The sequence below is a fragment of the Candidatus Hydrogenedentota bacterium genome (assembly GCA_013359265.1).
Classification (GTDB): Bacteria; Hydrogenedentota; Hydrogenedentia; order Hydrogenedentales; family SLHB01; genus JABWCD01.
Genome location: JABWCD010000007.1, coordinates 57,672 through 115,342, shown reverse-complemented (window position 1 = coordinate 115,342; position 57,671 = coordinate 57,672). Strand labels below are relative to the sequence as shown.

Sequence of the window (57,671 nt, the reverse complement as noted above, 5' to 3'; positions counted from 1 at the left end):
TCGAGCCACCGCGTGGCACACATGCGATTGATGCGGCGATGGCTATCGTGTCGAAAGAAGAGTTGCCCGGACGATTCCGCGTGCGTAATGTTCGGCTAATCGATTTGGCGGATCCGATTCCGCTTTCGGACAACGAAGGCGAGCTTAACATCGCAGTCGCGGGCTACGGCAAGCGACACGTACCCGCTCGCGTCTACATCGTCGACGAGCACGGCGAAGGCGTCGTTCCGGCATTCACTTACGCCTACACACAAGGTACACGCTGCTTCGAACTCATCGATCCGCGTCTCGGGCGCATTGCCCTGCCGGCGGGCCGCTACACGGTGCGGGCAATGAAGGGCTTTGAATATGCAATCGCGGAAAAGCAGGTCGATGTTCGATCGGGCGTGCGAACGCACATTTCGCTAAACCTCGAAAGGAGCGCCAACTGGGGCCGCCGCGGATGGTTGTCTGTCGATCATCACACGCACCTGTTCCGTCACGGCGGTTCCCTGTATCCGATGATGGACCTCAACGATGTTTACGCAATCGCGCAAGCGGAGGGTATCGGCTATCTGCCGTTCCAAGGCGTCGACCGGGCGCTGGAACCGGACGCATTGAGACGAAGCGAATCGTTCCACGCAAGCTACACGCAAGAGTTGACGCGCAATTATTGGGGACATATTTGCCCTATATTCGACCGGACTGTTCCGTCAATCGCGGGGACCGGGAACGCCGCCCCGATGAACATGGATTACATCACTGCGATTGGCTCCGGCCGCGGCGCGGTCTCCTACGCGCATCCATACGGGCCGCTGCGAACCGGCGAAGAGGTTAGCGCACTTGCCGATCCAAAGGCCGGCCTCATCGCGCGCGAATGGCCAATCGACGTAGCGCTGGGCGTCCCCTGCGCGATCGACATGCTCGCAAAAGAAGATGCGCGCGGCGAGTTTGCGCTGAAGCTCCGCGACTACATGCGTTTGCTCAATCTCGGTTTTCGTTGCGGGGTTGCCGGCTCGACGGATTTTCACCTCGACCAGGGGCGGGAGCCGATCGGCGGACTTCGCACCTACGCGCGCACTTCAACGATCGACTGGAAGGCCTTTGCGGCCGCGTACAACGCGGGCGAAACTCTTGCCACCAATGGGCCGCTGATTGAAGTTGCCGTCGAAGGATGCATGCCTGGCAATACAGTGAAGCTGGACGGGCCCGGCCCTGTGCGCGGTAAAGTCGAAGCGCGAAGTTTGTGGGGCCTCACGCGCGCGCAGCTTTGGATGAACGGAACGATGGTTCTTGAAGTGCCGGCGACTGGCGGCGCGATTGGCGGTAAGCGCGCCGTCGACTTCGACCTATCGATCGAACATTCAGGATGGGTTCTTGCGATTGTCGAGGGGCCAGCGACGCCTGATGTCATGACCAGTCCGGAAGGCAAACCGTGTGTCGCTGGCCAGTACGCGATCACGAGTCCGATCTACATCGATGTGCGCGGTTGTCCTGCGCCCCCGAATGCCGAAGCGGCGGAGTACTTCGCGGGCTGGTGCGACGCGGTGCGGAAGGGATTCGATACGCTGTGTGCCCAGCAAGCCGAGGCTGGAATAGCTGTGCCCGATGAGGTGCGCGACAGCATCCATAAGCGGATCGATAAGTCGCGAAAGATATTCAGCGATAAAGCGGGTTAAGTTGCATGCTCGTCGATCCCCTGGTCTCGGTACGCTCGTCGCGCTCGTGGAGTCTCATTGTACTTGTATTCGATACTCAAGAAGATCGAGCACGAATACGATCATAAGCACAAAGTTCGGCAGCAGCGAATCATATAGCGCGCGAGCGCTAGGTACGAAAAAGATCCGTTGCTACGGCTTCCGCAGCCGCGGATGCGGCGCCATCACCGCGAGCACCGTCGCCGGCTCGTTCGAGTTGTTCGTGATGGCGTGCTCGATCCCTGCGGGCGCAATCGCCGTGAAACCGGGCGGCAGCGGGCGCGTTGAACCGCCAATCTGTACCTCGCAGGTCCCGTGAGCGCTTGGTAAATCTTGTCTTCGTCGTTGTGTACGTGCGCGCGCTGACTCTGACCGGGCAGCAGGCAATAGACATCGCAAAACAGCCGGTGCGATTCGTAGAGGTTCACCTTCTGATACTTTTCCTCCGAGAACCGCGCGACGGCGCCGGTGTCAAAGACGAATTCGCTCATTATTGGAAGCTCCTTTCCTTGCTCGCTGGCCGCGCAACCCGATTGTACGGGTTTGCGGGGCGGTCGCAAAACGGGACGGACGGGACTAAGCACGAATGTTCGATTGCTCGATTTCGAACATAGACGGATTGACCAACATGCCACCTGCGACACTCGCAAACAGAGCGACAATGCAGTATGGTGACTGATACACTTTGCCGGTCGGGGAGTTGCTGGCATGTGGAAACAGACCATCGATCCGCTGGGGGGGCTCGCGTTGTCCGCGGCGGTTGCGTCGCTGCCGATTGTGTTCTTGTTCTGGGCGCTTGCAGTCAAGCGCATGAAGGGACACTGGGCTGCGCTCGGCGCGCTCGCGATGGCGTTCGTTGTCGCGGTGGCGGCGTTCCGCATGCCGGCGCCACTGGCGTTATTGTCCTCGTTTCATGGCGCGTGCTTTGGTATCTTCCCGATCGGTTGGATCGTCTTCTGCGCGGTGATGCTGCACACGATCATGGAGCGCACCGGCCAGTTCGAGGCGTTAAAACATTCGATTGCCACGCTGACAACGGACAAACGCATTCAGGCGGTGCTCGTGGCGTTTTGTTTCGGCGCGCTGGTCGAGGCGTGCGCGGGGTTTGGCGCGCCCGTGGCCATGTCCGCGGGTATTCTCGCGGGGCTGGGGATTCCGTTGATAGAAGCGGCGGAGTTGTGTCTCGTTGCGAATACCGCCCCCGTCGCGTTCGGCGCGATCGGCATCCCGATCCTCATGGCGTCGAATGTTTCGGGAATCGACCAGATGGCGATCTCGCAGATGGTCGGGCGCCAATTGCCAATTCTCTCGCTGATCGTGCCGTTCTACGTCATCGGGATCATGTCGGGATTGAAGGGCATTCGAGAAACGTGGTCAACGGCGCTTATTGCGGGCGCTTCTTTCGCGGTCACGCAATGGTGGAGTTCAAATTACCTCGGCCCGACCCTGCCCGACATTCTATCCGCGCTGGTTTCGATGGCCGCCGTCGGAATCTGGCTCACGACACGCAAGCGCGGGGGGGGAACTCGAACTGAAGGCGCAACCCCGCATCACAGTCCACTTTTTGCATGGAGTCCATTTCTCATCGTTTGCGTGCTGATGATCATCTGGGCCCTACCAGACGTAAAAGCGTTGCTGGATATGGTCACGCGGAAGGCGCCGGTCTTGGGGTTGCACAACGCGATCGAGTCCGCTACGACGGGAAAGCCCATCGCGGCGGAATACACAATCAACTTGCTGTCCGCCGCGGGGACCGCGCTCTTTATTTCCTGCGTTGTCACGGCGCTCAGCCAGGGATTCAGCCTGCATGAATTGTGGCGCACTTACGTCGAGACTTTGATCAAACTCAAGTACCCGCTCATCACGGTCGGTTCGTTGCTGGCATACGCGTATCTCGGCAATGCGTCCGGGATGACCGTAACACTGGGCACCTTCATCGCCGGCACCGGCGCCATGTTCGCGCTCTTTGCGCCGCTGCTGGGCTGGCTCGGAGTGTTCATTACCGGATCGGATACGTCATCCAACGCCATCTTCGGAAAGCTCCAGGCCGTCACCGCGGAAAAAGTCGGGATTAGTCCCGTGCTCACAGTCGCGTCAAACGCGAGCGGGGGCGTAGCCGGCAAGATGGTGTCGCCGCAATCCATTGCGGTCGCCACGGCGGCGACGGGATTGACCGGACAGGAAGCCACGCTCTTTCGCCGGACGGTCAAACACAGCCTTATACTCGTTTCGATCGTCATGGTGCTAACCTATCTACAGTCGAACGCGCTTTCGTGGATGGTGCCCGAGGCGGCTGCGACGCACGTCTCCGCGAAGCACGGAGCAAACTTGGGGCGCGCGGCAATCATTCTCGCGTGTGGAATCGTGGTTTCGCTCGCAATTGCGGCGGCAGCGCGCAATGGGGAGCGCACAAGCGAATCGAAGCATGATTGAAGTACTCGATTTTCATAAGCACTACGACGGCGTGTTCGCCGTAAAGGGCCTGACCTTCACCGTGCAACCAGGGCAGGTGCTCGGCCTGGTCGGCCCAAACGGCGCGGGCAAAACGACGACGCTCCGCGCGATGTGCGGCATCATCCCGCCGACGCGTGGCGTGCTGCGCATTGGCGGCCATGACGTCCGCGCTGACCCCGTTGCGGCGAAGCGCATGCTCGCGTACGTGCCCGACGATCCGAAGCTCTTCGACGTGCTCACGGTGTGGGAGCACCTGCGTTACACCGCCGCCGCGTACGATGTGCCCAAATGGGAGGTCGATGCGGAGCGCCTGCTCAGACAGTTCGAACTCGAAGAAAAACGCAACACGCTCGGCGCGGAACTGTCGCGCGGAATGCGGCAGAAGCTGGCCATTTGCTGCGCGTACCTGCACGCGCCGAAAGCGTTGCTGCTCGATGAACCGCTGACCGGCGTCGATCCGCATGGCATCCGCACGACAAAAGACTCGATTCGCGGCTACGCTCAGGCCGGCGGCGCGATCATTATGAGTTCGCACATCCTCGATCTTGTCGAGGACCTGTGCAGCCACCTGCTGATATTGCACCGGGGCGAGTGCCTGTATTTCGGGACGCTTACCGAGGCGCGGACGGCGTTCGACGATTTGCATGGCGACGCGACGCTCGAGGAAATCTTCCTGCGCGCGACGCGTATGCCCGGCGCGTCACCCCCACCGCTTGATTCAGGGGCCTAAGGGCATGTTCTTGCCGCGCGGACTTGTCGTGCTCAAGCTGCTTGAATGGCGCGGCTTGGCGCGCCGGCTGTTCAAACAAATGAAGCGGCCCGCGGGCGCGCTGTTCGTCGTGGTCTACGTCGCGATGTTTGCGCCCGCGGTGCTAAACAGCCTGCTACTGAACCGGTCGGAATCCCATGTCCCAATTGACTGGGTGTTGCGGATCGCACCACTCGGCATCGGAATGTTGTGCGTGCTGTCGATGCTTGCGCCGGAATTGCGCGTCGCGTTCAACTTCAAACCGGCCGAAGTCGACTGGCTGTTTACGGGACCGTATTCGCGCCGCCAGCTCATCACGTACAAGCTCTTCGGCGCAGCGTTTGGCAGCCTGTTCATGACGGTCATCTTCTTTCTCGCGACGTTTGCGTTCTCGCCGACACGGCTGCCGATGTTCCTGGGCATGTACCTCGCCGTCCTGTACGCAACGCTATTCAGCACGGCGTATTCAATGCTCGTGCAGGCGGTGTCCGTGCGCGTGAAATACCTCGGCTACGGCATCGCGGCGGCCATGCTCGGATCGCTCGGCTATGCACTCTTCACGGTTTTTCGCGACCTGTCGAACGCCGCCGGCGTGCAGCGCGACCCCATGCTCCTGGCTGAACTCGTGTTTCAACATCCGGTCATCCATTGGATGCGCATGCCATTCGTTCCGTTTGCGCACGTCATGGCGGCGGACGGCGGGACGGTTGTGTGGGCAATGTGGACATTGCTGACTGCAACGATGGTTGCCGCGCTTTACGCGATTATCCTTGTGTTGGACGCCGATTTTATGGAAGCGGCTATGGCGCGCAGCGCGAGACAGTACGCCGCGCTCGAACGGTTCAAACGCGGCCAATTCATCTCTGAACGCGCGATCACGCGAAAGCGCCGCTGGTCGCTGCCGGACCTGCCGCGACTCGGCGGTTTCGGACCGGTAGCATGGCGGCAACTGACTGCCGCGACCCACGGGTGGGGACGCCGTATCATCGAACTATACGTTCTGTGCATCGTCGGCGGGCTTCTCCTTCGCCGCTACGACGTGGACGAGGCCGTGCGCGATGTGTCGTTGCCCGCGTTGATGGGGATACTGGTGTATATCACCGTGCTGGGCGTGAACTTCGTCCGTTTCGATTTCCGGTCGGATATCGATGTCATGGACGGACTCAAAACACTTCCTGTTGGCTCGCGGCAGATCGCCGCCGCGCAATTGGTCGCTCCTTCGCTGGTGCTCTCCGCGGTATACCTCGCCATCGGTCTCGGCTCCGCGATAGCCGTTAACCGGCCCGGTAACGTGATCGCTATCGCTGTGCTCGCGCTACCGTTCTCCGCACTCGTTATCGGTATGGAGAACGTCACGTTCTTGCTCTGGCCCACTCGGATGGCGTTTCAACAAACGATGGACATTCAGCACGTCGGGCGCTCGTTCTTCGTGCTGATGGTGAAGTTCCTGATTCTCGCGCCCGCGCTGGGACTGGCGGTGGCCGCGGCGCTGGCGTGCGGGTTCCTGCTGAGTTCGTGGACGCTCGCGTGCGCCGTCGCGTCCGCAATCATGATCCTTGAAGCGGCATTGACAATCCCTGCGATAGCCGCAGCGTTCGAGAAGTTCGACCCGAGCACGGACACTCCGCCGTAGAGCGGATTGGGTTCTACCGGGTTACTCGCCGGTGTAGCCCAAATTCTTCAGTTCCTCGATCGCCTCGGGGGAAAGGTGTTGCGCGGCGGAACGCGTGCCAGTCTGTTGCACATACCAGATGCGGAACCGCAATCCCGTCGCCGGATCGGTCGAGACTTCCGGCTGCGGGTACGCTTTCGCCGCGGGATCGAGCACTACGCGGAACGCCTTGCCCGTGGCGACAGGCTGGTCGCCCAGTGCAACCGAGAAATCGGTTGGCGATTTGATCGTCAGCGACATGCGGCCGGAAGTGCCGACCGTGCGCACAATCAGTTCGTCGCGCTTCGCGCGGTCGATCTTGCCGACGTTCAGCGTCACGCCGCGATCGGTCACGTTCATCGCGGTCACGTCCTGCCCACCGAGCAGTTCCGCGGACTCGATTACGTCCTCGGTCGAGATCGTGACCGTGCCCTTGTAGTCGTGCGCCGGCGTCTCGAACGCGATGTGCCAGCCCTGCGGATTGACCTTGAAGAACTCTTCGAGCGGCGGGCGCATGCGCGCGACCTGATCCGGTTGCGAATCCGCGAGATTGTTCGTTTCCCCGGGGTCCTGCGAGACGTTGTAGAGCTCGTACGTCTCGGGGCGCGTGCGGATCAGTTTCCATTCCGTCTCGCGCACCGTCTTGTGGAGAAAGCGCTGGCTGTACCCCTGCTCCTTGGGCGTCTCGTCACTCCGCAACATGCGCAGCATGCTCTTGCCGTCAAGACCCTCCGGCGCCGGCGCGCCGATTACATCGAGTATCGTCGGCATGATGTCCACCAGTTCGACGACCGGCTTGAACCGCGTGCCCGCGAATTGCGCGTTCGGAAACTTCACAATCATCGGGATGTGAAGCGACGGCTCGTACACATTGCCGTGCCCGAAGGTGCCGTGCTCGCCGAATTCTTCCCCATGATCCGCGGTGACGATGATGAGCGCCCGTTCGTAAAGACCACGTTTCTTCAACGACTCGAACATTTCACCCAGCGACGCGTCGACCATGCGCAGCGCGTCGTCGTAGAGCGCCTTACAGTACTCGATCTCCTCCTGCGTCATCGTAACTTCGCCCGCATTCGCGGCGTTCAGAAAGGCTTCGGCATCCACCATGTCGCGTTCGGGGCGTTGAAACGACGGGGGATTGGCGAATTCTTTCGCAAAGTGCAGGAACTTCGGATCCTCGGGCCCGTACGGCAGCCCGTCGAACTGCTTTGCGGGCTTCGAATGCACATCGAAGTTGTGCAGAAACAGAAAAAAGTTCGGCGCCTGTACCGCGTTAATCCAACTTTCCGCGAACCGGTGCGTCTCTTGAATTTTCCGGAAACGCCAGTCCGGCGTGTTGTAGACGTCGAACCCGTGCGAGAACCCGCGCCACGGATACAGCCAGAATGTGAAGCCGATAAATCCACCAGTGACGTATCCCGCATCGCGCAACGTTTCCGGTAAAGTCACCGTTGATTCGGCGAGGTTCGCATTGGGAGTTACGCCGTGGTGCTTCGGGTACAGGCCCGTGAACATCGACGCGTGCGAAGGAAGCGTCCACGTCTCGACGGAAATCGCATTCTCGAACAGCACGCCCTCCTTCGCGAGCGCGTCGAGGTTCGGTGTCGTTTCGCGGTAGTGGCCGTAACACGAGAGATGGTCCGCGCGCAGTGTGTCGCACGACACAAGCACAACCGGGACCGCCGCGCAGTCCGGTTCCACTGCTGCAATGCGCGGATCGCCCCAGCAGGCAGGGCTGGCCGGCTTGTCGTTTACGCCGGATATGGTAAAACGGATCGTCGCGCGTTGCCCGGCGAAACCGGACAAATCCGCCTTGAACGGAATCCAATTGCGGTGCGATTCGTCCGTTGTCGGTGTTAATGCCTGATCCAGCAGCAGCACACCCTTTTGTTTGTCGGTGTCCATCGTCGCAACAAACCGCGCGCTAGCGCTGCGTCCGTTCGCCCACGTGTCCTCCGGCAGGCCGATGTACGTGCTCAACGACGCGTTCGCGGGAATGGTCAACTTCCAGGGCGGCTGCGAACCAAACGCGGCCTCGTGCGTCTGCGCCGCGATCGTAATGCGCGAGGGACTCTCGGGCGCAACGAACCCCAGCTCCATCGATTCAATCTCGACGTCTGCAGGCAGATTGCTCGGCCGGAGCACCAGACTCTTCACGAGGCCCACCCAAGACTGCGCGGTGAGTCCGCCAAGGGGCACGCGATACGAGTGAATTTCGTTATCGGAAAAGATCGGTATCGTAAGTCCCTGGCTGCGCATCGATGACGGTTCGACATCCGTCGTCCATGTCAATGTGCAGTGTTCACCGTTGTTGACGCGCATGCGAATGCGCAATTCGTTGTAGTCCTCCGCGCGGATGCCGAGTCCCAACATGGCTGTAACATTAGGTACCCCCGCACTCGCGAGTATGAACAGCTTGCCGTCTTCCTTGCGGGTGGGGCGCGGCCCTCGCGGGTCGTCACTCGATCCGCCAGACCGCGTAATCACGACCATCGACTTCGCGGGAATGACGTACGGGTTGCGTTCGGCGCTACGCAACGCAGCGAAAAGGTCCGTGGTGTACCGGTGTACAGCGCCCTTACCGTCGAGCGTTTTCGTCCCCGGGGACTCGACGACGCGCCCCGCCTGCGACGTCGGCCCAGCGCTGCCCCGGCACTGAGAGACTAGAATGGCAATGACTACCAGTAGCCCCGTTGCCAGTACACCGGATAGGGGAGTTGAGAATCGTTTCATTGAGGGCAAGTGCATTTCAAAGGAATGTAGGAAGTTGGTCTGTGATGACGCGCACCCTACCCGACTGCTCCATCCAGGATCAACCTGGGTGCGCGATTGCAGGGTCTACTGCTTCTCATAGATGTGCGTCAAAACGTGCCCGTCGCGCAGGATTTCAACGCGCCACTGTTTTTCCTTGCTCAACGTTTCGGTAACCTTGTCCATGCCCACGGCAAGCACTTCTTGCAGGTGCATGTCGTTTACGCTGAGTATGACGTCGCCGTCCTGAAACCCCAGTTTTCGAAGCAGGGGGTGCTTGCCCAGGTTGTTGCCGGCGACACCAACGCGGCCTTGCTCGTCGGTATGCTGCCGCGGGTTGACCTCGCCGAGAATGCTGTGACCGTGTTCACGCCAGAGCGGTCGAATCTCGTCCCACGCCAACGCAAAGTGTAACTCGCCTGCGGAATTCGACGACGCGATATGCGTGCGCATGTCACCCACGGCCAGCGCGTAGTAGTCGTCGCGCACGCGGATTTCTGGGCAAGCCGGCAACGTGACGGGGCGGAGGCTCGGTATCGGATCGTCGCCATCTTGTACGCGCACCGAGAATGAAAACGCGCCGGTATGATTGACCGTCTTCAAGAGGACCGTATTGCGTCCTCGCTTCAGCGTCACGCCATGCACGTCGCCGTCACGTTTGAATGCGCGCGGGTTGAGCATCAATGACGCCAGGTTTTCGTTCACCCATACCCCGTTTACCCACAGTTTGCAGCCATCGTCACTTCCGACCTTCACCCATGCGTTCACGTCGGTGTCCACCTCAAATTCGGAATACGCATACACGACACTATTTGGAAGCGGACCAAACAGCGATGTCAGCCGCACTTCGTGCGTCACTTCGCTGGCGCGGCACGCCAACCACCGCGCCTTTCCATTTGTGCCATCGTACTCCGCCGTCGTGTCGATTCCGGTCTCGGGTGGGTACGCGCGGTCAAAACCTGCGCCGTTCGCAAAATCGAAGGGCCCTACGATGAGCCAATGATGCAAATATCCGTCCGCTTGCAGCGGGCGCACATAGTCCTTGCGAAAGCTTTCGAGACTGACGTCCCGTTCGGGGCTGGAAATGGGTTCCCCGCGCTCGTTGAGCACCAGCAACGAAGGAAGCGTTTCGATGCCATAGCGCTTTGGCACTTCCGCGTCGCGCGACGCATCGATCGCGCACGGCACATAATACGTCTGAACCGCGTCCAACATATCGGGATGGCTCAGAACGTGGCGGCGCAACTCGTCGGTCAGCAGAGATGCGGGCGTTGTCAGTGACAGCAGGACCAGTTTGTTTTTCGCTTGCGCGGCTGCGACGGCTTCGTCAATCGAATCGCACCACGGAAGCGCGCGCCATTCTTCGCCGGTATAGGACGTCAGGCGAGTAATCCGATCAATCAAAGCAGGCTCGACGGCTTGCGGCAAGGCGCGTAACTCCGTCCACAGTTCAAGCGCCGAAGTACTCACCAGAAACGTTTCCAGATACTCTTCCAGGTGATCATATGCCGATCGAGTGGATTCTTCTGTACCGTGTCGGGCCAGGGCCCACGCCAACGAGAGACGCGCGCGAGCGTTGCCCGCCTCGATCGCGGCCGAAAGATCGTGCGCAGCCTGTTCGTGGCGGCCGAGGGCAAGGTTCGCTTCGCCCATGTATGTGTAAGCGAGTTTGCGATTACCGCGCACTGCCAGGCGTTTCTCGCCGGCGGCCAGCGCGGCGCGATAGTGGCCTTCAACGCGTGTCCATTGCTCCATCCGCTCTTCCAGGATCGACCGAATACCGGGCAGCACCGCCGCGATTGCACGGGCCACAAGCGCACCCTCCGCCTCCGGCGCCACGTCCAACCGGCACACCAAGCGCAGCAAGTTGTACTCACCCCCCAAAGCCCCGTGAATCGAACAGCTCGGCACGGCGTCCCAGTCGCCTGCCGTGTACGCGCCACCGGCTGGGCACGATTGCGCGATCGCGAACCGGACGCTGTCGGGTAGAGGGTCATCGGCCTTGAGATACCCATTGGACAGTGCCCAGGCAATCTTGTCGTCCAGGCCGCTCGCAAGGTGCTTTTGGCAAATTCCCCAATCGGTACGGGCCGCGCGTACGTGCCGCTTTAAGGTTTCGATGCGGTAGTCCAGTTGTGCTCTGTCGCCGCCGGGATAATCGCCCAATTCCCACGGCATTGCGCGCTCAGCGAGCACCGTACCGATTTGGGTCGCTGCAACGAGCGTTTGCGTTATGGGATGAACCAGCGCGAATTCGATAGCGCCGTTCAGTTGTGGCGCGGCATAGATTTCGCGCCCAGTCCTTGAATCGAATATCCGCAATGCGCCGGAGATATCCCCTGCAATGATTCGACTGCCGTCTGCACTGAATCGTAAACTCTGCCACGCGGCGCCGGCGGGTGGCAGCGTGAGATTAGCGCTTCTCGTCGACAGATCGGCAACGTAGACTTGCCCGGTAGCTCCATACAACAATGCGTGATCGCCGGACTGATCGATTGCGCGCAAGCTGACGTCTCGCTCCGGAAGATCAAGTGCGAGCGGCTCGGCGATCTGTCCCGATTCGATATCGTAGAACGCCAGAATCGATTCGGCAAGAACGCCAATGCGTTTGCCGTCCGGCATAAAGGCGATTCCCCCGCGCTCATACGAAGCTTCTTCCGCGGCGAAGTTGAGCACAACGGCGCCGGTTTGTGCGCTGGCGGGCAAGTCCACGATACGCAGAAGGACCTCACGTGTTGCGGGCGTCAGGTCGACAATGGCTGCGACGTCGTCAGTCGGGCTGAACGCCGCGTGGGCGAAGGAGTAATTTGCGCCTCCAATTTCAAACACTGGTTCGCGCAATCCGGTATTCCAGATTGTCAGGCCTTGCGCCGATCGCACTGCTACGTAGGCCGCATCGTCGCGGAAAACCGGATTTACGTCGCGTGACGTACCGAAGCGATGGGTCCATTCAACAGCGCCGGTCAGCAGGTTGCGGCACGTGACTACTCCATCTCCGTCACATGCGTATATCTGCAGTCCGTCTGTCGATACCGCGGAAGCCATGATCGGACCGCCTTGCCAATGCATCGTGGACGGAGGCGCTTTCACGTCCCAAAGTTTTACTTCACTGCCGGCGACAGAGGCGATCCGGGTGCCGCTGCCATCTACGTACAGTTCGGTAACAGGCGACGAATGGCCCTCGAAGACACGCACAACGGACGCCGTTTCCGAATCCAAGACGTGAATACGGCGATCGTCGCCGCCACTTACAATTAACCGTCCGTCCGGTGTCGCTGCGATGGACCGTATTGCTCCGTTGTGCGCTTTGAACTCGGAACGAATTCGCCGACTGGCGAGATCGGCGACACGCACCGTTCCGCTCGTGTCGCCAAACGCAATCGTATTCTCGACAATCCCTCCGAACACACCCGTAATCTTTCCGGTCTCAATCGCAAACACGGCTACTGAACGTCCGTCCGTTACGTCTATCACGTCGATACGCGTATCGTACGCAACGAAAAGCCTGTCGCCGCGTCCAACAAACCCGAATAGTTCGATGGGCTCGGTCGTCGCTTCCTGCACAACCGCCCCCGTGCCGGTATCGTGGAGACGCCACACGCTGGATGCGGCATTGCCGGTCTGGCCGTCTTCGACGGTGAGTAGGCGGCCCCCGTCCGGACTGACCCGTACGCGGGCGTTCGCGATGACGTCGAGCACAACGGGCTGAGCATCGGTATGATCGAGGTCTTGGACCTTGGTAATCATCGTTAGCGGATCGCGATAGGCAAAGTGCGTGCCGTTCGCGCTGAACTCCATCGTCCACTGCCAATTCTCGATTCCGTCGAACGTGACCACCGGTTGAAAGTCGGAAATGGAAAGGACCGTGCCTTTCGTGTTGTCGAGGCACGCGAAGTATCTTCCGTCCGGACTAATTGCGATCTGTACTTGGCGGCCTTCCTTTTCCGGCGTGATCCGATGCCGCAGATCGTGTGACCGGAGATCGTACCAGTCCACCGAGCCGTCGACGGTGACCATCGCCAACCGATCCCCGTCGATGTCGACAACCACCGGCAAGTACTTGGACTGCCCGTTCGCCGCGAAGTGCGGTCGCTTGTAGGTTGCGGAATCCTCGTTGCACCGCTCCATCAAGCGTCCCCACTCCCAATTGCGGTGTTCCACAGGACTGTCCGCGAGTGTACGTCGCGCCGCGTCGAAATTTCGCTGGTCAATCTGGGACTGTGCCAGGCGAATCGACGTGAAATACAATTCTTTGTCCGCTCGCGCTTTTTCGGCAAGGGCCACCTGCTCCGATGCGAGCGCCTTCTCCGCCGCGCCTTCTGCCTGATTCCGCGCTTGCTCCGCCGCCTTGGCCTGCGCGTCGCGCTGGTTGGCTGTTTCCGTCAATTCAACATTCTTTGACACGATCGACAGGTACGAGTACACGCCGACGACGAGCAGCACCAACGCAGCGGCCGCGGATGTCACCACCAAGGACCTGTGCTTACGCAAGAACCGCTTCAGATGTTCGCCGAAGCGGTACTCGTAAGCCTGCACCAATGCGCCGGCCTGGAACCGGCCTATTTCCTCGGCCAACGCCTTGGCCGAGGGGTAGCGGCCGGAGGCGTCTTTTCGCATTGCGCGCCGGCAAATCGCCACGAGTTCCCGCGGCGCATCCGGCTCCAGAGACAAGATCGGTGTGGGTTCTTCCGTGATGACGCACTGCAGTATGTTGCGCATCGCCGTGCCCCCATACGGTGCGTGGCCGGTCAGCAATTCGTACAACACCGCGCCAAGCGAGTACACGTCCGATCGCTCGTCGATCTCGTCGATACGGCCTTCCGCCTGTTCCGGCGGCATATACGCGGGCGTCCCGAGCGCGGTGCCGTACCGCGTCTTGGCGGCTGCCTCGGGGCCTGCGTCGCGCAAGGCTTCGATTGTTTCGCGGACGCCTTCGCAGTGAATGTCTTTGGTATCGCGTACCTTGGCGAGGCCCCAGTCGAGTACAACGGTTTCGCCAAACTCTCCGACCATGACGTTCGATGGCTTAATATCGCGATGGATTACCCCGCGGCTGTGCGCGTATGCCAAAGCGTTGCACAAGCCCACATAGTGCGGCAGGAATTTGAGGCGATCGACGAGCGCCGCGGACGAGGAGATTGCTTCGCGCAGCGTACGGCCGCGCACCAGCTTCATCGTGTAATACAACGTCCCGTCGTTGCGGAACCCAATTTCGTGCACGGGTACGATGGATGGGTGCTCGAGTTGTCCTGTGATGCGCGCCTCCTGCAAAAAGCGCGTCAGATACGGCGACCGCTTCCACTCGCGTTTGCCCCCGTCAACATATGCGAGGTCCGGCAAGAGTTCCTTCAGCGCCACGTCGCGCCCAACGAACTCGTCGTGGACAAGTAGTATCCGCCCCATGCCGCCGCGCGCATGTTCCTTCACCAGTCGATACCGTCCGAGTTCCTCTTTGCTCGCGGAAATCGCGGCGTGGCCACCCTCATCTGCTGCAAACGCAGCGTGCTCGGCCAGGCGCACGGTCAGGCCGTCGTCACCGTCCTCGACGATGATTGTCTTCGCGAACGCCTCTTCGACCTGTGTACTGCCGCCGAGCCGCTCGAGTGCGCACCCAGAGTCACCTCCGCTGGACTCGACCGCGGCATCGACGAGTTGCTTGAGAAAGAAGGAGTCGTCAGGCGACATTGCCTTCGTTGCGATGAGGTGTTGCGGCAGCGGCGTGGCGGGATCGCGAATCCACGACTCGGCCGCGTGGGCGAGTTCGGCGGAGGTCACGCAGTTCAGACGTGTGGCGATGACACCGAAAAGCAGGTCCTTGGTCGTATTCGACATGACACACCCCATGCCGCAATAGTCCGCTCCCAGAACAGGCTCGCGCAGTATTCTTGTTATCGGCAACACCCGACTTCAACCCGGATGCCTTCCGGGACGAATCAAGGGAATTCCCGTTGGAATCAGGAGTTTGCCGGTTGCCCGCAGGTTTGTAGCTTTGCTATGGTTCCCACACTGATCCGAGCATGTGATTCGCGGGCGGTTGCGGGCCCGCGTTCGTACCTGTTGTCTGGGGGTGATTGATGCGCCTGGAAGTTGCCGCGCAGACTGATATTGGCCGCCGAAAACGCAAGAACGAAGATTTCTATGGGGTCTTCCAGGAAGATACACCCGGGCTGTCACTGTTCCGCGAAGGCGCGCTGTTGGTTGTCGCAGACGGGCTTGGCGGCCACACGGGCGGCGAAATAGCCAGCAAGCTGGCCGTTTCGCTCGCGAAGGACATGCTCAAGCAGCCGCCTCCACCTCCCGCGGAACCCGGCGAAGATGAAGCCTTCCTGCCGATCATCAAGGACGTCATCCTGAAGGCGAACGATAACATCTTCCGCACGAACCAGGAACTGGTGAAGAACAGGTTGCCGATGGGCACGACGCTGCTCGTCGCGTTGGTGACTCCCCGTAAGGTGTATATCGGCAATGTCGGCGACACCCGCTGCTACCACATCCGCGACGGAGAAATACTCACAAAGACCCAGGACCACTCCTGGGTGGACGAACAGGTCCAACAGGGGCTCATGTCAAAGTCCGAGGCGGAATCCGATTCACGCCGCAACATCGTCACGCGCAGCATCGGCGTGCATCCCGTCGTCGACGTCGATACGTATGTCTGGCACGTTGTCCCGGGCGACACGCTCCTTCTGTGCACCGACGGTCTGGTAAACATGTGCAAAGACGCGGAGATCATTCCGGAATTCCGAAAGAACCTCGCACCCGCGGAGATTGCGCCGCGCCTCATCGCCATGGCGAACGACAATGGCGGCCGCGACAACATCACCGTAGTCGTAGCGGACATCAGCCCAAGCACGGCCACGGTGTTTCGCCGGCGGCTGCGCGCGTTCTCGCGGCGGCGTGGCGCGGGGATTCTCTGGTTCCTGCTGTGGGTGCTTTGGTCCGCGCTAATGGTCGCGTTGGGCTACTTCCTCGCGACGGGGTTCGGCGACAAATAGACGCTGGTGGAATTCCTCGCCGTCCCATTCCACGTAGGATTTGTGAAACAGCCAATCGCCGGTGTTGAAGTACAGGCCCGTGCCCGCCGGCGTCTTGCATTCCACGCGCATCGGGTAGTGCGAATGCCCGCACATGACCACGTCGGCCTTGTCCTCGCGCAGCGTACGCTCGGCATACTCGCGCAGCGGCGCCACCTCCGATCCTTTGCTGAGGTCGTCCACGCGTTTCAAATGCCGGCTGCCGCGCGCGACGCCCTGGGCGATTCCCATTGCCCAGTCGGGATGGATGAGCCCAAACAACCAAACAATGAACCGGTTGCGCGCAAAACGCTTGTAGAAACGGTATCCGACGTCCTTCGGATTGATGCCGTCGCCATGTACAAAAAGCACGCGCCGTCCGCCGAGTTCGAGCGTCAACTGGTCGTGAATTTGAAATCGCAAATGCTGCACGAGAAACCGGCCCGCCCAGAAGTCGTGATTGCCGATGATGAAATGAATCTCGACGCCCGCGTCCGACAAGTCCGCGAGCGCGCGCAGCACGTCGAAATAACCTGAGAAAATGACGTGTTTGTACTCGAACCAAAAATCGAACAGGTCGCCCAGGATGACGATCCGTTCGGTTTCGGCGGGGTCGATGCTTCGGAGGAAGGCGGTGAGGTCCCGCATGAGGCCCCGTCCGTCCTCTGCCACGTTCAGATGGACGTCCGAGAAAATGACCGTCTTCATTTCAATAGGCCGAAACGACTCAGCGGCCAGAACCGCAGTATGGCCTTTCCGATTACCTTATCGTCGTTGACGGGGCCGAACACCCGGCTGTCCTTGCTGACGGACCGGTGATCGCCCATCACGTAGTATTCGCCCGGCTTCAACTCGGCCCGGTCGGAATCGTCAAACGATTCCTCGACCTCCACCGGCAGATACGATTCCACAACACGCTGGTTGTTCACGAAGACTTTTCCGTCCTCGATGCGGAGCGACACGGCCGGCGGCCCGGTATCGTTACGGCCCTGCGCGTCGACGGTGTTGCCGTTCTGGCGCGGCACTCCCTCCGCGATCACGCGCTTCACATAGCGCTTTCCCGAGTCCTCCGTTCGCTCGAACACGACGATGTTACCCGGCTTGATCGGTTGGTAGCTGGGAATGAGTTGGCTCAGTTTGTGCGGCAGCTTGAATACCAGGATGCGCTCGTTGTTCCACAGCGTCGGCTCCATCGACGGGCCCTGCACCTCGTAACCCTCGATGACGAAGAACTTGAGCGCAAAGAACAGGACAAGGAACCAGACCACCATCTTGACGAGTTCGGTAAACTCGGCCTTGATGTTTGCCGGTTTTGCGGCCGGGGTTTCCGGGGTCGGCTCACTCACTACGAAGGCTTCCTCACGTTACAACCTTGCGGGCTGAAATCTACCACGAAGCAGGGCCGCCTGTAAATCGGCGATCCCCAGGATCAAGTCGTCAAACGCCGTGGCGTACGCACCGACAGCGGGCAGGTCGTGGGCGTCGCTGCACGCCACCATCGGCTTTTTCAGATTTTCCGCCAGCTTCTTCGCCATGCGCTGTTCGTGCGGCTGCAGGTTCACGCTGGCCACCTCGAACGCCGCGAGGGGCAGCGTCGCGATGCGATCGTCAAACGCCATGCCCGACCGGGTTGGGTGGGCCGCGACGCACGCCGCGCCATATCGTTGCGCCAGCCTTGCCGCCTTTTCCGGCGCCCACCCGGGCACAAACTCCTTCACGCACTCGTCCGGCATCCCATACATCAGGATGTCGCCCTGCGCCGACGTGTACTCGAACCCCGCCATGACCAAAAATCCTGTATGACCGGACTCCGCCACCAGTTCCGAAGTTTCATCCTTCGACCACTGGTGGTGATGTTCGGTGATGACGATTCCGTCCAGCCCCGCGCGGACCGCCTGGTCGACGAGTTTCGACGCGTCAATCCGGCTGCACCGCGAGTAGCGGGCCGTGTGCATGTGCATATCGACCAAGAACGGCATGTTAACGGTTTCGTCTGATTCCTCGCGCTGTCGTTCGGCCTTTCCGGATGATTTCCACTAGTTCCCGCGTGGTAGCTTCGGATCGAACGGACGGAATGTCGAGGGGGGATTGCCCGGTTGTTTCTGGGGTCAACGCGAACGTCCGGCCGTCTTTCCGGCGAATCAAGACCTTGCCGGTGGACTCGGCCTTGTCAAGCACACTCGCCAACTTTTGCCGCGCTTCCGAGTACGTATAAACCTGCATTCTAGATCTCCACTACGTTGACGCCGAGCTTTGTCGCATTGCGCCTTAAGGACCCGTCTAACGTCAGCAATGGTGCAACCAATCGCAGTGCGCACTCGATAAGATATGCGTCGTAGGCATATATTCGCTCCTGACTTGCTATGGTAATCGCCTGCTCCATATTTGTCGACACATAGCGGAGTGGAATTTCACCGAATAATTGCAGACCGCGCCGCGCTTCGCCGCGCGATATTCGATTTCTTTTGAGCAACGCGGAAAACGCATTTCCCACTTCCCATGGAATTGACCCAGGCCCCACAAGAGTGTGGCCAACAGTTCGTTCAATTATTCGCTCGCGCTCTGGCTCATCGAGTATTACCGCGAGCAAAGCGGACGTATCAATGACAATTTCCATGTCGTTTGTATTCCATTCTGGACAATTGTACAATAACTAAGAGGCTTGAACCAATCTACCTATTTGGCATGACCCTTATCGACATCTCCGATGCCCTCGCGCGCGAACTTCGCGGACTTTCCTTCGCCGCGCCAATCACGCACGTTTACAATCCCCTCGAGTATGCGCGCGCGCCGCACGCGGCGTACCTCGAACGCTATGGGACAGGCCCGAAAGAGATCGTCCTCGCCGGCATGAACCCGGGACCCTTCGGCATGGCGCAGACCGGCGTGCCGTTTGGCGACGTGGCGATGGTGCGGGACTGGCTCGGTATCAGCGAGCCTGTCGGCAAACCGTCGCCGGAACATCCGAAGCGCCCCATCGACGGGTTCAACTGTCCCCGCAGCGAAGTCAGCGGCACGCGCCTCTGGGGCTGGGCGCGCGACACCTTCGGCACGCCCGAAAACTTCTTCGCCCGCTTCTTCGTCGCGAACTACTGCCCGCTCTGTTTCATGGAAGCCTCAGGCCGGAACTTCACCCCGGACAAACTCCCGGCGGCTGAACGGGCCCGCGTGAACGCAGCCTGCGATCGCGCCCTCCGCCGCGTCGTCGAAACGCTCCAACCCAGACACGTCCTCGGTGTCGGTCATTTCGCCGAGAACCGCGCGAAAGTAGCCCTCGACGGACTCGACGTCACGATCGGCCGCATCCCGCACCCCAGCCCCGCTAGCCCCGCGGCGAATCGCGGCTGGGCGAAGGAAGCGACGAAAGCGTTGCGCGCCGCCGGTATACGAATCTAACGACAGTTTGCACAGACGAATACAGTACACTTCATTGATGTCCCTGAATTTCCCTGTTAGGAGCAGGAAGCGTGGCGTCGTTCGTTCAGTAGTATCTTGAATCTAAACTTAATGTGATAGAGCGCATGACGATCAAACGTATGGACAATGTCCTCGTCGTCGTCGACGACCTCGAAGCCGTGAAGTCCTTTTTTCTCGAACTCGGACTCGAGTTGGAGGGCGAGACGCTCGTCGAGGGCCCGTCGGTCGATCGGCTCATCGGTCTTCAAAACGTCCGCGCGACCCTCGCGATGATGCGCACTCCGGACGGCCACGGACGGATCGAGTTGGACAAGTTTCACACGCCGGAAGCGGTCCGAATTGGCCCCGAGAACGCTCCAGTGAATGCACTCGGGATTCGGCGCATCATGTTCGCTGTCGATGGCATCGACGATGTCGTCGCGCGCCTGATCGCCCGTGGCGCCGAACTGATCGGCGAAGTGGTGCGATACGGGGACACGTATCGGCTCGCCTACGTCCGCGGCCCCGAGGGCATTATCGTTGCCCTGGCGGAAGAGATCCGCTAACGAGTCTGCTTCCGATGTCTCGCATTTGGTTGCCTTAGTCATGTTTCCTAGCCAGCGTTGCCGCGCAACATTTTCGCAATCTGCCGGTATTTTTCAACGGACTATCTCACCGAAAAAGGAGCTCCCGTGAAGCACGTCAAACCCGGCACCAAACCCCGGCCCATCCGCGCTCACGCCGACGCCAAAGGCGCCCCAATCCGAAATCCCTGCGAAGGCCTCGAAGGCAAAGAACTCTGCAAGTGCGAGAAGAAAGCGTACAAGGGCGGCGTCGTTTACTGACGGTGCCCGAATATCAATTCGAGGCACACGACCAGTCCCAGCAGTAGCGTAGACGTCACTACCGCGTGGCGGTCGACGCGTCCCCGCGTTTCGCCCAACCCGAAGTACGGACCCTGCCGGTGCCACAAGTACAGGCCCAGCGGCGCGGTGCACAGGCCGAATAGTACCATCGCCCACCGCGGCGTGCCGTGTTCGATCATCACCGCAGAGTCCGCGCCGCCTGTCGACGGGCCGAACGCGATGTAAACGCCATTTACGATGAGGCAGAACCCGGCGAAGAACCGGAACAGGTAAAGACCCGGACACCGCGATATGCGTGCAATGCCAAGCGCAATCAGCGGAAGCATCATACCGGCGATCGGCCCGGACCATACGACCACCAGAGGTTTCGGCGGATCCCAGACGTCCGTGGACGAAACGACGAGCGGGTGCAAATACACCTTGATGATCTCCGCACCCGTCGCCTTCGCGGCGATGATGTGGCCCACCTCGTGGACCACCTGCATCATCAGCCACGAGAACGCGGCGAAGGTGACAATCAAGATGTACCGCTCTACGCGCCGCATGCGCTATGCCTCCAACCGGAGCGCCCAGTATGTCTCAATGTGCGCTTCGGAGGCCGGGTTATCCAACCCGCCCTGTTTCTTTCGGCGAATATGCCTTCAGGCTCCCACGCCGTGTAGCGTCGCGCACTACTTTGCTCCTATACATTTGCCCACTGCGTTGCACTCCGGACGGCGAAGCGGAGCCTCGTGACGGAACGAAGACGCAGCGCAGGTTTGGTGAACGAGGGGTGTTTGCTTGACCGATTGGGCCAGAAACGGTCGGCCTGTGCGAAACGACCTCTGTTTGATTGACAAACTCGCGGTAAGAGTTAAGAAAAATGCAGATCAACCATGGAGACACGGAGAGCTTGTCAGCAAACGCACAAATGGCGCCGAGGGTGGGGCGCGGTGTGGGTGGGGCGAGGCTCCGCCCGAGCCAGGGGCTGGTTCGGGCGGCGGACAGATTGGTCAGGTCGGAGCCTCGCCCCTCACGGCGCGGACGGAACCTCGCCCCCCACGGCTCGGACGGAGCCTCGCCCCACCCGTGGCACATTCGTAGCCGGGACCGCGTTCATTCGCGGACCTCAAGCGTCTAGTCGCGCCAAACGGCCTGTTTTGTGACGCGGGTCCGGGATATAAAATCCAGCTTCATGCTGCTTGCATTGAAAGGTTCCCCGGCGTACCGTAGAACATCGCCATCGGCATTGGGGATTTGGACGGCGATGTTGCGCAGGATGGGGACACTGCTCTACGGCGCCGGGGAAAGGCTTCGCACGTTTGGAGCGGATCGCACGAGCGATCCCTTCCAACGGAGATTGGAAGTGGACGGGGCTTCCAGACCCGTTACCTTGGGTTTCGGACATGTCATGACGGAGTTCCTGGCGACGAGGCTGGAAGCCTCGCCCGCTTTAGCGTGATTGCGCAAGGCAGTCGCGCCGATCGTGATCAAGCGACTTCGTGAATGCGCGGTAACCGTCGCCCCAGTTCTCACCATATGGCGTCCACATCCCGATGCGCGGCCCAATTCAATGCGCGGATGTAAAGGGTGTAGCCGGGATACGGTAGGCCGGGTTGGAAACGCCGGAACCATTGCGCGCGGACGATTCGACCCTCCCCATGCTGTCGCACGTACAGCGTGGGATAACCCGGTTCGGACCACATCAATACAGTTACATCGTCTGCTATCTCGCCCGATGCAGGAAGGATACCGTCGCGAACACCAATAGTAACGACGTCTCCAGGCAGGAGGCCGTCGATGATTGGGTGCGACTCCGCGACGGTAACTTCCGCATCAGTAAATCCACGCCAGAAGTACCGGCTATTCTTGAGGCCCGTGACGCGTTCGACAGCCGGATCGCCCGCGCCGGGTATACCGATACCGATTGAGCCGAGGTTGACCAGTCCGGTACCCATTTGTATCGCGATGTCTAACGCTTCGAGCATCTCTGTTCGGGCGTTGTATACGGTGAACACAATCACGACATCTAATCCAGCGACTGCATCTGGATTGAACCCGTCGACTGTCTTATCGACTAGCCCGTTGTCGCGAAGGATTGAAGGCAATTCACCCATATGCTCGGTACCGGGTTCGATTACCGCATAAACGTCGAAATTTGCCGCGCTCAATGCGCGGGCGGCTTCGTTGCTCGCCTGCCCGGTGTAGCGGTACGGTTTGCCGATCCAACTTGGGCCGGTCGCGGTGAAATGGCTCATTACGATGCCTACCTTAGGCGACGAAGAGGACGTCGACGATAAGGGGCCGATCGATTATTTCAGAAGGAGTGCGAGAGGAGCGCGAGGACGCGGTGCAGTCGAACTTGAAACGCTCTGGTCACTCCCGGAATGCGGGCCTCGCTTACGGCCGTTCGCCGGTGGCGAGGCGCTTGTTGATGGTATCGATGCAGATGGGGACATCGGCGATCGTGCTCGCGACGTAGTGCGCGCCGGCGTCGACGAGGCGGCGTAGGGCTGTTTTCTTTCGGGCGGCGATTTCGTGCGGCGAAAGCGCGTCGAACTCGGCGCGGGAGAGGCCGACTTCGTTGCCGTGATCGACGACACCGATGCTCCACATCTTCGCGTTGAGGCCTTCCTTGATGTCGGCGACGGTGTCCCCCACTTTTACGCAGAGCGCGGGGTCGTCGATGCCGAGACGTTTCATGGCTTCGAGGGCCATATCGGGCGCGGGGCGGCCTTCTTTCACGTCGCTGACGCAGACCATGCAGTCCGGCGCGTAGCCCGACTGCGCCGCGAGCGGCGTAAGTACGGCCATCATCTCCGCGTTGTATCCGGTGGTGCTGCCGATCGCGATGCCGCGCGCGCGCAGCGTTGCGATGGTTTCGATGGCGCCCGGGATAACGTCCGCGTGACGCGCGATGGCGTCCACCTGCAACGGCACGAATTCGGCGAACATCGATTCGACGTCTTCTTCCGACGGGCGGCTCCCGTATTTTGAGCGCCACTGTTCGGCAACTGGATCGAGTTGCGCGAGGATACGGATGTGGTCGCGTTTGTGCATGCCCATTGGGCCGCGCGCCTGTTCGATCGTGACGTCGATGCCGCGCCGGTTGAAGACTTCCAGGAACACGGCGGCGGGCGCGCAGCAACCGAAGTCCACGGTCGTGCCCGCCCAATCGAAGATGGCCGCTCTGACAGTTGGCGTGCCGTTCGTAAATGTCATTCCGATTTCCTATTTTTGGGGGCGGCGACGATGGGGAAAAACGGGGACAGACATGCTTTTCAAACTGCCGAAAAGCGCGTCAGTCCCCGTTTTTCGCTCGACTCCGGTTTTTTAAGCGGCATTAAATATGGCTCACTACACTAGCGCTTACTTCCCGCGATGTACCGGGCCAAGATACGCGCGTTTGCGGCGAATGTTGCGCAGGAGATTATCTCCGGCGTCACATCGTCGTCGCCCTGGTAACTCAGCTTTCCTTTTTCCACCCAGGCGCCGCGGGGGTCCATCGCTTTCAAGACCTCTTCCACGCGCGCCGGATCGGGTTGCTTAATCTCTTCTCGAGCGCGTTTGGGCTTCGGGCCTTCCGCGTTCGCGCGGTCGTACTCCGCCTGAACGCCATCCAGCCCCGATCCAACGATGAATCCATAGTGCGTTGGCATGTCGTCGCTGGAATACGTGAGTTTGTAGTCTTTCGTGAAATACAGCGGTTTGTTTGTCCGGAGTTCGTAGAACCGCGCGAGGCGTCCATCGGGCAAGAGAGACGATCGGTAATATACGAGCGCGCGCGGGATGGGCAGCAGGAACCGTTTCTCGCCCGTTGCGTCGAACAGCTCGATTAACGTGCGCATGGCGCCCTGCGATTCGCCGCCGCAGACCGCCGGGGGCTCGAACTTGCGCGCCCACGCGGGGTGCATGTCGGCGTCATACTGTTGCGCCCAGCCGGGCTGCGGGTCCGGCATCTGCGCGAGCAATATGAAATCGCCGGCGCGCAACGCCGCGTCGCGGAAGCGTTGTTCGCCGTACTCGTTGTGCGCGAACAGCATCACACCGATCATGTCCGCGATTACGCCGTCATTGAAGGTATAGTCGCCCCGGTAATCGCGCGCCGTCCACTCGCGTTGCCACGATTCGGGATAGTTGGCTTTGAGCACGGGATACTTCGCGGGATCGGGCGGCGCGGAAAAGCGTTGCGGCCACGCGCCGTTGGGATATTGCGCCGCGAGGAGCTTGTCGAGCGCGTATGTAACCGCTTCACCGATTGCGTCGTCCGTCTTTCCGAGCGCGACATGCACTTGAATAAGAAAACGCAGCGCGGACTGCGTAGTGTCGTCATCGAGGGTGCTGGTGTTGGCTTTGCCGCTGCCGCCGTCTGCGCGATAGGCGTACCCGTTGCGCCGCGCGGGATCGAACTCGATCTTGTAGTCCCAGCCGCCGGATTCGAGTTGTCCGCGCACGAGCGCCGTCGCCGTTTCCTTTGCGGCGTCGAGATAGTATGTGTCGCCCGTCGCCGCGTAGGCATCGAGAAACGCTTCACCGACGAAGGGCGTTCCCGGCGGCTGCACCCAAGCCTGTGTTGGCGTCGCCTTGCCTTCGCCTTCGCGTTTGGACAAATCGGCGCTGTAGCGCCACAGGTACCCGCCGTGTACCGAGACCGTCTCGCGAAAGAACGCGGCCGCTTTGCGAAGGCCCGATGCGGCTTCTTCCGGGGTGACCGCGATTGCGCTCGCGCCCAGCCAGCACCCGCAGAGCGTTGCAGCAATCCGAAAAGACGCGCTCATGGACGCACGCCCATGTCGCGCACGGTCTCCGCGACGGCGCGAAGCAGATCACGAACGTCCGGCTCGAAGATGCGCCCAATGTTGCCGATGCGGAAGCAGTCCGCGTTGCTGACTTTGCCGGGATAGATGACATAGCCCTTCGCGTTCAGCGCGCTGTAGAAGGCCTCGAACGAAAACTTCTTGTCGTTCGGATATCGGAACGACGTGATGATGTAGCCTTGCCGGTCCTTGGGCAGGTATTCCTGGAAACCGAGCGCGCGCATGCCGTTGACGAGCGTCTCGTAGTTGTTGCGGTACCGGGCGGCGCGGCCTTCGACACCGCCCTCCTGTTCGAGTTCGACGAGGGCCTGTCGAAACGCGAGCAGCGCGTGCGTCGGTGGGGTGAAGCGGAACTGCCCGTCGCGCTCGAGGCCCTTCCACTGCGCGTGTACGTCGAGACTGAGGCTGCGCGCGGACCCTTCCGCCGCGGCCAGCGCATCGCGCCGGGCGAGGACAAATCCAAATCCGGGTACGCCTTCGATGCATTTGTTCGCGGAGGAAACCAGATAATCGACGTGCGCCGCATTGAAATCGATCGGCACCGCGCCGAAGCTGCTCATCGCGTCGACAAAGTATTTCGCGCCTGCCGCGCGCGCCAACGCGCCAATTCTCTCGATGGGATTGACAATCCCCGTCGTGGTCTCGCAGTGAACGACCGCAACGAAATCGATGCGTTTGTCGTGCTGCAACGCGTGCTCGACGATGGCGAGGTCCGGGAACTGGTCTTCCGCGCTTTCGACGACGGTATGCTCGATCTTCAACACGCGCAGTATCTGCACGATCCGCCTACCATACGCGCCATTTACGATCGCGAGCACTTTTCCGTCCGGCGGCACGCAGGACGACAGCACGGCCTCGACAGAGAACGTTCCGCTGCCCTGCATCAGCACGGCCTCGAACTCGTGGGGCGCGCCGGTCATCGCGACGAGGCGCGCGCGGATGTCCTTCACCGTCGAAATGAACTCGAAATCGCGCGAACCGAGATCGCGCAGCATGGCTTGTTTCACGGTGCGGCTGGTGGTCAGAGGCCCGGGGGTGAAAAGGACTTTGTCTTTCCAGCCGGGAAGGTTGCGGTCCCAATTCATTTTCGCTTCACGCGCTCCCGGAGTTGGCTGCATCGCTGCGGCGATGGCCGGCGTGCGTTATGTGAAGCCGCCACATCATCACAATCATGAGCAGTGTAAAGGTCACGCTCATGGCCAAAGTGAGCAGGTTCGTATTGCGTATGCCGGTGAGTTCGTCGCCCCGCATCAACCACCCGATCGCTTCCATTTGAATGATGGGGCCGATGCTTGCGATGCCGTTTACAAGGCCGGCAATGGCGACGCCGTTGCGCTCGCCGGCAACGGCGACCGACGCCGCGCCGCACAAGAGGGTGTCCGGGCCGTACACCATAAAACCGACCGCCCCGAAGCACCAGGCGATTGCGACGGGCGTTGTGCCGAGGTAGATCACGGCGAGATACGATGCGATCATTCCCAGCCCCATCGTGAAACAGAGCGCTGCCCAATTGCCGCGATATACGCGATCCAGGACGAAACCCGCGACAATCGCTCCACCAAGCCCCGCCCAGTCGAAAATGGAAGAATAGTAGCTCGCGCTGTCCGCACTCATCTCTTGGATTTGCAGAAACGTGGGCAGCCAAGAATCGAGAGCATAGCGCAGAAACTTGATGCAAAAGTAGCTCACGCCCATCGTCAACACGACCGGATTCAGGGCCAACTCGAAGTACTGCCGCGTTGTTAGATGAATGTCCTGCGATGCACGAATGGCCCGGTAGTCCTCTTCTTGCTTCTCGACTATTGGCGCAAGGCCGACGTCTTCGGGGCGGTTTCGCTGAAAAAGGAGAATGACGAGCCAGACCAACGCGCCGAGTAGCGTGAGGCCAAAAAACGACCAGCGCCAGCCGTAACTCCCCAACAAGAATCCGCCGACGAATTTCACCAGCATGTTGCCGATGAGGTAGCTCGTGGACCAAAACCCCATAATCGTCCCGCGTTCCGTCGGGCGAAGCCATTCCGCGACACCACCGACGCACGCGGGCCAGCCGCTGGCCTGCGCAAGGCCATTGAAGAACATGAACGTCATGAAGGTGTAGTACGAGTTCGAGAAGCCGAAAACCAGATTGATTGCAATCGACAGCCCCAACCCGCCGAGCAGTAGCGCGCGCGGACCCCACTTTCGGCCCAAGTAGCTGTTCAAAAACTGGCCAAGCATGTAAGCGAGTAGGAACGCAGTCCAGATACGCCCGGCGTCTTGCAGGTTCCAATCGAACTCGTCGGCCATCGTTTTCATGCAGATGTTGTACGTCTTGCGCGTCAGATAGTAGCCGGCGTATCCGAAATAGGTGGCTATGAGGATTTGCCAGCGCCAGCGGCGATGGTCCCAAGTGAGTGTTGAGGGCAAATTGAGTCTCCCAGAAGAAATGAACGCACCCCCGACGAGTCTGGGCGTGCGCGACACAAAAATCAAACCAGAACGCTTCAAGGCTGGCTGCACCGTGTGCTCGTGCTCTTGCTCGCCATCGTGCTCGATCTTTTCGTATATCGAGTGCGAGTACGATGACGACTCACGAGCAGGAGCACGGAAAGGACGGCGTGCTCAAACTTGAATTGCTCTAACGGTTAAGTGTTGTCTTCATGAAACTCAAATGCAGCCCGCGTATTCCTGTCCGCGGACAAGCCGGAATTTCAGTTGCGGCAGCACGCCTCCTTCGGTCCTGCACTTCGCGCTGGCGAAGTGGACGGTCAACACACGGCGATGACGCGTGCTCAGGTTCGGTCCCGTGCGGTGCAGCAGGCGCGAGTGGAAGAATGCGCCGTCGCCCGGTTCGAGATCGAGCACTACCTCTCCGGATTGCGGTCCTTCGTAGCCGTGCGCGCCGAACACGCCGAAGTTCACGAGATCGCCGCGCGGCGTGTCGTGATCGATCAGATCGAGTCTGTGCGAGCGCGGCAGCACGACGAGCGTGCCGTTCTCGACGTCGGTCTTGTCGAGCGCAATCCACGATCCGAGAATCTGATCGTGCGGGCCGAAGGCGAAGTAGAACGAATCCTGGTGGAACGGATGGTCCGCGTGCACGCCGGGCGGTTTGTAGATCATCATCGTAAGAAAGGCCTTGATATCGGGCCCGATCAGACTTTCCACGACGTCGAGCAGCGCGGGAGTCGCTGGATACGGTTCGAACACGCTGTCGTACCAATCGGGCTGGAGGAGTTTCCACAATCCTTTTTCGGGATCGTCCACCTGCACTTCGCCTTTTGCGACGCGCACGTCGCGCACAAGCATTTTTTCCGCGCCGGGCGGAATCGCGCCCGTGGCTAACTCGCGCGCGCGGCCCTTGTACCGTTCGACCTCCTCCGGCGTCAGCACGCCTTTGACCAGCAGATAGCCCTCGTCCTCGTAGAATTTGCGTTCCGCATCCGACAGTTTCACTGCACGAACCTCCACCAACTGCGTACACCACTACTCCGCGCGCGGCAAGCCCTCGTTCCCGCCGCGCACGGTTCGTCCCTTCAAAAACGCTAGCACAGGCGCAAGTTTCGCGCAATACGTCTGGAAACGGACCGGGGACTTTCATCGCGCACGGCGCATTTGCCACAATGGGCCGTCATGGCGGTTACCACACCCACATCGTTCGGTTTTGTTTGTTACGGCTGCGGCGAACGGGCGCCCGGCGCCATGCGCGCGACGACCTGTGCCGCGTGCGGCGAACCGATGGCGATCGAGGTGGAGGCGCGGCCCTATCCCGCGGTGTTCCATCGCGCGCCCGCGTCGATGTGGACGTATTTCGATCTGCTCCCGATCGAACACGCGGACGATGTCGTGTCGCTGAACGAAGGCGCCACGCCTTTGATCGACGCGCCGCGATTGTGCGCTGCACACGGTCTCGGCCGCGTGCTCCTCAAAGACGAAACGGGCAATCCGACCGGGTCGTTCAAAGATCGTCAAGTCTCCGTCGGCATCAGCCATGCGCGCGCGCTTGGTTTCGATACGGTTGCCGTCGTGTCGTCCGGAAACGTGGCGTGCGCAACCGCCGCGTACGCCGCGCGCGCGGGAATGAAGGCGGTGCTATTTATGCACGGCATGGCCGCGCAGGGGAAGATTGCGCAGGCGGCCGCGTACGGTGCGACGGTCATCAAGGTCCAGTCGCCGTCCGCAAGCGCCGTGTTCAATTTGTGCGTCGACGCGTGCCGCGAGTTCGGCTGGTACCACCTCTCGACCTCGGGAATGCACGAACCGTTCAACGTCGAAGGCGCGAAGACCATTGCGTATGAACTTTATCAACAGACCGGCGGCAGATTTCCGGACTGGATCGTGGCGCCGGTTGGCGGCGGCGGCCTGCTCGGCGGCGTCTGGCGCGGATTGCTTGACCTCAAACGGCTCAGGCTGATTGATGCGCTGCCAAAACTTGCGGGGGTGCAGGCGTCGGGATGCGCGCCACTGAAGAAAGCGATCGTCAACGGTACGCCGTTTCTCGATACGCTGCGCGATCCGTGGCCGAATCCCAGGACGATCGCGGGTGGCATCGCCGACGATATCCTGTTCGACGGCCACACGGTACTCCCGGCAATCCGAACGACGAATGGCGCAGCCCTTGCGGTCGACGACGACGAAATCATTGCCGCTGAAATCGCGCTGGCGCAGTCGGAGGGGGTCCTCTGCGATCCGTGCAGCGCGTGTTCGATAGCCGCGTTGGCCCACCTGCCGGGCGCCAACGAGCATACTTCCGTTTGCTGCATTGTCACCGGCACCGGCATCAAAGACCTCGCCGCGCTCGATGGCAAGGTCCCGCCCGCAATACCAATCGACGCGTCGCTCGATTCGGTCCGCAACGTCATAAACGGAATTCCGCGATGACGCGCCTCGCGGCATTGGTTGAATTCGGCGCTCTCCGCGCCTTGTTCCAATTCAAAATCCAAAATTCAAAATCCAAAATTCTCCGCGCGATTGCCGGGATCGCCGCAATCGCAATTGCCGGCTGCTCTTCTCCAAAAGAATCCGTCGTCGTTTACAGTCCCCACGGACCCGATGTGCTGAAGGATTACGAAACAAGATTTGAGGCGGCACATCCGGATGTCGACGTGCAATGGGTTGACGCGGGTTCGCAGGACGTATACAACCGCGTGAAGGCGGAGCGGAACCGGCCGCAGTGCGACGTGTGGTGGGGCGCGCCGTCAACGCAGTTCATGCTGGCCGCGGACGAAGGGCTGTTGGAAGCGTACACGCCCACGTGGGCGGAGCAGGTTGCGGAACCGTATAAGGACGCCGAGCACCGCTGGTACGGTACGTTTCGTTCGCCGCTCGGCATTCTCTACAACAATCGAAAGTATAAGAGGGAAGACGTGCCGCAAACGTGGGACGACCTGCTGAAACCGGAGTGGAAGGGAAAAATCACGTTTCGCAAACCGCTCGCTTCCGGCACGATGCGCACGTTCATCGGCGCGATGGTCCTGCGCGCGGCATCCGAGGACGAGGGTATCGCGTGGCTGAAGAAGCTCCACGAATCGCGCGAGGCGTACATGGAGAATCCGCAGTTGCTCTACGATCACGTCAAGAAGCAGGAAGACCTGATCAGCGTGTGGCTGATGCCGGACATCGCGTTGCAGCGCGAGCGAAACGGGTACCCGTTCGACTGCGTCGTGCCGCCGCAAACGCCGGTGCTGACCGAGGGGATCGCCATCGTGAAGGGCGCGCCGCACATCGAGTGGGCGAAGAAGTTTTACGAATTCGTCACCACGCCGGAATCCCTTGCGCACCAGGCGCACGCCTACGCGAAAGTCCCCGCGCGCACCGACATTGATCCGAAAACCTTGCCGGACTGGATCGCGGCGCTGGACATCGATCCCATGAACATCGACTGGAAGGATTTCGCGGCAAACGAGAAGCGATGGTGCGACCGTTGGGACGCGGAGGTCTACAGCGCGCAATGAGCGCCGTCCGCTGCGAGGCGATAACGAAGCTGTACCCGGAAGGCGGCGGTATTCGCGGCTTTTCCGTCGAGATCGAACAGGGCGAATTCTTCGCGCTGCTCGGCCCGAGCGGTTGCGGCAAGACCACGACGTTGCGCGTCATCGCGGGACTCGAAACGCCGGACAGCGGCGCATTGTACTTCGGCGATCGCGACGTAACGGCGTTGCCGCCGGAAAAGCGCAACGCCGCGATGGTTTTTCAAAGCTACGCGCTCTTTCCACACATGACGGTGTTCGAGAACGTTGCGTTCGGTTTGCGCGCGCGAAAAATGCCGAAGGCGGAAATCGGGCCGCGCGTGGCGGAATCGCTCGGGCTGGTGCAACTTGAAGGCGTCGAGAAGCGCCCCGTCACCGATCTCAGCGGGGGCCAGCAACAACGTGTCGCGCTTGCGCGCGCACTCGCGGTGCGGCCCGACATCCTGCTGCTCGACGAACCGCTGAGCAACCTCGACGCGGAATTGCGTTACGCCACGCGGGCCCAACTTGCGGAATTGCAGAAGCGCCTCGGCCTCACGGCGGTCTACGTCACGCACGATCAGGAAGAGGCCATCGAGCTTGCGCATCGCATCGCGGTGATCAAGGACGGGACCTGCCACCAAATCGGCACGCCGCACGAGATACTCCACGATCCGCAGACGCCGTTTGTCGCCACGTTTCTGGATCGACAGCGCAAAGCGATGCGGGGCGGGTAGGCGGCGCCCAGGCGAGCGCTCACAAGAGTCTGACCACGGATCGCGCGGATCGTAATCTCGTTCTCATGCATTGTGAGCGACGTGCAAGGAGAGAACCATTTTCCTGGCAGACAGCAGTCTACCGATAATACGCCTTTAGCGCGTTGACGTAGGCTTCGGCGAAGCGTTGGCGCCACCACGGTTGGGTGACCCATTTGCTGTCGGTTTCGTTGGTGAGGTTGGCGCATTCGACGAGCACCTTGGTGGGTACAATCGTGTTCCGCAGCACGGACGGCACGTACTGCTTTCCGCCGGACTGGCGGATGACATTGCGGATGGGGTCGCCGACGCTGTGGCGCTTGATCCGTTGCTTGCCGAGTTCTTCGAGCAGGGTGACGGCGAAGTTGCGCGAGAGCGCTTCGTCTCGGCGGCGCTCGGCGGCGGTGGATTTCGCTTCCGGCGCTTCCTGCACTTCCTTGTACTGACCGTAGGTCGCCATCGATCCGCCGCGTTCGCTGTCGCGCCGGTGCGCGGCGCCGGGGATGTAGACCATCGTGCCGCGCAGTTTTCCGTTGAACAGCGCATCGAGATGGATGCTGGTGAAAATCACCTTGCGCGGATCCGCGCCGCCGTTCACTTCCTTTCGGTAGATTGAATTGGCGAGGTACCACCGCAGGTTCGCGGACACTTTCGCGTCGTGGTTAATGTAGTTTGGCGTGACCAGCACGAGTTCGTCTTCGTCGTCCTCGAATTTTTCGAGGTCGGTCGGCGCATACTGCTGGTCCGGGTCAAGCATTGTCACGTACACTTTGGCCCGCGTTTGCATTTCGAGGATTTGCTTGACGCGGCAGACTATGTCGTATGCGACCTCGTCTTCGTAAATCGTATAGCCGTTACTGACGTTGCGCGTGCCCTGGTCCCTGCCGCCATGGCCGGGATCGAGAATGACGACGACGCCATCGAGGTCCTTGCTCTGCACCTGCCCGCGCAGTCGCTCCGCCTCGGCGAGCATTTGTTCGTATTCCTGCCGCTCCGGGTTACTCTCCGGTTTGAACCGGTCCGCGAGCATTTCGACGGGAATCCAGATTTCGGAGCCGGTGTCCATGTCGTGCACGTCGACGATTTCGCTTTCTTTCTGGATCACGTCGCACGCGGCGAGGATGTCGACGTTTTCCCGGAAGTCCGTGAAGCGCACGACAACCGCCGTGTAGAGCGCCTCGCCTTGTTTCAGGCGGTACACGGCGTAATCTTTCCGTCCACGCGTTTTGAATACGAGTTCCTTGGCGACTTCGCCGAGGTCGACCTGCTCTTCGGGGGCGCCGACGCCTTCCTCGATCGCGGGCATCCGTTCGGGCGTCGGTTCCTTCATCACATCCAGCAACATATCCAACGGAATCAGCACCTGCTGGCCCGCGTCGAGCACGCCACTCTCCGTGCCGGGGTTGAGCGCCGCGATTTTTTCGTGATTGGTGCCTTCGCCCGTCAGCCACTCCGCAATGGCCCAGAGTGTCTCCTTCTCTCCCTCGTCGGAGATGGCGACGTGACGCCAGCCCTTCTCGTCCACGTAGTCCTCGGGGAACACGGCTAGCAATGCGGCGCGCTGTGTTTGTGGGTTCAGGTCGGCGAAACGCACGGCCACGCCCGCACGTTCAGCGTAGGCTTTCCAGTCCACGGAAGGGTTGAGGTACTTCTTGAAGAACTCCTCTGCCCCAGTTGCAGGTGGGCGGACCTCTAGGAGGATAAGCCGGCCGTTCCGGAGCGCGACGGTGACGCCATCTTCAAGGGTGACACGGATGACTGCCGCAAGGCACACAGGTACCGCAACAAGGAGGGCCACCATCCCAACGGCGACCGGGCGTAGCCATGGGCGTATACTGCACATGGCCAGATACAATATATTGTGGCTTTTGCCCGGTCAAGGGCACAAATTGTACAAATGTGCCCTTCCCCCCGCTTCGCTGCGGCTACGTGCTGGAGTAGATCTCGCGCAGCCGGTTCCACACGTAGCGTGAAATGCAGGACGCGGCTTCCGGTTCGATTGAAACGAACCGAACGCCATACGTCTTGTCTTCCGATCGGTAGGTGTGTGGAGAGCCGGTTGCGTGGACGATTTGCCCGATAAGCGAAAGTTGCGGTTCGCCGGGCAGTGAAAGCTGCATCTCGATGGTTGCCGCAAAATCGAAGTGGGCGGGGGTGACGATGAGCGCGCCGCCTGCGCCAATGTTCACCAGCGCGGCGTCATACCGCCGGACATGTACCTGGTCCTTTACGTGGACCGTGAGGTCGGTGGGGACGCGGCACGAGTCGCGATACTTGGTACGGCGCGATTCGACGGGCCGTGCGAGCACCAACGCGCCGCCGGCCTTGTCCGGCCCTTGAACGACGTGCGTGCGATAGCTGTTGAATCCGGACTCGTCGTGAAATTCGATCAGGACGTGCAGACCTTCGATGGGATAATCCTTGCCGGGGAATGTCACGCGAATGAAGGCCCGCTCGACTTCGAGTATCTTTACGAGGAAATGTTCGCCTGCGACGCGCAGCATGCAGCGGTTTCCGACGTAAAGTTCCGCGTTAACCGAAGGTTTTCCGCCGGCGGTGGTCATGGCGCCCTCCTCCTCTTAACGGTACCACATGCGCCGCACGCAATGCGCACCGGGCGTTGGGGGGCGGCTTACTGCTCCGGCTTTGGCGGCGGCGTCAAGCCGTTGATGTCGTTCGCTGCTTGTACCGCGATTTCCTCGACAGCGCGCGACAGCGCCCTTACCGCGGCGTGCGCGCCTTCACCGTCGATCGGCGTGATAGCCTCGTACACGTGGCGCAACGCGGGGGCATCGGAAGCCATACCCGCCCACCGAACCGTCAGGTCCAGTTTGGCGAGCGCCGCGCGATTTCCGTCGCCGCGTTCGATCTGTTCGAACCCGCTGATTATTCCACTCACATGGACCGTCTCGCGACCGTCAACGGGATGCCCGAATTCCGCGCCGAGTTTTTCCGGAACCAATTCCGCCAGTCCCGACGCCCAGCGGTCGTTCGGAAATCGATCGACGACCGTGCTGTCGCGCACGATTAGGATGTCCGAGCGCGTGAGCGAGTCATGCGGTTGGATGCGGTCGATCATGACGTTGTAGTTACACTGCGCCTTTCCGGACGGCGTCATGTCCAGACGATACAGGTTGACCGGTGGCGCGGCCGGTTTTTCCGGCGCGGGAGGAATGCGGCCCGCGTCATCGGCGATGGCCGCGGCAATATCCTCGAGTGCGCGCGACAGCGCGAGTGCGACGGCCCCCGCGGAGTCGTCCGCTGCCGGGGCCGACGCTTCGTACACCTTCCAGAGCAACGGACGCGCCGCGCCTTGCTGCCCGGACTGCAACGTCACATCCAATTTCGCGTGCCCCTGCGCGCCTTCCGGCGTGTCGGCGCGCTCGAACGCGAGGATAGTCCCGGAGACCTGCACCGTTTCGCGCCCGGTTTCCGGCGCACCGAATTCGGATTCGAGCTTTTCCGAAACCAGCGTGGACACGCTCGCGGCCCAACGGTCGGCGGCGTAGTACTCGACCGAGGTCGCCGTGGGCCGGATAAGGATGCTGTTGCGCGCAAGCGCCTCGCTTCGGCGAAGCAGCGTGACGTCGACATTCATCGACGCCGCGGCCTTCCCGCTGGGCTTCATATCGAGCGTGTGGAGCGCTTCGTGTTTCGACGGGCCGGTGGCGGCACTCAGGTCCAACGCGTTGACATCGGCGACGATCTTCTGCGCGATCGATTCGACGCCGCGCGAGAGCGCTGCGACGAGGTCCGGCGGCCTCGCTTCCGCGAGCGGGAATTGCGCATCGTACGTTTTCGCGAGCAACGGTTCGGCGTAGCGGCTGTCGCTCTTCTTGCGGATTTCGAGCGCAACCGCGACGCGCGCGGCCGCGGTACCTTCCGTCGAGTTCACCTGCTCGAACGCGAGCACGTCGCCGGTGATGGAGACCGTCTGCCGGTCCGGGATTGGATCGCCAAATTCGGCGGCCAGTTTTGCCGAGGCCATTTCGCCGAGGTTCGAGGCCCAATGATCGAGCGGATACGTGTCGAGTTCGTGTTCGCTGCGGCGGACGACAATCGCGCCGGCGCCAAGCGCGTCCAGCGGGCGCAGACGCGCGACTTCGATGTTGACGTTGGGCGCCGCTGCGCCGCTTGGGGCCATGTTCAGCGTGTACAGGCGCGGCGGCGTCGTGCCGACGCAGCCCGCGAGCAGCGCCATGCCTGCGATGGCGAGTATGCGCCGATTGCTCATTTCTTCTGGCCCCCGCGTTCTTTCGTGCTCTTGCCCCACAATACCGATTCCGGCTGCTCCGCCAGATTGCGCGAGAAGGTCTTCAAATGACCGACGGTGTCGCGCAGATCGAGAATCGTTTCCTCGATTGCGGGCCGATTGCTTTCGATGGCGCCTTCGGCCGTTTCGAGGGTGCGCTGCAGTCCCGCCGCGATAAGTTCCAGATCGCCTGCGAGACCGTCTACGCGCGAGAGCAGCGCCGGTACCTGCTGAATGGCACTCTGAATGTCCGGCCGGTTCTCCGCGACAAGGCCGTTGATTTCGGCGACCAGCGCGTTGGCGTTGGTCTCGATCTTGATGATTTCGTTGATGACCGTGCCGATATCGCCGCGGTACTGGCCCATGATATTGCGCGCGTCGCCGACAAGCCCCTGGCTTTCGCGGACGGTTTGTTCGACACCGCGCAGCATGGTCACGAGCGTGGTGTCGAGCTTGCCCTCGGGAGAATCGATCATGGCCTGCTCAACGCCCAACAACGCCTTCACGCTTTCGATAGCCGACTCGACACTCATGGCGATTGAACCAATCTGATCGAACAGGCCGCCGCCAATGCCGACGGGAATCTCGTCACCCGCGGCGAGGAGACGGGTTTGCGGAAGGCCCGTCGTAATTTCGAGGTGCTTCTCCGCCGTGAGCGTCGTCTGGCCGATGAAGACGATGCTTCGTTCGTTGATCGGGATGCCGGGTTCGACGGCGGCTTCGACACGGATGATTGGCGCCTGAATCATTGCCGCGGCCTCATCTTCCGTCTCCTGCCCGCCGGGAGCGGCGCCGGTCGATGGCGCGGGCGTGTGCGACGTGTCCGGGGCGATGGAGCGCACGCGGCCCACCTTGACCCCGCCAAACCGCACGTCCGCCCCGACATTCAGGCCGAGCGTGTCTTTGAAGAAGCAGACATATACATTCTGCGATTTCTCGGGCCAGTAGCCCGCAATCGCGGCGGCAAAGCCCGCAAACACAAGACCGGCGGCAATGACCATGATCCCGGCCTTGATCTCGGTGACAGTGAAGTTATGTTTTTTTGCGGGCATGAACGTAGCGTTTAGTCAGTACGAAAGGGGCGAGTATAAACCATGTGCCGGTGGGTATCGCCAATCCGCACGGTTCACGATTCCTTGCCGGTCAGGCTGCGGATGTAGTCATCGCGGTTGTCGGATTCGTCGTCCGGCCGGCGATCGAAGAACTGGCGGACAAAGGGATGGTCCGACTGTTGCAGATCGTCGAGTTTGCCATAGCCGACGACTTTGCCCGCGAGCAGCATCAAGACGCGGTCGGCGATGAGCCTCACGCTGGCCATCTCGTGGGTCACGACCACGCTCGTGAGGTTAAACGTGCTCTGCATCTTGCGGATCAGCGCGTCGAGGCCCGCGGCGACAATCGGATCGAGGCCCGCGGAGGGCTCGTCGTAGAAGATGACTTCCGGGTCCATCGCCATGGCGCGCGCGAGGCCCGCGCGCTTCTTCATCCCGCCGCTGATTTCGGATGGCAGGTAATCGCCGAACTGGCCGAGGCCGACGAGTTCCAGCTTGATTTTGGTCATGATCTCGATCGTCGATTCTTCGAGCTTGGTGTGTTCGCGCAATGGCAGGGCGACGTTGTCGCCGATGCTCATCGAATTGAAGAGCGCGGAACCTTGGAAGCACATGCCCAGCTTCTTGCGCACCTCGACGCGTCCGGCATCCGACATGGCGGCGATATCTTCGCCGTTGAACAGAATCTGCCCGGAATGCGGGCGCATAAGCCCAACCAGATTGCGCAGGAGCGTGCTCTTGCCGCAGCCGCTTCCCCCGAGGATGACGAATATCTCGCCGCGGTTGATGGTGAAGTTGATGTTGTCCAGCACCGTGCGATCGCCGTACTTCACGACGAGGTCGCGCACTTCGATGATGGGGCCGTTCTTTTCGCTCATATGCCTCACGCGGCGCCATGGGCCGCATGCGGCCCATGGGTCCGATTAGAAGAAGAACAAGTATGTGAAGATCAGGTCAACAAAGATTATCAGAAAAATCGAGGTCACCACGGATGAAGTGGTCATACGGCCCACGCCTTCCGCGCCGCCTTCGACCTGGAAACCGCGGTAGACGCCGACGAGACAAATGACGATCGCGAAGAACACACTCTTCGACATACCGGTCGCGAAATCGCGCATCTTAATCGATTTGATCGTGTTGTGAATATAGACGTCCGGTTCGATGCCGACGACCCACACGGTGACGGCGAACCCGCCGAAAATCATGATGAGCGCGCCGAGCATCGTCAGGCATGGAATCGCGAACAACATCGCGAGGAACTTCGGGACGACGAGGTGCTTGGTCGGGTTTACACCCATGACCTCGAGTGCGTCGATTTCCTCCGACACTTTCATCGTACCGATTTCCGCCGTGATCGCGGAGCCGCTTCGGCCCGTGAGCAGGATCGCGGTCATCAGGGGGGCGAGTTCCCGGATGGCGATGACGCCGACAAGGTTCGCGACGTACTGCGTGGCGCCGAACGCGCGCAGCAGGTACACGGACTGCATCGCCATGATTCCGCCGATGAGGAAGCAGATGAGCCCGACGATGGGAAGGGAATTGACGCCGAATTGCACGAAGTGTTCGACGGCGCTGCGCAGCCGAATCCCCCTTCCCCGCAGGGGCTGGAAGAAGGTCCAGTTCGCGGTGTCCGACAGCAGCACGCACACACGCGCGACGGCGTAGAGCGAGTTGAGTGTGACTCGCCCCGTGAAGCCGAATACGTAGGTCAGCGCGTCCATTCATTCCCCCGACCGGATCGCCACAGGTCCGCCCGCCGCGTGTGGGTCACTTGATCGTAAACACCGTGTCGAGCCGCGACAACTGCAACACCTTGAGCACGGGCTGCGACGGTTTGTGCAGCACGAACGCCACGCTGCGCTCCATGCACGCGCGCAGCCCCTCGACCAGCGTCGCCACGCCCGAGCTGTCCATGTACTCGACGGCGCTGAGATCGATGCGCAACGCGGAGGCCGCGGCGGGTATCGCTTTGGTGATGGCGCTGCGCAAGTCCGGCGAACTGTACAAGTCGATCTCGCCCGTTACCGAAATGGTGTACGTGCCGTCTTTGTCCGATTTCGAAAGTTCCATCGCCATCGACTGGTCCTCGCTAGTGCTACTTTTCTTTGTCGGGCCGTTTGATTCGCATGACCACGCGGTTGCCGGCTTTCTTGCCGGGACTGAACTTCACATCGTCGAACACCGAATACATTAGTTGAACGCCCAGCCCGCCGGGGGTCAGCGCGTCGGGCGCGGGGGCGGCGAGTTCTTTGCGCTCGCACTTTTCAGGCGCGACCGGCACACCCCGGTCCTTCAGGATGAACTCGATGGCGCCGTCGTGCAGGCGGACGGTCAGTCGCAACCGTCCCTCGCCCTTTCCCCCATACGAATGACGCATCGCGTTGGTGCACGCTTCGTCGACCGCCAAAACGATTTCGCCCGCACGTTCGCTCGAAAACCCTTCGTTCACGAGATAGGTGCGCACCAGCCCGCGCACGGACGCGAGCAGCCGCGGGTCGGATACCAGGTCGATATGTATATCGTCCTGCTTCATGACGGGTCCACGAGGTATTTGAGGGCGATCATCGTGCAGTCGTCGTGCGGCGCGGCGGGGGCGCAGTACTCGCGGACCTCCTTGTTGATCGCTTCGACCATCTCGCGCGGCGTGGCGGCGTATTGCCCGGCGGCGGCACGCGCGAGGTTTTCCGCGCCAAATTCGTCGGGCAACGGCGATCGCCCGGAGCGCGTATGGGGCGCGCGCGCTTCGACGATCCCATCGGTGTACAGCACCAGCGTTTCACCGAGTTTCAATTTCGCGTCGGTATCGGTCCAGGGATTGTCCGGCATCACTCCGACCGGCGGGCCCGTGGCGTTCCCGAAGATGCGCAGATCGCCCTTGCCGACCGCCATCGCGGGATGATGGCCCGCGCTGGCGCACAGCACGCGCCCGCTTTCCAGATTCAGGATGACGTAGCTCATCGTGCAGAACGTGCCGCGCACGCCCTGCTTGCACATCGTCCGGTTGAGATCGGTGAACACGCGCGACGGCGAGAAACAGTCGCGCGCGCACAAGCGGAACTCGGCGAGCAACTGCGCCATGGTCAGCGCCGCGGGCACGCCCTTGCCGCTGACATCGCCGATGAGGATGCCCACGTGGTTTTCGTCGGGACACACAAAGTCGTAGAAATCGCCGCCCACCGTTTTCGCGGGGCGCGTGTCGCCGTAGACCTGGAAACGCGGGTCCTCGTTGGGCCAGTCGTTGATAAGGAAGCCCTGCTGAATTTGCCACGCGTGCTGGATTTCGGAATCGGTCCGGTGCTTCTCGACAATCTGACTGTGCATGCGCGCGTTCTCGAGCGCCAGGCCCGCGCTGTTCCCGACGGCGGTGCTGAGCAGCATGTCCTCGTGCGTGTACTGGTGCCTCGGGCTGTCACTGTCGACGTAGAGGATTCCGAAGATGCCGAACTTGCCGCGCAGCGGCGCGCAAATGATCGAGCGCAGCTTGAGCGAGCGGATGCTTTCGCTGACGTTGAATTCGCTGTCGCGGTCCGTGTCCTGATAGAGCAGGCTCTCGCCTTTCTTGATGACGCGCTGCGCGACGGTCTCGCTGATGTGAAAGTCGCGCTCGCCGACATGTTGCACCTTGCCGCGCGCGATCACGTGATACTTGCGGCAAATGGGGCATGGTTCAAGCCCTTTGCCTTCTTCGGACGCGAAGACGATCGCGCCGCGCTGGGCGTCGATCGCCTTCATTGTCGTCTTGAGAATGTGATCGAGCAGGGGGCACGGCTCGTAGTTCGACGAAATCTCGTTCATCACCGTATACACGGCGCGGAGGAGGTTTTCGGAGCGTTCCTCTTTGGGTTCGTGCGGGCCGGACTTTTGCCAATTCGCGATGGTCTCGGTGAAGGTGGTCGTCGCGCCCCCTTCTTCCTGCTCTTCAACGTACTCTTCTATCTCGAACCCGATGACGGTTTCGCCGATCTGGAGTTTGTCGCCGTTCTTCAGCACGCCTTCGAGCATGGGCGTGCCGTTGAGTTGCGTGCCGTTCGTGCTGTTGAGGTCTTTCCAGAGGAAGCGGTCGCCTTCGACCGAAATGCGCACGTGCCGCCGCGAGGCGGCCGCGTCGTCCACCACGCACCCGCATTCGACGGAACGGCCCAGGGTGATCGACGTGCCTACCGGCACGCGCCGCGTCCCGTCGCCGTTCTTCTTGCACACCAAGTATCCGCGCAGCAAACCGATCACCCCTCAAAGCTTGTCAGCCGCGGAAATTCTAACGGCACCGCATTACCCTCGGCAAGGCGGCGGCGGGCATCTGTCTTAATCTGACAATTGCGCGCATGTTTTCGTCAAACAAACCGCTCAAAGTTCGCCATCGCGTGATAAACTAATGGAAGAGAATAGTTGGGAACATCGCATTTGCCGACCGCGTTTGCGGGGGCATGTGCACGGCGGCGCGATGCGAAGCTCTTGGGGGAAACGCCATGAGATCGCAAGTGTCATGTCTGATTGCCTCGATTGTCTCCGGTCTAATCGCAGTGTCAGCCGGGGCGTCGCCACCCGAACCGGGAGACCAAAAGACCTTTGCGGGCATCCGGTTTGTCTGGTGTCCCGCCGGCGCGTTCACGATGGGGCGCCACTTGGGCGAAAGCGGAAGCCTGCCGAGCGAGGACCCCGCGCACACGGTCACGTTCGCAAAAGGGTTTTGGATTTCGAAGTTCGAGGTGACGCAGAAGCAGTGGAAGGATGTGATGGGATTCAATCCGTCTTTCCACCAGGGGGCCGGTTATCCGAACGCGGACGATCGGCCGGTGGACAACGTGTCGTGGTACGACGCGCAGGACTTCATCGACGAATTGAATGCGGCCAATCCGAAGCGCCACTTCCGGCTCCCAAGCGAAGCGGAATGGGAGTATGCGTGCCGCGCCGGCACGATGACGCGGTTCTATTGGGGCGAAGACAACAAGACCAAAAAGATCGATCGCTTCGCGTGGTTCCAAATGAACAGCGGCGGCGAAACGAATCCCGCCGGTCTGAAAAAGGGCAACGAGTGGCACCTGTTCGACATGAGCGGGAACGTGTGGGAATGGGTGCAGGACACGTTCCAGTCGACGTACAACGGCGCGCCGGTGGACGGCTCGGCCTGGGTGGTTTCGGGCTCAACGCAGCGGACCGTGCGCGGCGGAAGCTGGTACAACAACTCGATGGTGTGCCGCTCGGCATATCGCGGCGGCATGGGCCCCGACGGACATTACGGCGACTACGGTTTTCGCATCGTCGTACGAAGCAAATAATGCGGCAAAAGTAGCGCGGCGCGGGTCCCGATTCCAGGGCCGCGCCACAACATCACGGCCCGTGGGCCATGCTATGTCGGGTCAAGGGTTACTTCGGCGCTTCGTGCAGGTGGACGACGAAGTCGTCGCGGCGGTTCAGTTCGCGCCGGTCCGTTCCATGTTTGGGGCGCTCCTCGCCGTAGCTGACCGTCTTGATTCGTTTTGCCGCAATGCCGTTTTCGACGAGGAACTTCTTCACGGTCTGCGCGCGGCGCGCGACCAGCTTCTTGTTGTAGGCGTTTGTGCCGATATCGCAGCAGTTGCCTTCGATGGTGACTGATTGGCCGGGGTGGGCCTTGAGGTACGCCGCAAGCTGGTGGCAAACCTCGACGCTCTCGGGCCGCAGGTGCGCCTTGTCGAAATCGAAGTAAATGGGCCCGAGGCTGGGCGGCGCGGCGGCAACCGCGGGGGGTTCCGCTTTGGCCATCTTCATGTAGTTACCGAACGACACGCCCTTGTGCACCCAGTGCACGTTGGCGGGATCGGCCCACTGGGTCGGCGCACTGCACGCGTCCTTTCCGCAGCAGCCGGATCTGTGGCTGGTGCACGCGGAGCACCTGCCGGCCATTTCTTCGTGTTGACAGCATTTCGCGGCGTGCGCTGCGGGCATCAGTACGACTGCCGCGAACAGGGCCAGCGCGAATCGATACAGGTTCGTCATGAGATACCTCCCAATTGACGTTGAGTACTGCAAACCTCAACAGCAAGCGGCTGGCACTATACTCTATTTTGTCAAGAATTGTCCAGCGTTATTTGATGTGGCCGGTCGAAGGCAGGGGGAATCGAAACCGGGTCGAGACGACAGGGGCTGGTCTGCTCACAACGTATTGTAAACAAATAGTTTGCGCAAGGAATACGCTAATTGAACACAATCTTCGCTTTCTTGCTCTTGCCGCATGCGCGGCAGTTGCCACAGGCCTTGATCTTCTCGGTAACGAGGTCTACGGCAATTTGTCCGTCAATGACCAAGGTACCGTCCCCGTACGAGATTTCGGCGGCAGCGCAGGGGTCGTCCTTTCCCCCGGGTTCCTTGCCGGTGAGGACTTCGAGTACGGATTGAATTGCGAAGAAGTGTTTGAGGCTGAGGAATTCTTCGAGTTCGTCTTCGATGGGGAACTCCGCGAGGTACCGTTCTGCGTCGTACGCGAGAATTCTGTCGAGGCCCCAGCCGCGCAGTTGGTCCGCGAGCAGGTTGCCCGCGCCGACGCCCTGGCCGCAGGTGCGTTTGGAGAAGTAGTAGTCCTTGAGCCGGTCCTCGGCATCGAGTTCGACGTGGATGATTTCGGTAACGTCACTGCACGGCATGGGCTTTGTACGCCTCTTCGACTTTCGCCGCGAAGATGAAATCGCTCTCGGTCAGCCCGTCAATCTTGTGGGTCCAGATGGTCACTTTGGTTTTTCCCCAAGTCGTGAGGATATCGGGATGATGGTTTTGCTCTTCGGCGATCGAGCCGACCTTGTTCGTGAACGCGAGCGCGTCGACAAAGTTTTTGAACTTGTATTCCTTTTCCAGGTGGTGCTCGTTGACACAGAGCCAGTCGTTGCCGAGCATCTGGTGCATCGATGCGAGTTGGGCGCCCGCAAGCGGCGGCACGCCGCCGCGGCATGGGACGCATTGCTGCCTGGAAAGCTCTATAGTAGTCATGCGCTGATCGTGCCTTTCCGAGTCGCTAGACGTCAAAAACCTTCTGCGGACGTTCGTACCAGATATTGAGATCGGCGTCGGCATCGAGTGTGACCGCCCCAAGACGCACGGCATACGGCTGATCGCCTTGCGTAAAATACGTGATCCGCGCTTCTTCAATGTCCCACGCGCCCGACTCGGGCCCGCGAATGAGCAGCGTGTGCGGGAAACTGCCGGGATTGGCCGTGCCCTCGAACGTCTCGCCGGGGCCGGTCCCGCCTTTCGATTGCTCGAAGTCCACGACAAAACCGTTGATCGACCATTTCGGAGCGGCCCCCGGGCCGCGCGCGCCGGTCCTTATGACAACGTCGAATGTATTGAGTTTGGGCATCTAGCTCATCCCCACCGGCATCCGCGTATAGAACGGGTTCTTGCCGGCGCTGTGATCGGTGTTGTCGAGAATTGCGCCGATTTGCGGGACCGCGCTGCGGAATGCTTCGTAGATGCCCTGTCGCAGCGTGACGTCCGACGCGGCGCAGCCCTGGCAGCCGCCCATCATTTGAATATAGACGGTGTTGCCTTCTACGCGGTCGAGCGCGATTGCGCCGGAGTGCGCCGCGATGCTCGGGTTAATTTCGGTGTCGATTACCTTCTGCAGTTCTTGCTGGATGGTATCTGCGCTCGGCAGGCCCGCAAGGAACTCATCCGACACGATGGGTTTTTCGTCGATCAAGTGTCCGCGCACGACGTTGCCAATCTCGCGGGCCATATCCGTCCAGTCGCCGTGTCGGGCGGGGTGACGGGTAACGGTTATTGTGTAGCCGTGGAGCAGGACCGACACGACCCCGTCGATTGCGAAGATTGCCTGCGCCAGCGGCGAGTGTTCCGCCGATTTCGCAGTCGGGAACCACGCGGAATGGCCTTCGAGGATGGGCCGGTCGATCAGGAGCACACACCCGCCGCTCGAGTTGTCGATGCGCGCTTTGATGCGGATGTCCGCGCTCGACGCGGCGGTTTCGCCGACAAATTCGACGATCGGCGCGTTCACGATGCGGCGCTTCTTCTCCGCACGGCCGGCACTCGACGGCTCCGGGTCGTCCGACGTGTCGATGCCACCCAGGACCTCATCGAGCAGCGGATGCGCTTCGCGGGGCCTTGCCGACGCGGCGCCGCCTTTGAACACCTTTGAAAACCATGCGGGCATGGTCGCCTCCTGATTGTATTTCCCTGCCTTACGTTGACACGCCGGCCAACCGGGATATTCCCTTGCACGATAACTGCGTACACGTATGCTAATCTTGTTCCGATTCTTTCCTCCACTTGGTAACCCTATGGCCAAATTGTGGAAAAACTGGTCCGGCCGTGTGTCGTGCTCGCCCGCGCAAATTGCCTACCCGCGCGACGAAGCGGAACTTGCCCAACTGGTCCGGACCGCGGCGGCCAGGGGGCAGGTCGTGCGGCCAGTGGGCTCAGGTCATTCGTTTTCCGATCTGGTGACGACCACGGGGGTAGTCGTCTCGCTCGACAAGTTGGCCGGCCTGATCGAGGTCGATAAGGTGCACAACACGGCGACCGCCTGGGCGGGAACGAAACTGTGGCAGTTCTGCGACCTGCTCGCGCCGTTCAACCTCGCCATGGAGAACATGGGCGACATCGACAAGCAGTCGCTCGGCGGCGCGCTCGCCACCGGTACGCACGGAACGGGGCTTGGGCTGGGCGGCCTGTCCACTCAGATATCCGCGCTTTCGCTGATGACCGCGTCCGGCGAGGTCATCGAGTGCTCCGAAGAGCACGAGCGCGACATATTCAAGGCCGCGCAGGTGTCGGTCGGCGCGTTGGGTATCGTCACGCAGTTTACGCTTCGCGTCGTGCCCACGTACCGTCTCGCGTACACGCGCGCGCCCGGAAACTTCATCGACTGCATTTCGCGCGCGCAGAAACACGCGGAAGAAAACCGGCACTTCGAGTTCTGGTATTTCCCATACACGGATACCGTGATGATGAAATTCCACATCCAAACCGAGGCACGGATTGAGGTGGGGCCCGTGCGGAAATGGATCGACGAAGTGCTCGTCGAAAACTACGTTTTCGGCGTGCTCGCGGGCATGTGCCGCCGCAAGCCGTCGCGCTGTGCGGCGTTGAGCAAATTCACCGCCCGGCGCCTCACCAGCGCCTCGGAAGTGAATACGAGCCATCACGCGCTCGTGACGCGGCGCATCCTGCGGTTTTCTGAAATGGAGTACGCCATTCCGATCGAGCGCGGTCCCACTGCCATGCGCGAACTGAAGGAATGGATTGTCAAGGAGAACGCCCCGGTGTTCTTTCCAATCGAGTACCGGTACGTGAAGGCGGATGACATCTGGCTGAGTCCATTCTACCAACGCGACAGCGTCACCATTTCCGTCCATTACGACGCGCGCGCCGATCACGAAGCCTATTTTCGCGGCGCGGAAAAAATCTTCCGGCGGCACGGCGGACGCCCGCACTGGGGGAAAATTCACTATCTTTCCGCGGCCGAACTGCGCGAACTGTATCCGGAATGGGACAGTTTTCGGCGCGTGCGGAAAGCGCTTGACCCCAGAGGCGTTTTTCTCAATCCGCACCTCGCGCACGTGCTTGGCGGATAGCCGGCCCTTTCACGTTGCGCTACAATGCGCCATGGGGTTATCCACGTCCGTCACTTCAAAGGAGACGAAACAATGACGATGGAACGGTACATTCGTATGATTGCGGGTACGTTCATTCTGATTAGCCTTGCGCTCGCGCATTGGGTCAGCCCGTACTGGCTGTGGTTCACGGCGTTTGTCGGAGCGAACCTGCTGCAATCGTCGATTACGCGGTGGTGCCTGATGGAGGACATTCTCTCAGCGCTCGGCGTCGCGAAAAAGACGTGCGCGGTCGATGCCACCGCGCCTCAACCGCACTGACTTTCGTCCACCCGCCTCCGGTTGTCTATACTCCAGTCCACACGCCTGCGCGAACCGGGAGGTTTTGTCGTGCTGAGTTCAATTGCCTTCGCGTCGCTGTTTGCCGCAGCGGCTGGCGCCAACCAATTCTCGTTCACGATCTGGGATTGGGAACCTGCCTATCGTGACATGGGTTTCTTCAAACGGCAGGTGGATACGGTTGCAGACTACGGCGTAAACACGATTGAACTTGGCATCTCCTGGCGCGACTGCGAAGCCTCGGACGGTGCGTTCGACTTTTCCATACCGGACGAGCGCGTTTCCTACGTGCGCTCAAAGGACATGGCGTTGCGGCTCCGCGTCAACGTAACGGACTGGCCGGAGTGGTTCCAGCCGGAGCTGTTTCAGAATCCCGACGGCACAACGTTCGACTACAGCGGCGGATTGCCGAGTGTGTTCAGCGCAGAAAATCGCGAGCGTCAATTGCATTTTGTCTCCGCCGCGGCCAAACACTACTCGGGCATGGGCTACACGTATACGCCCGCGTTCTCCGTGCATATGGAGGTCAAGTTCGGCGGATGGAATACGTACGAGCCGTCCGCGCGCGCGGGATTTCGCAATTGGCTCGCGGGCCGCTACGGTTCAATCGCGTCACTGAACGAGTCGTGGAACACGTCGTACGCTGCGTTTGGAGACATCGAACCACCGGTTCCTCAGGATACGAAGGACGAGCCGTCCACGGATGCGGCGTCGGCGGACTGGATTCGTTTTCGCGAAGCGGCGCTGACGGATTGGGTGACGGCGTTCGCCGCCGCCGTACGGAAGAACGACACCTCCGCGCGTATTTCCGTGCCGCTAGGAGAAAGCTTCCGCAGCGAATCCGCGGCGTTTGCGAACCTCGCCTACTGGGATTACTCGCGTCCCGCGGACGAAATTGTTCACTCCTATGACTTCTTCATGCACGGTCCTGCGAATATCGGCGACGTGGGGATTGCCTTGGCAATAATGACGGGCATCACGCAACGTCCAACTGTCCTCGAAATCGATGGCCCGGTACTTCTCGACAAATACGGCTACACAACGGAGCACCTTGTATTCGCGGCGAAAGCTGTCCTGGCGAAAGGAGCGGAGGGGATTCAAATCACGAATTGGGGGAGCAGCGAACTCTCCGGCCAGACATGGATGCGCGCGATAGGCGACGAGTGCCGGATGCGCGACGCGCGCGATGGCGTATCGCCGGGGCTGAAGGCGGCCTGGTACTACGTATCGAAGTGGGAGAACTACTGCAACCGCGATCCGAACGTGTCGCTGTTCGAGCGCCAATTTGGGCCGTTCCGCGAGATGCTGAAAGCCAACCTATGGCTTCGCGTCGTCACGGACGAAAACCTGCTGTATGAAGACCCGACCGATCAGGACGTCTTCATTCCGTCCGCGGCGGTGATAGATGACGAAGTACGCGAACGCCTGCGTTCTGTCTCGCTCGGGACGACCGTGTCGGCGCTGACAAAGCCCGGAACATTTACGCCCACCGCAAAAACCAACGGGAACTTTGGGGCCAAAATACGCCTTGTCGAACCGGCGGCGTTCGATGACGCAATCGCGCGGGGCTCGCTGCCACGCGAGCCGGAAGGTTCGCATCGCGTATTACGCGTGGCGGCCGTGCAGTTTCACACCTGCTTCGATGTGCCATCCAATACGCGACAAATCGTCGAATGGATCGGCAAAGCGGCGGAAGCGGGCGCGCGCGTCGCGGTTTTCTCCGAAATGGCGTTGACGGGGTATACAAAGAAACCGGAGTTTCGCGAGACACTGGACTGGAACGTGATCGACACGTCAATCGACGCGATCCGCACGGCGTGCGACGAACGCGACGTATACGCGATCGTCGGCGCTCCCACGCGTGACGGCGACAAGATTTTCTGCGCGGCGCTGACAATTAGTCCGGACGGTGAGATTATCGATCGCTACGAGAAAACCTATCTCGCGGGAGAGGCATGGGCGACGCCCGGCACGCGGTTCACGACGTTCAACATCGACGACGCAAAGAGCGGTACGTTCGTCTGCCACGACGAGCGCTACCCGCACCTGGTCCAACTGCGCGCGCTCGCGGGCGCGCAATTGTTCTTCTACATTTCCTGCGAGTCGGGCATCGGCGAGGAACACAAGATCGGGCCGTACCGCGCGCAGTTGCAGGCGCGCGCCGTGGAGAACGGCGTGTTCATCGTCCACGCGAACGCACCCGCGTTACGCGACGATCCGGACGCAGAAGGCACGTCGAACGGGCACAGTCGAATCATCGGACCCGACGGCAACGTCATCGCGGAGGCGGGTCCATACGAAGATACGATGGTGATCGCCGATATCGATCTGCGTCACGCACGCAAAGGCGGCATGCCCGCCGCGCTCGAGAATGGCCCGGCGGCGGAATGGATTCGCAAGGGCGTGGGACTGGTCACGAGCCAGTAAGCAGTCGTTTCGGACAGAATAGAGCGTTTCAAGGTCGGCTGCACCGCGTGCTCGTGACTTGTCCTCCGAAGCCGGCCGGGCGAAGGAGAATCCTGCTCGTCATCGTACTCGATCTTATCGAGGATCGAGTGCGAGTACGACCCTCCTTTGCCCTCCGAAGTAGCAGGGCTACGGAGGACGGGTGACGACTCACGCGCAGGAGCACGAAACAGACGGTGTGCTCAAACTTGAATTGCTCTAGACCGGCCTGGACGTTTTCTGCCGGCGTCGCTTCCGTGTCGTCCGCACGCTATCGACAGCGCTATTCTGCTTTCCAGACAATTTCAACGTGCGCCGCATCGACGTGAATCGGTTCGCCGTTCATCGAGGTCACTGACACTTCCTTCGTAACAACGGTCGCCGTGCGCGGCTCGCTCAACGGGAAACGGTGACGGCACTTCACACCGATCAATGCGTTCGGCACGTCGGGTCGCGAGGGCGGCGTGATCTCGATTGCGATTCCCCACTCCTTCGTTTCGCGCTGAATGGCGCGGCGTCCCGCCAACTCCGCGTCCGGCGAAGCGCGCAGATCGAACCACTCGAGATTCCCGGCGGGCTCGGTATCGAGCCGCAGGAGTATGCGTCCAAGGTCCGCGTCGCCCGGCGCGGCAATGGAAAGCATGACGTAGGCCTCGTACTGCGCCTCCGGAATCGGATTGGCCTCGAGCCGCAGGCCCGGACGTCCCGGCGCGTCATTCAGAGGCGCATTCTGCAACGCCGCGCGCGGCCCTTCGTTCATTGCGTCGCCGGCGGCATCCGGTTCGCCCGCCTGCGGTCTCGTCGCCGGATACGGATCGTAGTCCGCGCCGTCCCAGTCGCCGTCGCCGTCCGTGTCCGCGTTTAGCGGGTCCGTTTCCCCATCATCCACAATGCCGTTCGCGTTCGCGTCTTCCTTCCCATCGGGAATGCCGTCGCCGTCCGAATCGGGATCGAACTTGCTCGTTTCGCCTTCGTCCATCACGCCATTGTCGTTCCGATCTTCGAGTTCGTCCGGCAACCCGTCCGCGTCAAGGTCCTTCGTTTCGATGGCGGACCGCGAAAGCCAATCGAAAAGATCGCACGCGAACAGCCGGTTTGCGCTCGACGCCATGACATCGGAATGCAGCGGCGCAGGCGACGCCAATACGGCCATGCGCCCTCGCCCGAATTGGCGCACGGCGAGCACGGGCGAATCTCCCGCCGCCGCGAGCACGGCCATCGCCGCATCGAGTTTCATGCGCGCAGCGTCGTCGACCGCGAACGAGATCCAATGCCGCGTCACGGCATGCGGATGCACGGCCGTAGCTGCGCCGGAAACCGTGCCCGGCTCGAACGCGATGCCCGCGGGCGCGAGCCATCGTTGCGCCGCGCCGGACGCGCCGTCGTTCGCGCGCGCGATCACGAGCAGTCCGCCACCGCGGGCGACGTAGTCCAACAACGACTGTCGGCTCACGAGCCCCGCGCCAATCGCTGCCGAATCGAGAACGACCACGGCATAGTCCGCAATCGAATCGAGCGGTTCGCCGTTCGTATCGTCGTGCGACCAATAGAACGGCGGGCCGGACAGCGCCGCCGCGACTGCGCCAAGACCGTAACTGTCGCGCGCGTTCCGTGGACCCGGCTCACCGCCGCCAAGCAGCCAAAGCACGGACCGCGCGGAGGCGCTGACTGGCTCGATGCGAACGCCGATCCGGCGGGGCGACCCGAACGCTTCGGTGCCGACAATCGTTCCCGTCATCGAGATGTCGATGAATGCATGCGCCCCGTTTGCGCGGTGGAGTTGCGAGGGGTCCGCGCCGGCGATGAACCAGCCCGGCGAACGGCCCTGGCGCGGAAACACGCGCAGCCACGGCGCGGCATTCGCATCGATTGTCGCGCGCCATACCGAACGCTCCGCGAAATCCGACGCGATGCGCACGGCGCGCACCTCGGCCCCGGCGGTGTCTTCGCGCAACACGATTTCGCGCGGCACATCGAGCCGCGGCGAAGGCACAGTCGGTTCGGGATCGATCGCATCCGCGATCCGGTCTCCATCCATATCGGTGAACCGTTCCTGCGCGTACGGTGCATCGAGCGCGCTCAACGCGAGAACGTGTCCCGTTTGCAGCGACGTGGTCCACAGCCTTCGATGGTCCGTCGCAATGGCATGAACGCGGTTCGCTTCCGCGACGATGAGTGCGTCATCGGTCCAACACATCGCGGTAATCGGTGTCCGAAACTCGAGCGGCTCGGCGCCTTCCGAACCCGCGGGCAAAATCTCGACGCGGCGATCGACGCCAATCGCGACCCTATCCTCCGCAGCGGCAAGGACGAGCGCGCGGGACAGACCGGTGAACGACCGTTGATCCGCGATCTCGAATTGGTCCGCGGTGCGATCAAGCCCATACGCAAACGCAAACCCCGCGCTCGGCGATCGCGTCGCAACCCAACACGTGCCTCCACCGCCGAAAACGACCGCTCCGGGCGTGTCGATAGTGCCGCGCAGTTCCACCCGCGCGCCTATCGGCGCAAAGGAACGTGCATCCAACGCCGCCGCCCAACACCGGCCTTCGTCCGATTCCGGCGCGGCGTTAATGTCGTTCAACACAGCGATGAGCGTCGCGCCGTCTTCCGCCAGCATCAGCGCCGCGGGAGCGAGACGCTCGTTCGGCTGCGCAAGCGGCAAGCGCTCCTGGATTACGCGGCCACGCGCCGCGTCGCGCACGTGCAGCACCGTTGCGCCGTTCGGCATACGGCACAGCGCCGCGACCCACCCGGCAATGGGGTGCGTCACCGCGGCGTGCGGCGTGCCGGGCAAGAGCCACGTCGCGGGCGGTTCCGCAAGCGCAACAACCGGTGTCGACGCAATCGTCCACGCGTCGATGCGGCCATGACCGGATAGCGGTCCGTCGCGCAGCGCGCTCACCACAACCGCGCGCGCCCCGGAAGCGCTAACGCCTGCGATCGTGCCCGCGAGAATCGCGCCGTCACGCGCGATCGCGCGCCAGGAATCGTCGCCCAATGCAACGTGTAACGGCGACCATCCCGCGATTGCGTCTGCTCCCCGCCGATTCGATTGCGATGTCGCGGCGACTACGATTCCTTCGCCCGTTACGAAGAGCGGCGAAGCCGGCGACGCACCGGGGAGTTGCGTCGCCAAGGGTGTCGGCGCGCCCGTATCGAGACTGATTTCCTGGACGTAGACGCGCACGGCCTCGCGCGCCGCGGTCATCGTCGCGGTTTCAACGACCAACGTCTGTGCAAACGCGGAATAGGCCGCCGATACGGCAAACGACACGACGAGACAGATGGGGAATTTTGGATTTTGGATTTTGGATTTTGGATTGGATGCGGTCGAGCGCGCGGCGGACGTATCGGGATGCAGCGGATTCTTGGGCTGGCGGCGCAACGGCGAATCGGCCAACCCGCGTTGGCGGCGAATGAAGCCGCGGAGCCGATTAACCGCGCGATTGGCAAGTCTTGGATTTTGGATTTTGGATTTTAGATTGGATGCCGGCACTCGGGTGTCCGGCGCGACAGCAGTCCGGTGCCAGCGCGGGTAACCGCCGACCGGCAAACCGGCCTTTCCAGTTCGGTTTCGAATGCAGCGACTTGCGGCGCTACGAGGCAGTTGGCGCAGGGGCGCCTCGACCGGACGAACGCTTGTCCGCCCATGACGCGGCGCACACGAAGCGGCTCGCAGCGGCTCGCCCTTCGACACGACGCCGGCCGCGTTCAATCCAAAATCCAAAATCCAAAATCCAAGATTACCTCCCTCCCACCTCCAGCGCCCGCAACTGCTCCCGTCCTTCATATGCCGCATCGGCCAGAAACTGATCATCGCTCTTGTAGGTGATAAGGTTGAACCCCATATCAATCCAGTGTTTCGCCGTTTCGACCGACGTCGCGGGCGTCCCGTTCGAGAGATTGTGCTTTGCCGACACGCTTGAAATCCGCCGCGCCGCCGCAATCACGTCCGGGTGGTTCGGCTGGTCCGGCGCGCCGATGACCATCTGGTAATCCGCGGGACCGTAAAAAATGCCGTCGAGCTGGCCCTCCGCAACCTCGATCATCTTCTCGATGTTCTCGACCGCGCGCGGGCTCTCCAACTGCACTGCCAGGAACCGCGTCTCCATCTGGTCCGCCGCTCGCTCGCGCATGTTCATCTTGTGCGCGCCGAACAACGATGCGCGCATCCCAAATCCGCGCCTGCCCACCGGCGGATACTTCGCGCAATCGACGATGTGCCGCACCTGCTCGGGCGTCTCGACGCGCGGCACGATGATTCCCGTCGGCGCCATGTCCAACATCTGCGCAATGCGCGCATAATCGTCCGACGTCACGCGCACAATCGACGCGATGCCCACGTCCTCCGCCGTCCGTATCGCCTCGTAGAGGGTTTCGTACGAATGCTGCGCGTGCTCGTTGTCGATCCACAACCACGCGTAGCCCGCCCGCGCACACGTCCGCACCATCATCGGCGTCACGTACTCCAGCAACACCGTCCCCCAACACAACCGCCGCCCCCGACAAACCTTCTTGAACTCCTGCCGCGTCATTCCGCTGCACTCCTACCCGTCATACCTCTTACACATAAAACGCGCGTGTATCCTATCAGTGTGCGCACGGCGAATGCAGCGCGAGGCAACAGCCACCTCGTCCTCCCACCCGCACGCGGACGACGACTTGGGCATAGTTGCCAACTATGACCTCGTCACGCGCCCGAAGTCGATGGTGGCACTCACCAGCCACTGGTACGGGATTTTGAAATCTGGATCGGCAGTGCGTCGAGTTGCTGTACCGTTGCGCAACGTCCGCGATACGCATACCGTGCATGCGATGCGGTTCAACGCAGCGACGCAATAGTCCGGTCACATGTGGCAGGGCGGCTTCTACTCGTGCCCGCTGAACAAATCGCACGTGTGGGCGGCAGTGCGGCATATCGAGCGCAACCCCGTTCGAGCGGGCCTCATGCACTATGCCGCGGACTACCCCTGGTATAGGAGGGCTTGTGGGAATGCAAGACAGGTTCGTTGCTATCGCCCATCGAATTATATAACACTCAGCTTCGGCGACTCAGAAGCAGCAGCACGAGATACGCCGCCAAGGGGACTAGCACATGCCGATTCCAGACTACCAAAGCATCATGTTTCCGTTGCTGAGGTTCGCCAGTGACAAAGCAGAACATTCGCTTCGAGACGCCATAGAGGCACTTGCGGATGAATTCAACCTCACCGACGCGGAGCGAAAGGAGCTACTCCCAAGCGAACAACAGGCGATATTTGACAACCGCGTCGGCTGGGCGCGCACGTACATGAAGAAAGCAGGCTTACTTGAGACAACGCGTCGGGGTTTCTTCCGACTCACGTCACGGGGTGACGATGTCTTGGCACAAAGCCCACTTCGTATTGACACAAAGTTTTTGAAGCAGTTTCCTGAGTTTTGCGAGTTTCAAGCCCTGAGGAAACCGTCCACTTCAAACGACACCGGAGAAGAGGAGTCTTCTGGTACGCCAGAGGAAGCGCTTGAAAGCGCATACCAAAACTTGCGCAACGATTTGGCCGCCGAACTATTGACACAGGTCAAGCAGATTCCACCGACATTATTCGAGCGCCTTGTCGTTGAATTGCTTGTCAAGATGGGTTACGGCGGTAGCCGAAAAGATGCAGGCCAAGCAATCGGCAAGAGCGGGGATGAAGGTATTGATGGCATTATTAAAGAAGACCGGCTCGGCTTGGACATCATTTATATCCAGGCGAAGCGTTGGGTAAACACAGTGGGAAGGCCCGAGATTCAAAAATTCGCAGGTGCGTTGCAGGGACAGAGGGCGCGAAAAGGGATCTTCATAACTACTTCGGATTTCACGAAGGACGCCCGAGAGTTCGCATCACGGATTGACACGAAAATCGTGCTGATCGACGGTGAATTGCTTAGTGAGATGCTCATTGACCACAACATAGGCGTTGCCCCCGTGGCAAGTTATGAGATTAAGCGAATAGACTCAGACTACTTCACCGGGCAATAAGTGGGGGTACTACCAATTACCGGATGCGGGGATTAACGAGATGTTCGGTGCACGTGCCCAAACGGCGCGATGTACGGGGCCCGTGCCACGCGTTGACGGATCCGCGATCCCGGCGTACACTTGAGTTGAGTTCCTTGTGGTGCAAGGAGGACTCGCCCGTGAAGTCCCGTGGTTTTACGCTTGTCGAGTTGTTGGTTGTAATCGCGATCATCTCGATTCTCGCGGCCATCCTGCTGCCGGCGCTGGCGCGGGCGCGGGAGGCGGCGCGGCGGTCCGCGTGCCAGAACAACCTCAAGCAACTCGGCCTCATCTTCAAGCTGTATGCGGGCGAATCGCCGAGCGCCAAATACCCGCCGTTCCAGGTGTTTTTCAGGGGCGGGTCCGAGTACGACTTCGCCGCCGCGCCGCGTATCGAGTCGATTTACCCCGAATACCTGACGGACCCCGCCATCCTCATATGCCCGTCCGACCCGAAGGACAGCGTGGACCTGTTCCGCGGCGCGGACGGGACGTTCATCATTCATATTCCGAAGTATCAGGGCGGCCTCGCCCATCGTGCGGATGCGAGCTATGCCTACTGGGGCTGGGTCCTGGACAAGCTCGGCGACACCGACCCGACGGTCCCGCTGGGCGACTTCGGCCAGTACTTCCACCGGCCGGACGACACCCCGGCCCCGGCACAGTTCATGGAAATCGTGCACTACCTCAACGAGAACATTTTCGCGTTGAGCCATGAGGGCCCCGCGGACGATGACGTGCCCGCCCTGACCCCGAGCCACGGGAACGGGGGCGGCCGAATGGTCTTCCGCCTGCGCGAGGGCATCGAGCGGTTCCTTATCAGCGACATCAACAATCCGGCCGCCAGCGCCAAATCACAGAGCGATCTCTGGATCATGCACGACGCCATCTCCCCCATCGCCGCGAATTACAACCACGTTCCCGCGGGCGCCAATGTCCTCTACATGGACGGCCACGTGGAGTTCGTAAAATACCCCGACGAGGTCCCGGTCAGCCGCGTCTGGGCTTCGACCATCGGTGGGGTCTTCGACCCGAACGTCCCGTAACCGGGAGCGGCACGTTGCGCCTCCCCCGCTTGGCAGTTTTCCGATCAATATTGGTGCCCGTCCGCCGTGCGCGCGCCAGGCCTGACTTCAATCCCAAGCACACGCGTTGCAGCCGACCGTCAAACGCTCTAGCAGGCAGGCTCGAGCCTGCGTACAAAGCCATTTCGAAACCGCACCAGATCGCTCACCGCGATGCTATGTACCCGCGCCGCGAAAATTCGTGCTTGCAATCGGCGCGCGGCCGATCTATATTAAACAATCGTTCAATTTAAATTGATTAAATGATTAATAAAAAAATGCGGCCCGCTAAGCAGAGTACCGCCCGGAAACTCCTCCGGGCCGCGACCGACGCCTTCTCCGCAGCGGGCTTTGACGCGACCTCGACCCGCGCGGTAGCCGATCGCGCCGGCGTGAACATCGCGCTCATCGCCTATCACTTCGGCGGAAAGGACGGCTTGTACAAGGCGGTGCTGGACGCCTGGGTCTCCGGGATGTGCGACGGCATCAACCGGGAACTTTCGGGCGTGACCACCGCCGCCCGGCGCACGGACGCCCTCGTGAGTGTGTTCCTGCGGTACGCCCTTATCGAGTCGCCGGGCGTCGCGGCGCTGATCGCCCGGGAGTCCGTTACCGCGGTGAACTCCGGTGCGGCCAGGCGCACGGCAGCCGCCCTCAAGCCGCTCATCGAGCTGCTGGATTCGCTGGTGCCGTCGTGCGAAACCGCCATCGGCGACGGCGCCGCTTTCCTGGGTCTGCTGCTGCGGCTTGCCGCGCCAATGCCGTCCATAGACGGCGACGGGGCAAAGGGGTATCACCTGGCTCGGGTGCGCGCGCTCGCGCTGCTGCGTCCCGCCATCGGTTCCGCGCCGATCCATCCGGGCCAACCAAAGCCGGAGGCCGCGCCGAAACACCGCGTTGCACCCCATCCGACGGTGGA

At 61.2% G+C, this 57,671-nt stretch carries 48 protein-coding genes and 1 pseudogene (2 of these 49 cut by a window edge); 18 read left to right on the top strand and 31 right to left on the bottom strand.

Annotated elements, in window-relative coordinates:
• Positions 1-1,658 carry the 3' portion of a CehA/McbA family metallohydrolase gene (locus tag HUU46_08890; protein NUM53745.1) on the top strand. 316 nt of this gene lie to the left of the window's left edge, so 1,658 of the gene's 1,974 nt are visible here — the last part of the coding sequence; the start codon falls outside the window, past its left edge; it ends in the stop codon at positions 1,656-1,658.
• A 171-nt stretch (positions 1,659-1,829) separates the two neighbouring features.
• Here the strand turns inward: HUU46_08890 and HUU46_08885 are convergent.
• Positions 1,830-2,167 (bottom strand): annotated as a pseudogene (locus tag HUU46_08885) (cupin domain-containing protein).
• A 217-nt stretch (positions 2,168-2,384) separates the two neighbouring features.
• Between HUU46_08885 and HUU46_08880 the strand changes: the two are divergent.
• Genes HUU46_08880 through HUU46_08870 form a run of 3 tightly spaced genes read left to right on the top strand, consistent with a single transcriptional unit; the run spans position 2,385 to position 6,511 of the window.
• Complete coding sequence (locus tag HUU46_08880) at positions 2,385-4,109, top strand: lactate permease LctP family transporter (GenBank protein ID NUM53744.1); 1,725 nt, start codon at positions 2,385-2,387, stop codon at positions 4,107-4,109.
• Complete coding sequence (locus tag HUU46_08875; GenBank protein ID NUM53743.1) at positions 4,102-4,860, top strand: ABC transporter ATP-binding protein; 759 nt, start codon at positions 4,102-4,104, stop codon at positions 4,858-4,860. The genes HUU46_08880 and HUU46_08875 overlap by 8 nt, the downstream gene beginning before the upstream one ends.
• A 4-nt stretch (positions 4,861-4,864) precedes the next feature.
• A complete protein-coding gene (locus HUU46_08870; protein NUM53742.1) occupies positions 4,865-6,511 on the top strand; it encodes a hypothetical protein in 1,647 nt (548 codons plus the stop codon).
• Between the two features lie 21 nt (positions 6,512-6,532).
• Here the strand turns inward: HUU46_08870 and HUU46_08865 are convergent, their stop codons facing one another.
• Both HUU46_08865 and HUU46_08860 read right to left on the bottom strand, forming a co-directional pair.
• Positions 6,533-9,262 carry a sulfatase gene (locus tag HUU46_08865; protein NUM53741.1) on the bottom strand — a complete coding sequence of 910 codons (2,730 nt, stop codon included), beginning with the start codon at positions 9,260-9,262 and terminating at the stop codon, positions 6,533-6,535.
• A gap of 105 nt (positions 9,263-9,367) precedes the next feature.
• Entirely contained in the window at positions 9,368-15,112 is a 5,745-nt protein-coding gene (locus HUU46_08860; protein ID NUM53740.1) for a protein kinase, read from the bottom strand.
• Positions 15,113-15,354: 242 nt separating this feature from the next.
• Here HUU46_08860 and HUU46_08855 point away from each other — a divergent pair, with 242 nt between their 5' ends.
• Entirely contained in the window at positions 15,355-16,275 is a 921-nt protein-coding gene (locus HUU46_08855; protein ID NUM53739.1) for a serine/threonine-protein phosphatase, read from the top strand.
• Here HUU46_08855 and HUU46_08850 read toward each other — a convergent pair.
• From HUU46_08850 to HUU46_08830, 5 genes are read right to left on the bottom strand one after another with little or no spacing between them, the layout of a single operon-like run.
• A complete protein-coding gene (locus HUU46_08850; protein NUM53738.1) occupies positions 16,225-17,001 on the bottom strand; it encodes a UDP-2,3-diacylglucosamine diphosphatase in 777 nt (258 codons plus the stop codon). The two genes, HUU46_08855 and HUU46_08850, sit on opposite strands and share 51 nt — an antisense overlap.
• A complete protein-coding gene (lepB, locus tag HUU46_08845; GenBank protein ID NUM53737.1) occupies positions 16,998-17,639 on the bottom strand; it encodes a signal peptidase I in 642 nt (213 codons plus the stop codon). The genes HUU46_08850 and lepB overlap by 4 nt, the downstream gene beginning before the upstream one ends.
• An 18-nt stretch (positions 17,640-17,657) precedes the next feature.
• A complete protein-coding gene (locus HUU46_08840; protein NUM53736.1) occupies positions 17,658-18,272 on the bottom strand; it encodes a PHP domain-containing protein in 615 nt (204 codons plus the stop codon).
• 1 nt (position 18,273) lies between these two features.
• Positions 18,274-18,516: a type II toxin-antitoxin system Phd/YefM family antitoxin gene (locus HUU46_08835; GenBank protein ID NUM53735.1), complete on the bottom strand. Its 243-nt coding sequence runs from the start codon at positions 18,514-18,516 to the stop codon at positions 18,274-18,276.
• Between the two features lies 1 nt (position 18,517).
• Positions 18,518-18,910 carry a type II toxin-antitoxin system VapC family toxin gene (locus tag HUU46_08830; protein NUM53734.1) on the bottom strand — a complete coding sequence of 131 codons (393 nt, stop codon included), beginning with the start codon at positions 18,908-18,910 and terminating at the stop codon, positions 18,518-18,520.
• Between the two features lie 68 nt (positions 18,911-18,978).
• Between HUU46_08830 and HUU46_08825 the strand changes: the two genes are divergently transcribed.
• The 3 genes from HUU46_08825 to HUU46_08815 all read left to right on the top strand — a co-directional run bounded on the left by HUU46_08825 (position 18,979) and on the right by HUU46_08815 (position 20,534).
• On the top strand, positions 18,979-19,689 hold the full coding sequence (locus HUU46_08825; GenBank protein NUM53733.1) for a single-stranded DNA-binding protein: 711 nt from the start codon (positions 18,979-18,981) through the stop codon (positions 19,687-19,689).
• 125 nt (positions 19,690-19,814) lie between these two features.
• The gene (locus HUU46_08820; GenBank protein ID NUM53732.1) at positions 19,815-20,255 is read left to right on the top strand and encodes a VOC family protein; all 441 of its coding nucleotides are present in this window, start codon (positions 19,815-19,817) and stop codon (positions 20,253-20,255) included.
• Between the two features lie 126 nt (positions 20,256-20,381).
• Positions 20,382-20,534, top strand: coding sequence for a hypothetical protein (locus HUU46_08815; protein NUM53731.1), 153 nt, complete (start codon positions 20,382-20,384; stop codon positions 20,532-20,534).
• Here HUU46_08815 and HUU46_08810 read toward each other — a convergent pair.
• From HUU46_08810 to HUU46_08780, 7 genes are all read right to left on the bottom strand, one after another.
• Positions 20,528-21,100, bottom strand: coding sequence for a hypothetical protein (locus HUU46_08810; protein NUM53730.1), 573 nt, complete (start codon positions 21,098-21,100; stop codon positions 20,528-20,530). The two genes, HUU46_08815 and HUU46_08810, sit on opposite strands and share 7 nt — an antisense overlap.
• 966 nt (positions 21,101-22,066) lie before the next feature.
• Positions 22,067-22,792, bottom strand: a complete 726-nt coding sequence (locus HUU46_08805; protein ID NUM53729.1) for a hypothetical protein — start codon at positions 22,790-22,792, stop codon at positions 22,067-22,069.
• Between the two features lie 142 nt (positions 22,793-22,934).
• Positions 22,935-23,756 carry a phosphonoacetaldehyde hydrolase gene (locus HUU46_08800; protein ID NUM53728.1) on the bottom strand — a complete coding sequence of 274 codons (822 nt, stop codon included), beginning with the start codon at positions 23,754-23,756 and terminating at the stop codon, positions 22,935-22,937.
• Positions 23,757-23,896: 140 nt separating this feature from the next.
• On the bottom strand, positions 23,897-25,312 hold the full coding sequence (locus HUU46_08795; protein ID NUM53727.1) for a polysaccharide lyase: 1,416 nt from the start codon (positions 25,310-25,312) through the stop codon (positions 23,897-23,899).
• A complete protein-coding gene (locus HUU46_08790) occupies positions 25,309-26,436 on the bottom strand; it encodes a 2-aminoethylphosphonate--pyruvate transaminase (GenBank protein ID NUM53726.1) in 1,128 nt (375 codons plus the stop codon). Before HUU46_08790 ends, HUU46_08795 begins: the two co-directional genes overlap by 4 nt.
• Before the next feature lie 7 nt (positions 26,437-26,443).
• Complete coding sequence (locus HUU46_08785; GenBank protein ID NUM53725.1) at positions 26,444-27,757, bottom strand: MFS transporter; 1,314 nt, start codon at positions 27,755-27,757, stop codon at positions 26,444-26,446.
• Positions 27,758-27,997: 240 nt separating this feature from the next.
• On the bottom strand, positions 27,998-28,786 hold the full coding sequence (locus tag HUU46_08780; protein ID NUM53724.1) for a phytanoyl-CoA dioxygenase family protein: 789 nt from the start codon (positions 28,784-28,786) through the stop codon (positions 27,998-28,000).
• A 177-nt stretch (positions 28,787-28,963) separates the two neighbouring features.
• Between HUU46_08780 and HUU46_08775 the strand changes: the two genes are divergently transcribed.
• The 3 genes from HUU46_08775 to HUU46_08765 are packed head-to-tail and all read left to right on the top strand — an operon-like array spanning position 28,964 to position 32,015.
• Complete coding sequence (locus tag HUU46_08775) at positions 28,964-30,211, top strand: pyridoxal-phosphate dependent enzyme (protein ID NUM53723.1); 1,248 nt, start codon at positions 28,964-28,966, stop codon at positions 30,209-30,211.
• The gene (locus HUU46_08770) at positions 30,208-31,284 is read left to right on the top strand and encodes an extracellular solute-binding protein (protein ID NUM53722.1); all 1,077 of its coding nucleotides are present in this window, start codon (positions 30,208-30,210) and stop codon (positions 31,282-31,284) included. Before HUU46_08775 ends, HUU46_08770 begins: the two co-directional genes overlap by 4 nt.
• The gene (locus tag HUU46_08765; GenBank protein NUM53721.1) at positions 31,281-32,015 is read left to right on the top strand and encodes an ABC transporter ATP-binding protein; all 735 of its coding nucleotides are present in this window, start codon (positions 31,281-31,283) and stop codon (positions 32,013-32,015) included. Before HUU46_08770 ends, HUU46_08765 begins: the two co-directional genes overlap by 4 nt.
• Before the next feature lie 118 nt (positions 32,016-32,133).
• On the opposite strand, the gene HUU46_08760 is transcribed toward HUU46_08765, so the two are convergent.
• The 9 genes from HUU46_08760 to HUU46_08720 all read right to left on the bottom strand — a co-directional run bounded on the left by HUU46_08760 (position 32,134) and on the right by HUU46_08720 (position 41,555).
• On the bottom strand, positions 32,134-33,834 hold the full coding sequence (locus HUU46_08760; GenBank protein NUM53720.1) for an N-acetylmuramoyl-L-alanine amidase: 1,701 nt from the start codon (positions 33,832-33,834) through the stop codon (positions 32,134-32,136).
• A gap of 124 nt (positions 33,835-33,958) precedes the next feature.
• Positions 33,959-34,597 carry a PilZ domain-containing protein gene (locus HUU46_08755; protein NUM53719.1) on the bottom strand — a complete coding sequence of 213 codons (639 nt, stop codon included), beginning with the start codon at positions 34,595-34,597 and terminating at the stop codon, positions 33,959-33,961.
• 68 nt (positions 34,598-34,665) lie between these two features.
• The gene (locus HUU46_08750; protein NUM53718.1) at positions 34,666-36,267 is read right to left on the bottom strand and encodes a membrane integrity-associated transporter subunit PqiC; all 1,602 of its coding nucleotides are present in this window, start codon (positions 36,265-36,267) and stop codon (positions 34,666-34,668) included.
• Positions 36,264-37,337: an MCE family protein gene (locus tag HUU46_08745; GenBank protein ID NUM53717.1), complete on the bottom strand. Its 1,074-nt coding sequence runs from the start codon at positions 37,335-37,337 to the stop codon at positions 36,264-36,266. Before HUU46_08745 ends, HUU46_08750 begins: the two co-directional genes overlap by 4 nt.
• A 74-nt stretch (positions 37,338-37,411) precedes the next feature.
• Positions 37,412-38,215: an ABC transporter ATP-binding protein gene (locus HUU46_08740; GenBank protein NUM53716.1), complete on the bottom strand. Its 804-nt coding sequence runs from the start codon at positions 38,213-38,215 to the stop codon at positions 37,412-37,414.
• A 45-nt stretch (positions 38,216-38,260) separates the two neighbouring features.
• A complete protein-coding gene (locus HUU46_08735) occupies positions 38,261-39,058 on the bottom strand; it encodes an ABC transporter permease (GenBank protein NUM53715.1) in 798 nt (265 codons plus the stop codon).
• A gap of 46 nt (positions 39,059-39,104) precedes the next feature.
• Positions 39,105-39,407 (bottom strand): STAS domain-containing protein, encoded by a 303-nt coding sequence (locus HUU46_08730; protein ID NUM53714.1) that lies wholly within the window; start codon positions 39,405-39,407, stop codon positions 39,105-39,107.
• A 25-nt stretch (positions 39,408-39,432) separates the two neighbouring features.
• Positions 39,433-39,870 (bottom strand): ATP-binding protein, encoded by a 438-nt coding sequence (locus HUU46_08725; GenBank protein ID NUM53713.1) that lies wholly within the window; start codon positions 39,868-39,870, stop codon positions 39,433-39,435.
• Positions 39,867-41,555, bottom strand: a complete 1,689-nt coding sequence (locus HUU46_08720; protein ID NUM53712.1) for a SpoIIE family protein phosphatase — start codon at positions 41,553-41,555, stop codon at positions 39,867-39,869. Before HUU46_08720 ends, HUU46_08725 begins: the two co-directional genes overlap by 4 nt.
• A gap of 248 nt (positions 41,556-41,803) precedes the next feature.
• Between HUU46_08720 and HUU46_08715 the strand changes: the two genes are divergently transcribed.
• On the top strand, positions 41,804-42,613 hold the full coding sequence (locus HUU46_08715) for a formylglycine-generating enzyme family protein (GenBank protein ID NUM53711.1): 810 nt from the start codon (positions 41,804-41,806) through the stop codon (positions 42,611-42,613).
• A gap of 88 nt (positions 42,614-42,701) precedes the next feature.
• Here HUU46_08715 and HUU46_08710 read toward each other — a convergent pair whose 3' ends face one another.
• The 5 genes from HUU46_08710 to HUU46_08690 form a co-directional block, all read right to left on the bottom strand.
• Positions 42,702-43,313, bottom strand: coding sequence for an OmpA family protein (locus HUU46_08710; protein ID NUM53710.1), 612 nt, complete (start codon positions 43,311-43,313; stop codon positions 42,702-42,704).
• A gap of 197 nt (positions 43,314-43,510) precedes the next feature.
• Positions 43,511-43,957, bottom strand: a complete 447-nt coding sequence (locus HUU46_08705) for a hypothetical protein (protein NUM53709.1) — start codon at positions 43,955-43,957, stop codon at positions 43,511-43,513.
• The gene (locus HUU46_08700; protein NUM53708.1) at positions 43,944-44,297 is read right to left on the bottom strand and encodes a 4a-hydroxytetrahydrobiopterin dehydratase; all 354 of its coding nucleotides are present in this window, start codon (positions 44,295-44,297) and stop codon (positions 43,944-43,946) included. The genes HUU46_08705 and HUU46_08700 overlap by 14 nt, the downstream gene beginning before the upstream one ends.
• Before the next feature lie 25 nt (positions 44,298-44,322).
• On the bottom strand, positions 44,323-44,667 hold the full coding sequence (locus HUU46_08695) for a helicase (protein NUM53707.1): 345 nt from the start codon (positions 44,665-44,667) through the stop codon (positions 44,323-44,325).
• The gene (locus HUU46_08690; protein NUM53706.1) at positions 44,668-45,480 is read right to left on the bottom strand and encodes a NifU family protein; all 813 of its coding nucleotides are present in this window, start codon (positions 45,478-45,480) and stop codon (positions 44,668-44,670) included.
• Positions 45,481-45,607: 127 nt separating this feature from the next.
• Between HUU46_08690 and HUU46_08685 the strand changes: the two genes are divergently transcribed.
• The 3 genes from HUU46_08685 to HUU46_08675 all read left to right on the top strand — a co-directional run bounded on the left by HUU46_08685 (position 45,608) and on the right by HUU46_08675 (position 49,648).
• Positions 45,608-46,903, top strand: a complete 1,296-nt coding sequence (locus HUU46_08685) for an FAD-binding protein (GenBank protein ID NUM53705.1) — start codon at positions 45,608-45,610, stop codon at positions 46,901-46,903.
• Between the two features lie 72 nt (positions 46,904-46,975).
• On the top strand, positions 46,976-47,203 hold the full coding sequence (locus tag HUU46_08680; GenBank protein NUM53704.1) for a DUF2892 domain-containing protein: 228 nt from the start codon (positions 46,976-46,978) through the stop codon (positions 47,201-47,203).
• Positions 47,204-47,272: 69 nt separating this feature from the next.
• Positions 47,273-49,648 carry a beta-galactosidase gene (locus HUU46_08675; GenBank protein ID NUM53703.1) on the top strand — a complete coding sequence of 792 codons (2,376 nt, stop codon included), beginning with the start codon at positions 47,273-47,275 and terminating at the stop codon, positions 49,646-49,648.
• Positions 49,649-49,949: 301 nt separating this feature from the next.
• Here the strand turns inward: HUU46_08675 and HUU46_08670 are convergent, their stop codons facing one another.
• Both HUU46_08670 and HUU46_08665 read right to left on the bottom strand, forming a co-directional pair.
• A complete protein-coding gene (locus tag HUU46_08670) occupies positions 49,950-53,222 on the bottom strand; it encodes a hypothetical protein (GenBank protein ID NUM53702.1) in 3,273 nt (1,090 codons plus the stop codon).
• Positions 53,223-53,412: 190 nt separating this feature from the next.
• Positions 53,413-54,204, bottom strand: coding sequence for a hypothetical protein (locus HUU46_08665; GenBank protein NUM53701.1), 792 nt, complete (start codon positions 54,202-54,204; stop codon positions 53,413-53,415).
• A gap of 560 nt (positions 54,205-54,764) precedes the next feature.
• Between HUU46_08665 and HUU46_08660 the strand changes: the two genes are divergently transcribed.
• From HUU46_08660 to HUU46_08650, 3 genes are all read left to right on the top strand, one after another.
• Positions 54,765-55,670: a restriction endonuclease gene (locus HUU46_08660; protein ID NUM53700.1), complete on the top strand. Its 906-nt coding sequence runs from the start codon at positions 54,765-54,767 to the stop codon at positions 55,668-55,670.
• 23 nt (positions 55,671-55,693) lie between these two features.
• Positions 55,694-56,734 (top strand): DUF1559 domain-containing protein, encoded by a 1,041-nt coding sequence (locus tag HUU46_08655; protein ID NUM53699.1) that lies wholly within the window; start codon positions 55,694-55,696, stop codon positions 56,732-56,734.
• A gap of 281 nt (positions 56,735-57,015) precedes the next feature.
• Positions 57,016-57,671, top strand: partial view of a TetR/AcrR family transcriptional regulator gene (locus tag HUU46_08650; protein NUM53698.1) — the 5' portion only. Its footprint extends 13 nt past the window's final position; 656 of the gene's 669 nt are visible here — the first part of the coding sequence; it begins with the start codon at positions 57,016-57,018; its stop codon lies off the right edge, out of view.

Coding starts and splice junctions, on each gene's coding strand:
- HUU46_08880 (NUM53744.1), top strand. CDS start 2,385: ATGTGGAAACAGACCATCGATCCGCTGGGGGGGCTCGCGTTGTCCGCG.
- HUU46_08875 (NUM53743.1), top strand. CDS start 4,102: ATGATTGAAGTACTCGATTTTCATAAGCACTACGACGGCGTGTTCGCC.
- HUU46_08870 (NUM53742.1), top strand. CDS start 4,865: ATGTTCTTGCCGCGCGGACTTGTCGTGCTCAAGCTGCTTGAATGGCGC.
- HUU46_08865 (NUM53741.1), bottom strand. CDS start 9,262: ATGAAACGATTCTCAACTCCCCTATCCGGTGTACTGGCAACGGGGCTA.
- HUU46_08860 (NUM53740.1), bottom strand. CDS start 15,112: ATGTCGAATACGACCAAGGACCTGCTTTTCGGTGTCATCGCCACACGT.
- HUU46_08855 (NUM53739.1), top strand. CDS start 15,355: ATGCGCCTGGAAGTTGCCGCGCAGACTGATATTGGCCGCCGAAAACGC.
- HUU46_08850 (NUM53738.1), bottom strand. CDS start 17,001: ATGAAGACGGTCATTTTCTCGGACGTCCATCTGAACGTGGCAGAGGAC.
- HUU46_08840 (NUM53736.1), bottom strand. CDS start 18,272: ATGCCGTTCTTGGTCGATATGCACATGCACACGGCCCGCTACTCGCGG.
- HUU46_08835 (NUM53735.1), bottom strand. CDS start 18,516: ATGCAGGTTTATACGTACTCGGAAGCGCGGCAAAAGTTGGCGAGTGTG.
- HUU46_08830 (NUM53734.1), bottom strand. CDS start 18,910: ATGGAAATTGTCATTGATACGTCCGCTTTGCTCGCGGTAATACTCGAT.
- HUU46_08825 (NUM53733.1), top strand. CDS start 18,979: ATGACCCTTATCGACATCTCCGATGCCCTCGCGCGCGAACTTCGCGGA.
- HUU46_08820 (NUM53732.1), top strand. CDS start 19,815: ATGACGATCAAACGTATGGACAATGTCCTCGTCGTCGTCGACGACCTC.
- HUU46_08810 (NUM53730.1), bottom strand. CDS start 21,100: ATGCGGCGCGTAGAGCGGTACATCTTGATTGTCACCTTCGCCGCGTTC.
- HUU46_08805 (NUM53729.1), bottom strand. CDS start 22,792: ATGAGCCATTTCACCGCGACCGGCCCAAGTTGGATCGGCAAACCGTAC.
- HUU46_08800 (NUM53728.1), bottom strand. CDS start 23,756: ATGACATTTACGAACGGCACGCCAACTGTCAGAGCGGCCATCTTCGAT.
- HUU46_08795 (NUM53727.1), bottom strand. CDS start 25,312: ATGAGCGCGTCTTTTCGGATTGCTGCAACGCTCTGCGGGTGCTGGCTG.
- HUU46_08790 (NUM53726.1), bottom strand. CDS start 26,436: ATGAATTGGGACCGCAACCTTCCCGGCTGGAAAGACAAAGTCCTTTTC.
- HUU46_08775 (NUM53723.1), top strand. CDS start 28,964: ATGGCGGTTACCACACCCACATCGTTCGGTTTTGTTTGTTACGGCTGC.
- HUU46_08770 (NUM53722.1), top strand. CDS start 30,208: ATGACGCGCCTCGCGGCATTGGTTGAATTCGGCGCTCTCCGCGCCTTG.
- HUU46_08765 (NUM53721.1), top strand. CDS start 31,281: ATGAGCGCCGTCCGCTGCGAGGCGATAACGAAGCTGTACCCGGAAGGC.
- HUU46_08760 (NUM53720.1), bottom strand. CDS start 33,834: ATGGTGGCCCTCCTTGTTGCGGTACCTGTGTGCCTTGCGGCAGTCATC.
- HUU46_08755 (NUM53719.1), bottom strand. CDS start 34,597: ATGACCACCGCCGGCGGAAAACCTTCGGTTAACGCGGAACTTTACGTC.
- HUU46_08750 (NUM53718.1), bottom strand. CDS start 36,267: ATGAGCAATCGGCGCATACTCGCCATCGCAGGCATGGCGCTGCTCGCG.
- HUU46_08745 (NUM53717.1), bottom strand. CDS start 37,337: ATGCCCGCAAAAAAACATAACTTCACTGTCACCGAGATCAAGGCCGGG.
- HUU46_08740 (NUM53716.1), bottom strand. CDS start 38,215: ATGAGCGAAAAGAACGGCCCCATCATCGAAGTGCGCGACCTCGTCGTG.
- HUU46_08735 (NUM53715.1), bottom strand. CDS start 39,058: ATGGACGCGCTGACCTACGTATTCGGCTTCACGGGGCGAGTCACACTC.
- HUU46_08730 (NUM53714.1), bottom strand. CDS start 39,407: ATGGAACTTTCGAAATCGGACAAAGACGGCACGTACACCATTTCGGTA.
- HUU46_08725 (NUM53713.1), bottom strand. CDS start 39,870: ATGAAGCAGGACGATATACATATCGACCTGGTATCCGACCCGCGGCTG.
- HUU46_08715 (NUM53711.1), top strand. CDS start 41,804: ATGAGATCGCAAGTGTCATGTCTGATTGCCTCGATTGTCTCCGGTCTA.
- HUU46_08710 (NUM53710.1), bottom strand. CDS start 43,313: ATGACGAACCTGTATCGATTCGCGCTGGCCCTGTTCGCGGCAGTCGTA.
- HUU46_08705 (NUM53709.1), bottom strand. CDS start 43,957: ATGCCGTGCAGTGACGTTACCGAAATCATCCACGTCGAACTCGATGCC.
- HUU46_08700 (NUM53708.1), bottom strand. CDS start 44,297: ATGACTACTATAGAGCTTTCCAGGCAGCAATGCGTCCCATGCCGCGGC.
- HUU46_08695 (NUM53707.1), bottom strand. CDS start 44,667: ATGCCCAAACTCAATACATTCGACGTTGTCATAAGGACCGGCGCGCGC.
- HUU46_08690 (NUM53706.1), bottom strand. CDS start 45,480: ATGCCCGCATGGTTTTCAAAGGTGTTCAAAGGCGGCGCCGCGTCGGCA.
- HUU46_08685 (NUM53705.1), top strand. CDS start 45,608: ATGGCCAAATTGTGGAAAAACTGGTCCGGCCGTGTGTCGTGCTCGCCC.
- HUU46_08680 (NUM53704.1), top strand. CDS start 46,976: ATGACGATGGAACGGTACATTCGTATGATTGCGGGTACGTTCATTCTG.
- HUU46_08665 (NUM53701.1), bottom strand. CDS start 54,204: ATGACGCGGCAGGAGTTCAAGAAGGTTTGTCGGGGGCGGCGGTTGTGT.
- HUU46_08660 (NUM53700.1), top strand. CDS start 54,765: ATGCCGATTCCAGACTACCAAAGCATCATGTTTCCGTTGCTGAGGTTC.
- HUU46_08655 (NUM53699.1), top strand. CDS start 55,694: ATGCGGGGATTAACGAGATGTTCGGTGCACGTGCCCAAACGGCGCGAT.